We start from the raw sequence: 56,800 nt of genomic DNA, 5'->3' as shown, positions 1-56,800 counted from the left end.
AGGCTCCACTGCCGCCCGTGACCAGGATCTTCAGCTGCGGGCGGGCTGCACCAGCGTTGTCAGTCACAGGGCGGAGGCTCCGGTGATGCCTGCCGTGGATTCGATGACAAGGCGCATTTTCTTCTCCAGCGCTTCGTAGAACATGGACAGCGGGAATTCGTCATCCAGGACCTGGTCCGTCAGGCCACGCGGGGCACCTGACAGGGGCAGGGCATCCGGACCCTTTGCCCAGACTGATGCCGGGTGGGGCGTGACCGTGCCGGAGATCAGTTGGTAGGCGGCCAGCCAGTGCGCGGTCTTCGGGCGGTCGATGGAGCGCCAGTAGAGGTCGTCGATGCTGTCGCCAAGGGCGATGACGGCGCCGGCTACTTCGTTCCAGTCGATGGTGAGCCGGGTGTCGGTCCAGTGCAGGACCCGCTGCTGGTGCAGCCACGCGAAGAGGAGCTGGCCGCCGAGGCCGTCGTAGTTGCGGACCCGGCTGCCGGTGATCGCAAAGCGGAAGATGCGGTCAAAAATGATGGCGTACTGGACAAGCCTGGCGTGGCGGCGTGCTTCCGGGTCGGCGTCGTCGTCGTTTTCGATCCGGACTGATTCACGGAAGGCAGTGAGGTCACAGCGGAGTTCTTCAAGGGAGTACAGGAAGAATGGCATCCGCTGCTTGATCATAAAGGGATCGAAGGGGAGGTCCCCGCGCATGTGGGTCCGGTCGTGGATCAGGTCCCACATAACAAAAGTGGCCTCGGTCAGGTCCTGGTCAGCCAGCATTTCCGCAGCGCCTTCCGGCAACTCCAGGCACGTGGTTTCAGCCGCGGCTTTGAGGACCCGGCGGAACCTCGCGGCCTCGCGGTCAGCGAAGATGGCTCCCCAGGTGAACGTGGGGGTCTTGCTGACGGCGACAGTCTCGGGGAACAGCACGGCCGAGTTGGTGTCATAGCCAGCAGTGAAGTCCACGAAGCGGATGGGGACGAACAGCTTGTTCGAGTAGTCGCCCGCCTCGAGGCCGGCGATGAACTCAGGCCAGATAACCTCCACCAGGACCGCTTCCACCAGGCGGTTGGTGCTGCCGTTCTGGGTGTACATCGGGAAGATGACCAGATGCTGGAGGCCGTTCCGGCGCTGTTCCTGCGGCTGGAAAGCAAGGAGGGAGGACAGGAAGTCCGGAGTGGTGAAACCTGCGCCGGCCCAGGCGGCGAAGTCCGTGCAGACAGCTTCCAGATACGCGGCGTCGTGCGGGAATGCGGGGGTGAGGACACGGATGGCGTCTATGATTTCCTCAACGCGGGCAGCTGCGCTGGCGTGGTGTGCGGCGTCGGGAATGGAGCCGTCCTGCACCTGGTATGACTGAAGGGCAGTGGCGGCGTTCTTCAGCCGCACCCACTCCTGGTTTTCGGCGGAAATTCCGGTGACGGCGGTGGTCAGCGTTTCGGTCATCGTCGGCTGCCTTTCTGGTTGCTTGCTAACTATGGCGAGCGTAGCAAGCAACCAGAACGGCTAATCCCAATACGGCCTTAGCCTAAGAAGGACTTGGCCTAGGGTGCATCGTCAGCAGTGGGAGCAAGCCCTTTGCTGGGGGTTCAGTCCTCAGCTTGGGTTGCGCTGACCTGCGGATCCTCGTCCTGGACCAGGCGGATGGAGACGGAGTTGATGCAGTAGCGCTGGTCGGTCGGGGTTCCGTACCCCTCACCTTCGAAGACGTGGCCCAGGTGGGAGTCGCACGTTGCGCAACGGACCTCCACCCGCTCCATGCCCAGCGTCCGGTCGTGAATGTAACGGACATTTCCTTCAGCCAGTGGGGCCCAGAAGGACGGCCAGCCGCAGTGGGAATCAAACTTTTCGTTGCTGGTGAAGAGCTCCGCACCGCACGCACGGCACTGATACACGCCGGCTGTGTGCGTGTCCCAGTACTCCCCGGTGTAGGGACGCTCGGTCCCGGCCTGGCGGAGCACCTGGTATTCCTCCGGCGTGAGTTCCTGGCGCCACTGTTCGTCGGTTTTCTCCACGCGCTTGCCGGCAGTGCCGGCGCCCCCCGGCGCTGCCTCCTGTGCAGGTGCAGGTGTATGCGGGGCGTTCTGTCCGAAGATACTGTTTCCGAAGATGCTCATAGCCTTGTCAACGCTCACGAGTCGCCAATAAATCCCGAGCCTGCGTACAGGTGCAACACCGGCACGCCCAGCTGGTCCTGCGCCTTGTTGGCCCAGTCCGTATGGAAGGTATCAGCGACAGCGTGCGGCCGGGTGATCACCACTGCCTGCGCGGCACCGGTTTCACGGACTTTGGCAACGAGTCCGTCCACAGCTCCGCCTTCCACGACTTCCCCGGTAAGTCCGGTACCCAGCCCTTCCAGTGCTGCCAGTGAGACGGCGAGGGTTTCCGCGGCCTGTACCCGTTCCTGCGCCGGGTCCGTATGGGAAGTCAGTTCCCGGAATGCCTTCGCGATGTCCAGCAGTGAGAGGTTTTCGAGGAAGTCCACCAGCAGGTGCCGTTCGGTATTTGCCGGCACCAGGACAACCAGGCGGGTGTCCCCGCCGTCCACCAGGCGCTCGATGTTCAGGCGGTCGTCCGCCCCCAGGGGTTCTTCGGTCAGGATGACGATGGGTTCACTCATGGCCCTAGCCTAGCCTTGCAGCCCGGGGCTGCGCAGGGGAACCGCTTATGTCCGGAAGCGCGGGCCGGCGCTGATGGTCCGCGGCGGAATGCGGGCTTCAGCGCCGGGGCGGTAAGAATAGTTCCATGGCACCTTTCCAGCGAACCAGCCCCGCTCCCGTTAACAGCAGCCCCGATTCCGGAGGAATGTCGCTGCGGACCAAGTGGGCAATAGGCGGAGCGATTGGCGGGGGCAGCCTGGCGGGGCTGCTGGCAACCGGTTCATCGGCGCTCGCGGTGTACTTTGCGCGGCGGGTCATCACACCGGCGCGGCAACGGGCCGCCGACCAGGAGATGCTGGCCCTCATTCGGGACGGCCACAGGCAGCAGGCCATTTTTGCCGCCACGGACGACACCACGGTGGACGGCGTCTACGGCTTCTTTTTCGACGGCGGAAAGGGACACGCACGTATCGGCCGCATCGTCTCCTACTCGCCCGCAGAGCGGACAGTTCTCCGGGAGGTGGAGGCGGTCTATTCAGGCGACCTTTCCGCTGCCCGCCGCGGCTGGTGGAGCGGTGCCGTCCACCCGGACCCGGCCGCCGTCGGAATCCCGCACGAGGAAGTGATGATCGACGTGGACCGGGGTCAGGCCCCGGCCTGGCTGGTCCGCGCGGGCGGGACCCCGCGCACCTGGGCGGTCATGGTTCACGGCCGCGGGGCCACCCGGCAGGAGGCCCTGCGCGCTGTTGGCCCCGCGCTGGAGCTGGGACTCACCAGCCTCCTCGTGTCCTACCGCAACGACGGCCTTGCCCCCTCCGCGGACGACGGCCGCTACGGCCTTGGCTCAACGGAATGGCGGGACGTCGAGGCGGCCATGGAGTACGCGTTGGCCAACGGTGCGGAAGAAATTGTGTTGTTCGGCTGGTCCATGGGCGGAGCCATTTGCCTGCAAACGGCCGACCTCTCCCGTTACCGCCACTTGATCCGGGCGATGGTGCTGGATGCGCCCGTCACCGACTGGGTCAACGTACTGGCCCACCATGCGCAGCTGAACAGGATTCCTTCGCTGGTGGGCCGGTACGGCCAGCTCATGCTGGGGCATCCCTTGGGGCGGCGGCTGACGGGGCTGTCCGCACCCGTCGACCTGAAGGTCATGGACTGGGTGTCGCGGGCAGTTGAACTGCGGACTCCCACGCTGATCCTGCACAGTGTCGACGACGAATATGTGCCGTACGGGCCCTCCGCACTGCTGGCCGAACGCAACCCCGAGATGGTGACCTTCGAGCCCTTTCACCAGGCGCGGCACACCAAGGAATGGAACGTTGACCCGGAGCGTTGGGAAAGCCGGGTCAAGGCGTGGCTCCGGCAGCAGCTTGCACCCAGGCTGAACCCGGGCGCCTTGAGCTCAATGACTCTGTGAACTCAAGGCTTTCAGGACGCCGGCGAGCCGATGGGCGCGGTAACGGCTTCCGTAAGGCGGACCAGGTCGGCGGGTGCCAACTCGATGTCCAGGCCGCGCTTTCCGCCGGAGACCAGCAGGGTGTCCAGGCCCAGCGCGCTTGAGTCCAGCACGGTGGGGGAGGGCAGCCGTTGGCCCAGCGGTGAGATGCCGCCGACCACATAGCCGCTGCGCCGCTGGGCCGCGGCGGGATCTGCCATTACCGCTTTTTTGGCTCCCAACGCGGCGGCGAAGGCCTTGAGGTCCAGGGTTCCACTGACGGGCACGACGCCCACCGCCAGCTTTCCCTCGACCTCCACCATCAGGGTCTTGAAGACCCGTGACGGATCAATGCCGAGTACCTCGGCCGCTTCCGCCCCGTAACTGGTTGCGGAGGGATCGTGGCTGTAGGGGTGCAGCACAAAGGGAACCCCGGCCGCGGTCAGAGCCGCTGTGGCCGGGGTTCCCTGTGAGGCGCTTTTGCGTGCCATGGATGTTCGTCGCGAAGCAGGCTAGGAGCGCGCGGCGGACGAAGCGGCAACTTTGCGCTTGATCCTTCCCAGCATCGCCGTCATGCCCCGCATGCGCAGTGGCGTGATGGCCCGGGTGAGGCCGAGAAGCTCCGGCATGTCATCGGGAACCGACAGAATCTCTTCAGCGGAGAGTCCGTCCAGGCCCTCATGCAGAACGCCGGCAAAACCGCGCGTTGTAGGAGCTTCGGCGGGCGCCTTGAAGAAGAGCCGGACGGCGGAGGCGCTGCCGTCGTCGTCCTTCTCTGTCTCAACGGTGAGGAACAGCGGCGACTGGCACTCCACCACCTGTTCCAGCAGTTCGGGGTGGTCCTTGAGCCGGTCCGGAAGCTCCGGCAGTCCCTCCGAGAATTCCAGCAGCAGCTGCAGCCGCTCGGGTTCGGTAAGGGCCTGGAAGTCGTCCACGATCTCCGCCAGGGAGGAAGGCAGGGCTTGAGTAGTCATCGGTCCAATTCTACGCGGGGAGGAAACCGGTCACACTCCTGCCGGGACAGGAAAGGAACCGCGCTCGGCGCCCTTGGCGATCGGCACGCGGACAGCGTTGCCCCACTCGGTCCAGGATCCGTCGTAGTTGCGGACGGAATCGAAGCCCAGGAGGTACTTGAGGGCGAACCAGGTGTGGCTGGAACGCTCGCCAATTCGGCAGTAGGCTACGACGTCGTCCCCTTCCGTCAGGCCTGCTTCGCCCAGGTAGAGGGTCTCGAGTTCGTCGCGGCTGCGGTAGGTGCCGTCAGCAGCGGCGGCCCGTGCCCAGGGAATGGAAGCGGCGGTGGGGATGTGTCCGCCGCGAAGCGCGCCTTCCTCAGGGTAGGCAGGCATGTGGGTGCGCTGGCCGGTGTATTCCTCAGGGGAGCGGACGTCGATGAGGGGCTTGCCGAAGTGCGCCAGGACATCCTCCTTGAACGCACGGATGGGAGCGTCGTTGCGCTCAACCTCCGGGTAGCTGCCACGTGCGGGGGTGGTCTTTTCCCTGGTCAATTCCCTGCCTTCGGCAATCCACTTGTCCCGGCCGCCGTCGAGCAGGCGTACGTCCTCGTGTCCGAAAAGCGTGAAGACCCAGAGTGCGTAGGCGGCCCACCAGTTGGACTTGTCGCCGTAGATGACCACGGTGGTGTCCCGCGAGATGCCTTTGGATGCCGCGAGCTCAGCGAAGGCAGCCCCGTCCACGTAGTCACGGGTCACCTCGTCGTTCAGGTCCGTGTGCCAATCGATTTTTACGGCTCCGGGGATATGGCCGGTTTCGTACAGCAGCACGTCTTCATCGGATTCAACCACTACCAGTCCGCCATTGGCGACCGCACCGCTTTCGATCGCTGCGGCAAGCCATTCGGTGGATACCAGCCGTTCGGGATGGGCGTAGGCTGCGAACTTGTCATTCTGTTCAACGGGGTAGGGCATGATCTGGCCTTTCACTTGGGGGCACGGATGTCCGCGGGACCGGCATGGGGACCTGCTCCCACACTAGACAGCGCCGGGGCGCGTGTCCGTATTCCGGTAACAGGACGAAATGTTGCCTTCATCACCCCGGGCCGGGCCGGCGTCCGGACTGCCCCAAGCGGGGATGCATTGCCGGTATCCTTTCTGGGGACCAACCACCAGCAGAACGGACCCCCTTGGTACAGATCGAACAGCTTGCCGCCCGCACTCCGGCAGTTTCGGTGGATGAGCTCCTCAAAGGCTTTTATCCGTCGCCGCGGTTCGGCCAGGTCTCCTTTTCCAGCTACCGCCCCGATCCCCGGCAGCCCAGCCAGTCAGCGGCCGTCCGGGCCCTGGAGGGGTTCGCCGAGGGTGTGGGATCCTCTGGCGGAGGCGGCTTGTTCAGCAAGTTCTTCGCCAAAAAGGACGAGTCCCGCGCCGGCATTTACCTCGATGGCGGGTTCGGCGTCGGCAAGACCCACCTGCTGGCATCCCTGTGGCACGCAACGCCCGGCCCTAAAGCCTTCGGTACCTTCGTGGAATACACCAATTTGGTGGGCGCCCTGTCCTTCCGCAAAACCGTTGACGCCCTCAGCAGCTACAAACTCGTCTGCATTGACGAGTTCGAACTGGACGATCCGGGCGACACCGTCCTGATGTCCCGGCTGATGCGCGAGCTCGCAGACGCCGGAGTGAAACTTGCCGCCACCTCCAACACCCTGCCCGGATCCCTGGGCGACGGCAGGTTCGCTGCTGTGGACTTCCAGCGTGAAATCCAGGTACTTGCGGACCAGTTTGACGTTATCCGGATTGACGGCGAGGACTTCCGCCACCGCGGGCTCCCGGCAGCTCCGGCACCGCTCAAGAACAGCGAGCTCTCCTCGCACATGAAGGCGGAGTTCGACGGGAAAACCGTGGCCCAGGACGAGTTCAGCACCTTGATCCACCACTTGGCCGGCGTGCACCCCAGCCGCTACCGCCAGTTGATTGACGGCATCGACGGTGTTGTGTGGCGGAACGTTCATACCATCACGGAGCAGGCGGTGGCGCTGCGGTTCGTGGTGCTGGCTGACAGGCTGTACGACAAGGACGTGCCGATCCTCGCCAGCGGTGTTCCGTTCGACCAGCTCTTCACGGAGGAAATGATGACGGGCGGTTACATGAAAAAGTACTTCCGGGCCGTATCCCGCCTCACCGCCCTGGCCCGTGAAGGCCAGAACCACGAACCGTCCTAGCGGCTTTCCCTATCCCTGGGCTGCAGTTCCCCGAGCTGCAGTCGTGCCTCGCGGCCTGAGCAGCCGGCGGACCAGCAGGCCGGCCGCCAGGGCCCAGAATGCGGACCCAATGCCGAAGAAGGCAAGGCCGGAGGCAGCCATCAGGAAAGTGACCGCCGGTGCCATCCTGTCTCCCGGGTCGGACAGCGCGGCTGAAACAGAGCCTGCCAGCGTGCCAAGGAGCGCAAGGCCGGCCACTGCCTCGAGCATTCCTGGCGGGGCTGCGGTGGCCAGGGTCACCAGCGCAGCCGAGAACGCGGCCAGCACCAGGTAGGCGATGCCGGACGTGAATCCGGCCACCCACCGGCGGCTGCGGTCCGGTCCCGCTTCTTCACCTGCTGCAAGGGCGGCGCTGAGCGCGGCGAGGTTTATTGCGTGGGCGCCGAATGGCGCTGAGAGTACGGTCCCGGCACCGGTCACCAGCATGGCCGCGCGCCAGGGGGTGTGATAGTCGAACGACCGGAGCACAGCCACGCCGGGAACATTCTGCGAAGCCATGGTCACCACAAAAAGGGGCAGCGCTATGCCCGCCATCGCCTCGAGGGTGAAAGTCGGCGCAGTCCAGACCAGCGCCGGCAGAATGCCTGCCTTTCCCGGGGAGGCGCCACCGGTCGCAAGGGAGGCTGCGATCACCACAAGGGCCACCAGCAGGGCGGCCGGCACGGACCAGCGTGGTGCGTACTTCATCATCAGCAGCCAGCACAGGATGACCGGGGCGACGAACAGCGGGACAGTTCCCAGCGCCGTGAACGGAGCGAGGCAGAGCTGCAGCAGGACACCGGCGAGCATCGCCTGCGCAAGCGTTGCCGGAATCCTTGCCATCAGCCGCCCCAGGGCCGGGACCAGGCCGGTCATGGCTATCAGGATCCCGGTGGCAAGGAAGGCCCCGACGGCGGCCGGCCAGCCGCCGTCGGCCAATCCCGAGGTTGCCAGCAGGGCTGCGCCGGGCGTGGACCATGCGAGCGTCACCGGCACTTTGGAACGCCAGGACAGCCACAGCACGCCGAGGCCGACGGCCAGAGTAAGCGCCAGGAGTCCGGATGCGGCCTGTGCGGGATCGGCGCCCACTGCCCTGAGGCCGGCCAGGACCACAGCGAAGGACGACGTAAAGCCCACCAGGGCGGTGACGATGCCTGCCACAACCGGCCGGGAATCAAGCCGTGGGCGGCCGGAGGCCCGGTGTGCCTTGGGGAGTGCGGGGGACTTCGCCATAGGGGCAGGTTACCGGTCCAAATCAGTGAATTCTCAATCGCGACGGCAGCGCCGGTTAAACGCCAAAGGTGCGGGTGCCGCCTCCCGGCGGGACCCGCACCCCCTTGACGTGCTAGGGCAAGGCCCTGGCCAAATCCTGTTTACGGAGTCCTGTCAACCGGCGGAACCGGGTTGACGGGAGTGACCGGGGGAACCTGCTCGGCAGCTGGTGCCTGTCCCGGTGTGCCGTTCTTGTCAATGAGCTTGGAAGCGCCATCCTGGACCTTGTTGACGTGGCCCGAGTACTTGCCTCCGGTCTTGGTGTCAACAAAATCACCGGCCTTGGTGATGCCGTTCTTGATGGCCTGCTCGTTGCCGCGGATAAGACCTTGAGCCTTGCCCTTTAGATCGCCAATCAGTCCCACGAGCACCTCCCTTCAATCGCGGAGCCAGGTCGCTCCTCCGCATTCGATCCTAGCGCCGGGGAGGGGGCCTGCCAAGGAAAACAGGGGGTTTGGACGTTCGCCCGCAGCGGATGCATCCGGGCAAGAAAAAAGCAGCTCCGGGGGAGCTGCTGAATGTGGGCGATACTGGGATCGAACCAGTGACCTCTTCCGTGTCAGGGAAGCGCGCTACCGCTGCGCCAATCGCCCGGAACCGGAAGACCGGCTGATGGGATTTCAGGGAAATAAGAGAGCGGACGACGAGATTCGAACTCGCGACATCCACCTTGGCAAGGTGGTGCTCTACCAGCTGAGCTACGTCCGCAGATATGAAGTGCGCTCCGACAAAAGCCGGCCGAACTGCATGAAGCAAGTTTCCTTGCCTGGTGGGCGATACTGGGATCGAACCAGTGACCTCTTCCGTGTCAGGGAAGCGCGCTACCGCTGCGCCAATCGCCCATGTCCATCCGGATATTCTCCGGAAACCATGGTTTTCACCGAGGTGGGTACGGGATTCGAACCCGTGTATACGGCTTTGCAGGCCGCTGCCTCGCCTCTCGGCCAACCCACCGTGTAAGCGTCCATTCCGAGGAACGTTTGCTGTGACAGTGTCCTGCGAGCGGACGACGAGATTCGAACTCGCGACATCCACCTTGGCAAGGTGGTGCTCTACCAGCTGAGCTACGTCCGCATTTTGAAGCATGATTCACTGCCGTTCCCGGCAATTCCTCGCGTTCCAACGAGTAAAAACAATATAGGAGGTTCAGGGATTCTCCAAATCGCCGCTGCGCTGTTTCCGGTTTCTGACCCTGCTTCCCAGTGTTGGCGCGGCAGAAAAGGAGTTACATGGGTGTAATTCACGACGACGGGACGCGCCCTGGGTGCCTCCCGTTGACGTACGCAGCCTGGCCGGGCCTCCCTGCGCCGTCAGGCGGTGCCTGCCAGTGCCGATTTTTGAATTGGGTGCGGCGTCAGCTAGCATTCAAGTGCATCAGGGCGATTGGCGCAGTGGTAGCGCGCTTCGTTCACACCGAAGAGGTCACTGGTTCGAACCCAGTATCGCCCACCGCACAAGGTCCGTTTCCGCTCGTTCTATAGCGGAAACGGACCTTTTTTGTGCGCGGAACTGTGCCTGCAGATTTTGTCGGCCCCCTGTGAAAGAGTTTTTCTATGACAGCCCCCCTTCTCGCCCATGCCACCGAATACGGCCGGATGTACGCCCGGTCCACCTCGGAACAGTTCTCCGTTCCGTCCATCACCACAGTCATCAGCCAGCAGCCGCACGGGCTGGACGGCTGGTTCGGCTACATGGGAGCGAGCAGCCTGGCCAAGGATCCCCTGCTGGCTGATTGCCTCGGCAGCCCTGCCAAGATCCGCCAGGCTGTCAGCCGCGCGGCCAAGGCAGCCGAGACCTACCGTGATGACGCCGCCAGGCGCGGGGACCGGGTGCACAACTACTGCGAGCAGGTCGCGCTCCGTGCCCTGGGCCGCCCGCACACCATGAAGGAGGCCCGCGAGGCCCTGGCCGCCAACGGGGAGGAGGCCTTCGCGGTGCGCTTTGACGAATGGTGGGAGCTGTTCAGGGTGGAGCCCATCGCCCCGGAAATCACCGTCTGGAACAACGCGGTGGGATATGCAGGAACCCTGGACCTGGTGGCCCGCATCAACGGCCGCGTCTGCCTCATCGACTACAAAACCAAGGGCACCACCCGGGACGGCCTGGTCAAACCGCTCGATGACAAAGTGGTGATGCAGCTCGTCGCCGGGATGAAGGCGGAAGAGAGCCTGGTTGATCCCGAGGCCGGGACCTGGGAGCCGTGGAAATACGGCGAGGACCCCGTCCTGCTGGCGGTGGCCATCGGTGAAACGGAGGTTCGTCCGGTGCGGGCCAACCCCGAGGTCCTCAAGCACCACTGGTGGAAGTTCTGCGCCCTGCGGCGGGTATGGGAACTCAACGCGGATACCATCAGCGCCGGCGCCGCGCTGCTTCCCATCGCCCCGCCGCCGCTGGCGCAGGTGCAGACTGCCTAAGAACCTGTCTGCCCTTAAGGTGTCAGCGCCTAAACTGGACAGGTTCCCTTTACCGCCAACCGTAAGGAAATACTCCGCATGGCAATCCTGAATATCCGCATCATTGGCGATCCCGTGCTGCGCACAGTGGCCGATCCCGTGACGGATTTCGGGCCTGAGCTGGCCAAGCTGGTCGCTGACATGACCGAAACCATGGAGGACGTGGACGGCGCAGGCCTCGCGGCGCCACAGGTGGGCATCAGCCAGCGGGTTTTCACCTACCGGATCGACGGCGTTGAGGGACACATCATCAACCCCGTGCTGGAAAACAGCGAGGATTACCAGCCCGACCAGGTGGAGGGCTGCCTGTCCATCCCCGGGCTCGGCTTCCCTGTGCGGCGTTTCCGCTCCACGCGGGTAACCGGCGTGGATATGCAGGGAAACCCCGTCACAGTGGAAGGCGAAGGCATGCTGGCGCGGTGCTTCCAGCACGAGAACGACCATTTGGACGGCATCCTCTACACGGACCGGCTGGAGGGGGAGGACCGTAAAGCAGCCCTGCGGTCAATCCGTAACGCCAGCTACGGTTCCGTCACCGAGCGGACCACCGCGAAGCGTGCCAAGACGGTAGGTTCCAGTTTCGGCGGCGCCGCACCCGGCTCAAGCTTCGGCGCCGGCGGGGCCGGTCACGCAGGGTGAGGGTCCTGTTTGCGGGAACCCCCGCCGTCGCTGTCCCTTCCCTTGATGCACTGGTCCAGGCAGGCTTTGACGTCGTTGCCGTGTTGACCCGTCCTGATGCCCCCGTGGGCCGGAAGCGTGTGCTCACGCCGTCGCCGGTTGCTGCATGCGCGGCCGAACTGGGCATTGAGGTCATTCACGCGGCCCGCGTGGATGCCGCCGCCACTGCCCGAATTTCAGCGGTTAACCCCGATGTCGCAGCCATCGTCGCGTACGGCGGACTGGTTCCGCCCGCGGCCCTCGCCATACCCCGGCACGGCTGGATCAACCTGCACTTTTCCCTGCTGCCTGCATGGCGCGGTGCGGCACCGGTACAGCGTGCCGTCATGGCCGGGGACGACGTGACGGGCGCTGTGACTTTCCTCCTTGAAGAGGGGCTGGACACAGGTCCCGTCTTCGGCACCTTGACGGAATCCGTGGGGCCGGAAGACACAGCGGGTGAACTCCTGGAGCGGCTCTCGCACAGCGGCGCGGTCCTCCTGGCCCGGACGCTGTCTGCCATCGAGGCAGGTAAAGCTTCTGCCCAGCCCCAGGCCGGCGACGTTTCCCTGGCGCCCAAGCTGACCCTGGAGGATGGCCACCTGAACTGGAATCACCCCGCGCTGGCCATCGGGCGGCAGGCCCGCGGCGTCACACCCGAACCAGGTGCGTGGACTGTCCTGGACGGGCAACGGGTCAAGCTGGAGCCGGTCCTGATGAGGCCCGATGTTACCGGCGTTGCTCCCGGGGCCTTGTCCCTCCAGGGCAAGAGCGTGCTGGTGGGAACAGGGTCCCACGCTGTGGAGCTGACCCGGATCCAGCCTGCGGGCAAAAAGATGATGGCCGCTGCTGATTGGGCACGCGGTTTGGCTTCCCATGAAAGCGTGGTGTTCGAATGAGCGGCTCCGGCGGCAATTCAGGTGGACGCGGCAGCGGCGGGCAGGGCAACACCGGCCGAGGCAGTGGCGGGCAGGGCAACACCGGGCAGGGCGGCGGCCGCGGCAAGGGAGGACCCCGGGACAACAGCCGGCGAAACGCCCAGGGCCGTGAACGTAACCGCGGTCCGCAGCGGAGCTTCACGGAGAATGCGCCCTCCCAGCGGACGCGCCGGGCAGACCCCGCCCGGCTGGTGGCCTTCGAAGTCCTGCGTGCCGTCTCGGCCGAGGACGCCTACGCCAATCTGGTGCTGCCGGCCCGGATCCGCCACCACGGACTGGACAAGCGCGATGCCGGCTTCGCCACCGAATTAACGTACGGCGCCCTGCGCGGGCAAGGCACCTACGACGCCATCCTCGCCCGCTGCGTCGACCGACCCCTGGACCAGCTCGATCCTGCTGTCCTGGACGCTCTGCGCATTGGAGTTCACCAGCTGCTGGCCATGCGCGTACCCGCACACGCGGCCCTGGACCAGACCGTCGGCCTGGCCCGCGCCGTCATTGGCGCCGGTCCGTCAGCCCTCATCAACGCCGTGCTGCGGAAAGTTGCCGTCCACACCCTTGAGGAGTGGCTGGACCTATTGGTTGCAGGAGAAACCGACGAGACGAAGATCGCTGCCCTCCGTTACGCCCATCCGGAGTGGATAGTCCGTGCCATGCGCCAATCCCTGGTGGCACATGGACGCCCCGCAGGCGAAATTAACACCCTGCTGGAAGCTGACAACGCTGCTCCGGTGGTCAACCTGGTAGCCCTGCCGGGCCTCGGCAGCCTGGACGAGGCACTGGAAAATGGTGCCACCCCCGGCGAGCTGGTCGAGGGGTCGGCGCTCTCCAGCGGCGGGGACCTGGGACGGTTCTCCTCGGTCCGGGAGGGAAGCACCCGCGTCCAGGACGTCGGTTCCCAGCTCGTGGCCAGGGCCATGGCAGGCGTTGCCCTCAGCAAGCCAGACAACCGGCCCGGGAACGTACAGGCCGAGGCGTGGCTGGACCTGTGTGCCGGCCCCGGCGGAAAGGCCGCCCTGCTCGGTGCACTGGCAACCCAACAGGGCGCCACGCTGCTGGCCAACGAGCCGGCACCACACCGCGCCAAGCTGGTCAGCCAGGCTCTCGCGGCCGTGCCGCGGGAAACCTGGCAGGTCCGGACAGGCGACGGCCGCGAGGTGGGCTCCGAAAAACCCGGCGCCTTCGACCGCGTCCTTGTGGATGTCCCCTGCAGCGGGCTCGGCGCTTTGCGGCGCCGGCCGGAGTCCCGGTGGCGCCGTTCACCAAATGACCTGGCGGACCTTGGTCCGCTGCAGCGTGAACTGCTTGCGTCCGCCCTTGCCGCCGTCCGGCCAGGGGGAGTTGTGGCGTACGTGACCTGCTCGCCGCACCCGGCGGAGACAACGGCTGTGGTTGCCGACGCCCTCCGCAAGCGTGACGACCTGGAGCTCCTGGACGCCGGAGCAGCGCTGGACGCGGTGAGCCTTCCGGGAAGGCTGGACGCCGGCCACGAGTCCACCGCGCAGCTCTGGCCCCACATCCACGGCACAGACGCCATGTTCCTGGCGCTTATCCGCAAGAAGGCGTAAGCGAAAAGGATCCCGGCCGAAGAATGCCCGCGCCGCAGCCCGTGGCGGCGGTGCCGTCCGTTGCTCCCTGACCATCCCTCCCACAGACCGTGAAAGGCAACCCCGTGAAGCAGTGCTGCATCAACCCGAGCATCCTCTCCGCCGACTTCGTCAACCTGGCGGCCGAACTGCAGCGCATCAGCACTGCTGACGCCGTGCACGTGGATGTCATGGACAACCACTTCGTCCCCAACCTGACCATCGGGTTGCCCGTGGTGCAGCGTATCCAGGCTGTCAGCCCCGTTCCCCTTGATGCGCATTTGATGATCGCGGACGCGGACCGCTGGGCGCCGGGGTTTGCCGACGCCGGCCTGGCGTCGGTCACCTTCCACGCCGAGGCGTCCATCGCGCCTGTGAAGCTCGCGCGCGAACTCCGCACCAGGGGTTCGAAGGCAGGGATGGCCCTCCGGCCCGCCACTCCGGTGGAGCCGTACCTGGACATGCTGTCCGAACTGGACATGCTGCTGATCATGACGGTGGAGCCCGGGTTCGGGGGACAGGCTTTCCTGGACATCACCCTGCCGAAAATCCGGCGCGCCAGGGCGGCCATCGATGGCTCCGGGATGGGTGTGGCCATCCAGGTGGACGGCGGCATCACCGAGGAGACCATAGTCCGGGCGGCCGAAGCAGGCGCCAACGTCTTTGTTGCCGGCTCCGCTGTATACGGGGCCGAGGACCCGGCTGCCGCGATTGGACGGCTCCGGGAACAGGGGACCCGGACGTTACGCCCCGCGGCGGCGGAATAGACGGGAGCCCGTGCCGGTTATGGCACAATAGCAACACACATACGTGCTCCGGGGTCGGTGTAAGTCCGAACCGGCGGTGACAGTCCGCGACCCGCGAGCCGGTGCTTTCCGAAAGGAAAACCCGGCGGACGGTTGAACCGGTGAAATTCCGGTACCGACAGTTAAAGTCTGGATGAGAGAAGCACGTACAGCTGTATCTGCGGGCATTCGTGCCCCGCAGCCTTCTGCTGTCGTATGCCCCCGGAGCCATCGCGGTTCGAGAGGGAAGGAACGACACGGGATGAACCCCAAGCGATGGCTCTTTAATGCCGAACGTCCTGCCGCTGCAGCGGACGCCGCATCAGCTGTGGTGACCGCAGCATGACGGCGGACAGCCCGATGCCTGTTGCCGGTACCGGCACTGATCTGCATGCTGTCCATCCGGTCCAGGCCGTTGACGGCGCACTAACTGCCTTCAGCGCCGACGAAACCGGAGCCATGGAGGCTGCCCTGCAAGCAGCCCTGCGGGGCCCGCGCGGAGCGAACCCCCTTGTGGGCGCCGTCGTCGTGGACCCTGACGGCCGGCACCTGGTCACCGGGTACCACCGCGGTGCCGGCACCGCACATGCCGAGGCCGATGCGATCGCCCAGGCGACAGCCGCGGGCCTGGACCTGTCCGGCTGCACCATGGTGGTGACGCTTGAGCCCTGCAACCACGTCGGTCGCACCGGCCCCTGTGCCCAGGCCATTATTGCCGCAGGAATAAGCGATGTGGTGTACGCCGTGGACGATCCGCACGACCCCGCCGCAGGTGGAGCAACAACCCTGCGCGCAGCAGGCGTCCGCGTCCGCAGCGGCCTGGGAGCTGCCGAATCCCTGGACCTGAACCGCCAGTGGTTTGAAGCCGTCACGGCCAAACGCCCTTTTGTGACGCTTCACATTGCCCAGACCCTGGACAGCCGCATCGCAGCCGAGGACGGCACCAGCCAATGGATTTCCTGCCCGGAGTCCCTGGCGGACAACCACTCCCTCCGCGGGCGGATCGACGCCATCCTGGTAGGGACCCAGACCGTCCTGGTGGACAATCCCCGCCTTACTGCCCGCGATTCCCTGGGCGCGCCGGCAGCGCGGCAGCCGGTACGGGCTGTGATGGGGCTGCGGGAGGTACCCGATGAAGCCGCCGTCCGGGGAACTGACGGCCTGGTCACCCACCTTCGCACCCGCGACCCGCACGCCGCGTTGTCCCTCCTGTACGCGTCCGGCACCCGCCACCTCATGGTGGAGGGAGGGTCCCGCATCCTGAGCGCCTTCCTTACGGCCGGGCTCGTTGACGAACTCATCGTTTACCTCGCGCCAACCTTGCTGGGTTCAGGCACCCCGGCGCTGGACGGCCTGGGGATCACCACCCTCGCCGATGCCCGGCAGTGGGAATGGGATGGGTCCGACGGCGGCGCCGTGCGCCAGCTGGGCCGGGACCTGAGACTTCACCTGAGACCGCAACGCACCGTTGCCCTCGACCCCCAACCAACCCGCGGCACCGCGGAGCACGCCCAGGAAGGCCACTGATGTTTACCGGAATTATTGCCGAACAAGGGCACGTTCTGTCCGTCGAGCGCGACGGTGACGCCAGCGCAACCGTCAGGCTGCATGCCCCTGGCACCACCGAAGGACTGGCGCTGGGCGGATCCATCGCCGTCAACGGCGTGTGCCTCACCGCCACGGAAATCAACGGCAAGGATTTCAGCGTTGACGTGATGGGGGAGACCTTGGTCCGCAGCACCATCGGGGAACTCGCTCCCGGCGATTCCGTGAACCTCGAGCGGTGTGTCCCGGCCGGCGGCCGGCTGGACGGACACGTGGTGCAGGGGCACGTGGACGGCGTCGGCGTGCTGCTGGAACGCGAGGCCCTCGGCAACTGGGAGCGGCTCCGGTTTGGGGTGCCCCCCAACCTGGCGCGCTATATCGCTGAGAAGGGTTCCATCGCCATCGACGGCGTGTCACTTACCGTGACCGCAGTCAGCGAAGCGCACGAGCAGGAACCCTGGTTCGAGGTGGGACTGATTCCGACTACCCTCGCCGAAACCGGGCTCGGTGCCAAAAGCACCGGCAGCCGGGTGAACCTGGAAGTGGACGTCCTGGCAAAATACACCGAGCGCCTGCTGGCGTTCAGCACGCATGCGCCTGCCGCTGGTGAAGGAGAGGCACGATGAACGCCGCAGTACAGTCCGAACCCGATGTGGCCCGCGCTGCCCCCGTCCCCACGTCAGGCAACGCAGCGGGAGGCAACACACCGGGACTCAACACCATCGAGGAAGCAGTCCGGGCCATCGCAGCAGGCCGGCCGGTGCTTGCAGTGGATAACGAGGACCGCGAGAACGAAGGCGACATCATCTTCGCAGCGCAGTTCGCCACCCCGGCGCTGATGGGATGGACCATCCGGTACAGCTCCGGAGTAATTTGTGTTCCCCTGTCCGGTGAACGCGCGGATGCCCTTGGGCTGCCGCCCATGGTGGCCGTCAACGAGGATGCAAAGGGAACCGCGTATACCGTCTCCTGCGACGCAGCGCTGGGAGTCAGCACCGGGATTTCCGCCACGGATCGTGCCCTCACGGCCAGGGTCCTGGCTGATCCGCAGGCCGTGCCGGCGTCCGTGACCCGGCCAGGGCATATATTTCCGCTGCGGGCAGTTGACGGAGGTGTGCAGGAACGGCCCGGCCACACTGAAGCCGCCGTGGACCTGTGCCGCCTGGCCGGCCTTGAGCCCGTCAGCGTGATCGCAGAAGTTGTTTACGATGACGGTGAGATGATGCGCCTGGATGGACTCCGCGCCTTTGCGGAAGAGCATGGCTGCCCCCTGATTTCCATCGAGGACCTGGCCGCCTACCTCGCGGCGGGGGCAGGGAATCCTGCGGACAACGCCCATGATGTTCCGGACGGACAGAAGGAGACACGATGACCGCTTCTGCAGCGCGGGACGACAGTTCCCCCCACGGCCACGAGCCCGGACGCAGCGGCAGCGGCGTAGTACCCCATCCGGTGAGCGGCGGACCCGTCGTCCAGCTGCCCACGGCTTTCGGTGATTTTGTGGCGCAGGCCTGGACCGACCTGGTGACCGGGGTGGAGCATCTGGCGGTCAGTTCCCCCAACCCGCCCAGGGACGGCAAAGCCCCCCTCGTCCGGTTGCACTCGGAATGCCTCACCGGCGACATCTTCGGCTCCTACCGCTGTGACTGCGGGGAGCAGCTGGCCTTTGCCTTGGAAATGATCCAGCAAAACGGCGGAACGCTGCTTTACCTGCGTGGCCAGGAAGGCCGCGGCATCGGCCTGGCGAACAAGATCAAGGCCTACGCGCTGCAGGAAGCAGGTTTCGACACGGTGGAGGCCAACGAGCAGCTCGGACTTCCCGTGGACGCGCGGTCCTACAACGCGGCAGCCCAGGTCCTGGCCGAGATGGGCCTGCATGAGGTCCGCCTGCTGAGCAACAACCCGGACAAGCAGAACAGGCTGGCACGGGCGGGTGTGAAGGTTGTGGAGATGGTTCCCACCGAAGTGCCCTCCCGGGACGAGAACATCCGCTACCTGCGCACCAAGAAGGACCGGATGGAGCACCGGCTGCTGCTGGACACCCATGTGGTGGCTGTTCCCGTCACCGCTCCGGATACCTTTGACCACGAACAAGACTGATCACCACCACCACTGATCACCACCAAGACTGAACGGAACAGAACTGACCTATGAGCGGACACGGCGCCCCCGATATCGACCTCACTACCCTGAACCCTGCGGAAACGTCGCAGCTGCGGCTGGCGATCGTGGCGGCCAGCTGGCACACCCAGATCATGGACGGCCTCCTCGATGGCGCGCTCCGGGCAGCGAAGGACGCCGGTATTGCCTCACCCACGGTCCTGCGGGTCCCCGGCAGCTTTGAGCTGCCTGTCGCGGCCGCCCGCCTCGCACCGCACTTCGACGCCGTCGTTGCCCTCGGCGTCGTCATCCGCGGCGGTACGCCGCACTTCGAGTACGTCTGCCAGGCGGCGACGTCGGGACTCACCGACGTCAGCGTCAACACCGGAGCCCCGGTGGGCTTCGGCGTCCTCACCTGCGACACCGAACAGCAGGGCCTGGACCGTGCGGGCCTGCCCGGCTCAAAGGAAGACAAAGGCCACGAGGCCGTCACCGCGGCGCTGGCCACCGCCGTCGTGCTCAAGCAGTACGGCAGGTAGCGCGCGCGGGACGGGCGCATGTGTGTTCGCTCACATCGCGCCCGTCATGCAGCGGCCCGGGAAGCGCCCTTTGGGCCGCAGCAAGTAGGCTGGAGGGCGTGAAGAATTTCGAGACGCTGTTCGCTGAGCTCAGCGAGAAGGCAGCCACCCGCCCGGAAGGCTCCCGCACCGTCGCTGAATTGGAGTCCGGTGTTCACGGCATCGGCAAGAAAGTCGTTGAGGAAGCAGCCGAAGTCTGGATGGCTGCCGAATATGAATCCGATGAAGCGGCGGCCGAGGAAATCTCCCAGCTGCTGTACCACCTGCAGGTTCTGATGCTCGCCAAAGGCCTGACCCTGGAAGACGTCTACAAGCATCTGTAGCCACCGGTCCGGCGCGTTTGCCGCCGGTGCCTGCCGTGGCCTGCATTGCCTGAACACATAGACCTTCCGAACCCAGAAAGATTTTCCATGCTGCGAGTAGCCGTCCCCAACAAGGGCTCATTGTCCGAAGCCGCCTCTGCCATGCTGTCCGAGGCGGGTTACCGCCAGCGGCGCGATTCGCGCGAGCTGGTCATGATGGACCCGGACAACGACATTGAGTTTTTCTTCCTCCGCCCCCGCGATATAGCCGTGTACGTCGGGCAGGGAACGCTCGACGTCGGCATCACCGGCCGCGACCTGCTCCTGGATGCCGAGGTGGCGGCGGAAGAGCTTCTTCCGCTGGGTTTTGCAGGCTCGACGTTCCGTTTTGCAGGGCCGGTCGGGGACTTCGCCAAGGTTGAGGAACTCGAGGGCAAGCGGCTTGCCACCAGCTATGACGGTCTGCTCCGCGGTTATCTTGCCGGGCGTGGCATCAACGCCAAGGTGGTCCGCCTGGACGGCGCCGTGGAATCATCGGTCCGCCTGGGCGTCGCGGACGCCATCGCCGACGTCGTCGAAACCGGCAACACGCTCAAAGCGGCCGGGATGGAGATCTTCGGCGATCCCATCCTGAAGTCCGAGGCCGTGCTGATCCGCCGGTCCGGAGAGGGCGGCGCCGCGAACGGCACGGCCAAGGAGATCGAGGTCCTGATCCGCCGCCTGCAGGGTGTGCTTGTAGCGCGCCAGTACGTCCTCATGGACTACGACATCCGCAAGGAGCTCGTGGAACAGGCCGCGGCCCTGACCCCGGGCCTGGAATCGCCCACCGTCTCGCCGCTGCGCGATTCGGACTGGGTTGCCGTCCGCTCCATGGTGCCCAAGAAGGAAACCAACCGGATCATGGATGAACTGTATGACCTCGGCGCCCGCGCCATCCTGGTCAGCAGCATCCACGCCTGCCGCATCTGACCGGCCCGCGCAACACCCTGCGCATTTTTAGAATTCAAAACTTCCAGGAGCTCCCATGGCAGTAGCAGTACGCGTCATTCCCTGCCTCGACGTGGACGCCGGGCGCGTCGTCAAAGGCGTTAACTTCGAAGGCCTCCGCGATGCCGGTGACCCCGTGGAACTGGCCCACCGCTACGACAACGCCGGCGCGGACGAGCTGACCTTCCTCGACGTGACGGCATCTTCGGGCAACCGCGAAACCACGTTCGATGTGGTCCGCCGGACCGCGGAAGAAGTCTTCATTCCGCTCTGCGTCGGCGGCGGTGTCCGCGGTGTGGCCGAAGTGGACAAGCTGCTGCGCTACGGCGCGGACAAGGCCTCCATCAACACCGCTGCCGTCGCCCGGCCCGATGTCATCGACGAGATCACCCGCCACTTTGGATCCCAGGTTCTTGTGTTGTCCGTGGATGCCCGCCGCACCCGCCCGGGTTCCCAGCCAACGCCGTCGGGATTTGAAGTGACAACCCACGGTGGCCGCACAGGCACCGGAATCGACGCGATCGAATGGGCCAGGGAAGCCGCAGACCGCGGCGTGGGCGAGATCCTGCTCAACTCCATCGACGCGGACGGGACAAAGGACGGATTCGACCTTGAGCTCATCAAGCTGGTCCGGGCCGCCGTCAAGGTCCCCCTGATTGCTTCAGGTGGAGCGGGGGAGCCGGCCCACTTTCCGCCGGCAGTTGCAGCCGGTGCCGACGCAGTCCTGGCGGCATCGATTTTCCACTGGGGGCCGGACAACATGATGCACCTGGTCAAGGACGCCATCCGGGACGCGGGCTTCGAAGTCCGCTGATCCCCACCCGCCCCCTAACCTCGCTTGGCTTCGGCCAGGGGAGCCTGCGGGCGTGGGCCCAGCGCTTTTAGAGGCCTACTTCGGCGGACTGGAGGAGGGCGACGGCGTCGGGCTGGCCTTCGAACGTGACCAGCGCATGGCGCGTGCGGCCGTGGGCGTGCATCAGCAGCTCGCCCGGCTCGCCCACGATAGCCACTGACACCGGGGCGCGCTTGGCAACGTGACGCGGTCCGGACGGGCGGACCAGGACGATGCCGAGGTCAACACCGCGGTACAGGATGGCCGCGCGCTTGACGAGTTCGTCCCACAGGGCCTCCGAGTAAGCCTCATCCAGAGCCCGTGGCGCCCACCGGTCAACGGCCCGGCGGACGTCCTCCGTGTGCACAAAGTACTCGATGAGGTTGGAGCTCTCATCCAGCGCCTTGATGTTCATGGGTGACAGGGCCGGCGGACCCGCACGGAACGTGTTGACGAGCTTTGCGTAGTCTTCCGAACTGGCCAGTTTCGCTGCCAGCCTGGCAGTCGCCTGGTCCGAAGCCTTCGCCAGCCGCTTGATGATCAGGCCCAGCCCTACAGCAGCCTTGCGTTCGCGCAGGTACAGATGCGCGGCAAGGTCCCTGGTGCGCCAGCCCTTGCAGAGTGTGGGCGCATCAGGACCGGCCGCAAGCAGGGTCTCGGCCAGGACTTCTCGGGAAGGTTCGACGAAATGCATCACTTGTGAAACTAGCATGACAGGCGAGGAGTTGGGCAGGGCGGCCGCCACTGCTGGCGTGCCGTTGTTCACACACCCGGCGGCTCCCGTGCAGGCACTAGACTTGACCTGATGTCTGAGCACCCTGCCCCCGTCCCAAACCCCGGTTCTGCCGCGCCCGTGGCGTCTTCGCCCGGCACCGCCGCCGCGCCCTCCGCAAGCCCGCTTCCCCTGGAACTGGCCGCTGCCCTTAAGCGTGACAGCGCAGGCCTGGTTGCCGCGGTGGTGCAGCAATACGACACCAATGAAGTACTGATGCTGGGCTGGATGGACGACGAAGCGCTCCACCGCACCATGACCACCGGCCGCGTCACCTTCTACTCGCGCTCCCGCCAGGAGTACTGGCGCAAGGGGGACACCTCCGGGCATGTGCAGTGGGTCAAGTCAGTGGCCATGGATTGCGACGGCGACGCGCTGCTGGTGCGCGTGGACCAGGTCGGCGCGGCCTGCCACACCGGCACCCGCACCTGCTTTGACGGCCGGGACCTGGCAGTCAGCACGGGCCAGGCAGGCTAAAACCCTTTGACCGCAGCCCGCTGCGGAGCGCAGGAAGGGGCGGCCCTTCCCTGCAAGCACACCACCCAGGCGCCGGCGCAGACGGCCCCACGAGAACAGGCGGAACAGCATAGCCATGCAGGACCTTGGAATCATCAGCCCGGGCCTCGAGGAATTCCGGGAGCTGGCCGGGCACAGCCGCGTCATTCCCGTCCGGCTCAAAGTGCTCGCGGACGCCGAGACACCCATCGGTTTGTACCGGAAGCTGGCCAACGGGCAGCCCGGTACCTTCCTGATGGAGTCCGCCGCGGTGGGCGGAGCATGGTCGCGCTACTCGTTTATTGGCGCCAGGTCGCGGGCCACGCTGACCACAAAGGACGGACGCGCGCACTGGCTGGGCCAGCCGCCTGCGGGGGTCCCGGTGGACGGCAGCCCCGTGGACGCCGTACGGGACACCATTGAAGCCCTCCGCACTGACCGGTTTGATGGCCTGCCGCCCTTCACCTCCGGCCTGGTGGGATTCCTGGGCTGGGAAACAGTACGGCACTGGGAACGCCTGGTCAGCCCGCCGGAGGATGACCTGCAGCTGCCGGAAATGGCGCTGAACCTGGTCACGGATATGGCCGTCCACGACAATGTGGACGGAACCGTGCTGCTCATCGCGAACGCGATCAACTTCGACAACAGCTCAGAGCGCGTGGATGAGGCCTGGCACGACGCCGTGGGCCGGGTCAAAGCGCTCCTGGCAAAAGTCAGCACTCCGGTGGCGCAGCCCGTCTCCGTCCTGGCTCCCGCAGCGCTCGACTTCGCCTCCAGTGTGCAGGAACGCTGGGACGAGGCCGAGTACCTGGCTGCCCTGGACCGCGGCAAGGAAGCCATCGTGGACGGCGAGGTGTTCCAGGTGGTCATCTCCCGCCGCTTCGAGATGGACTGCGGTGCCTCAGCGCTGGACGTCTACCGGGTGCTGCGCAACACCAATCCCAGCCCGTACATGTACATCTTCAGCCTGGAGGACGCGGACGGCCGGGAGTACTCGATTGTGGGTTCCTCGCCTGAGGCGCTGGTGACGGTGACCGGCGAGGAAGTCATTACCCACCCCATTGCCGGGTCGCGCCCCCGCGGCAGGACGGTGGAGGCGGACAAAGCACTCGCTGAGGAGCTCCTGGCGGACCAGAAGGAACGCGCGGAACACCTGATGCTGGTGGATCTCTCACGCAATGACCTCTCCAAGGTCTGCGTTGCCGGGACCGTCGACGTCACCCAGTTCATGGAGGTGGAGCGCTTCAGTCACATCATGCACCTGGTATCCACCGTGGTGGGGCAGCTTTCCCCGCAGGCCAAGGCCTATGACGTGCTGAAGGCGACGTTCCCGGCCGGCACCCTTTCCGGAGCCCCCAAGCCCCGCGCCCTGCGGCTCCTGGACGAGCTGGAACCGCACCGGCGCGGCATCTACGGCGGGGTGGTGGGCTACCTCGATTTCGCCGGCGACATGGACATGGCCATTGCCATCCGCTCGGCGCTGATCCGGGATGGCCGGGCCTATGTCCAGGCGGGCGGCGGCATCGTGGCGGACTCCGTCAACCCCACCGAAGCCCTCGAAACCGTCAACAAAGCCGCAGCACCCCTTCGAGCCGTCCACACCGCAGGGTCGCTGCAGAACATCTCAGCGGACTCGCTTCCCGCCGGGTCGGACTCCTGATGCCTGCCACCGGACCGGCAGCAGGGCAGGCAGGGGCAGCAGCGGCAGCGGGAAAGGGTTCGCCTGCGCCGGCGTGGGCCCGCAAATCCACGCTGGTGCTCCTCATCGCCCTCCTGGCGCTGGCAGTCTTCGGCACCACCACCCAGACGTGGATCAACGTCACCCTCGATGCAAACCAGGCCGGCGCTGCGCAGGACGCCCTTGAGGTACAGGGAAGCAAGGCCGCCACCACCGTCACGGCGCTGGCGCTGGTGGCCCTCGCCGGGGGCCTGGCAGCCGCCATAGCCGGAAGGATTGCGCGGTGGATCATTACCGCCATCATCGTTCTTGCGTCGGCCGGCATTGTTGCTGCCGCTGCAACCGTCCTCGCCAATCCCCTGGCGGCCGCCCAGGGGTCCATAGCTGAAGCAACAGGCGTCACCGGAAGCCAGGCCCAGGTGGCCGTCACCGCGATGCCTGTCCTCGCCGTCGTCGCCGGGTGCCTGCTGGCCCTGGCAGCCTTCGCCATCGTTCCGGCAGGGCGGCACTGGAAGGCCCGGACGAGATATGACGCCCCGGCGGCAGGCAGCCCCGCCACGGCCGGTCCTGTGGACGAAATCGACAGTTGGGACAGGCTCTCGCGGGGAGACGACCCGACCTGACCGGACGGCCCGGACAAGCGGAGCCGGCAGCGCGCCGCCCGATAACGGGTCACCGGCCAAAAAATGGCAGAATGTAAGCAGTATCCACCCTGAGGAGATTTTCATGAGCAAAGCACCTGCGTCCGTTTCCAAGTCAGGCACCCGCACGGTAGCCCCCGGCGCCGTCGACCACAGCCAGGAACTCGGCCACGGCAACAGCCCGGCAGCCTGGACCTGCGTCATCGTTATGCTGGTGGGCGCCCTCATCATGTCAATCGCTTTTGTTATTGCCAACACCCCCATCTTCATCGCCGGCGGCGGCGTGATGGTCCTGGGCCTGATCCTGGGCTTCGTGATGCGCAAGGCAGGCTACGGCGTCGAAGGCAGCAAGCTGAAGAACAACGGCCACTGATGTCCACTGTTCTCGATGACATCAATGCCGGTGTCAGGGAGGATATGGACGCGCGGAAACGCCTCGTTTCCCTCGCTGAACTGAAGGACCTGGCCCGGGCCGCGGCGCCCGCCCGCGATGCCTGGAAAGCGCTCGGCGGCACGTCCCCGTCCCGGCAGGACCTCAAGGTCATTGCGGAAATCAAGCGCCGCAGCCCCTCGAAGGGCGATCTTGCCGCCATTGGCGATCCCGCGTCCCTCGCCAGGCAGTATGCCGACGGCGGTGCCTCCGTCATCAGCGTCCTCACCGAGCAGCGGCGCTTCAGCGGGTCCCTCGCGGACCTCGATGCCGTCCGCGCCGCCGTCGATATTCCGCTGCTGCGGAAGGATTTCACGCTGGATGAGTACCAGATCTGGGAAGCCCGCGCCCACGGCGCGGACCTGGTCCTGCTCATTGTTGCTGCACTCTCGGACGCCCAGCTCGCCGATTTCAGCGCCCTCAGCCGCGAACTCGGCATGAACGTGCTGGTGGAAACGCACACCGAAGAGGAAATCGAACGTGCGGTTGCTGCCCAGGCGCGCATCATCGGCGTCAACGTGCGCAACCTGAAGACGCTCGACGTCGACCGTTCTGTTTTCGCTTCACTGGCGGGACTGATTCCGGCGGAGGCCATTGTGGTTGCCGAGTCCGGCGTCCGGGACGCCGACGACGTCACCCACTACGCCGCCAGCGGCGCCAACGCCATCCTTGTTGGCGAGGCACTGGTCAGCCACTCGACGCCGCAGGAGCGGATCGCCGGGTTCAAGGCGGCCGGCGCCGCCGCGATTGCCGCCCGCGGCTGACACGCACTCCCCGGCGCAGGGGACAAACCAGGGCTGCCGCCCGCCGGACGGTCCTGCCCGGCAACAGCCGGGCCACACATTTGATCGACGAACTGGAACAGGACGGGACTGATGGCTGAAGCAACCTCAGGAAACGCTGACAACAATGCCGCGGAAGCATTCCTGCAGGGCGGCTCCCTCAAGCACGCCCCGGGACCCTACTTCGGCAACTACGGCGGACGCTGGATGCCGGAATCCCTGATAGCCGCCCTGGACGAACTTGAGGAAACCTTCAACAAGGCCAAGGACGATCCCGAGTTCCGGGCGCAGATTACCGACCTGAACAAGAACTACTCAGGCCGGCCCTCACTGCTGACCGAAGCCAAGCGCTTCTCGCAGCACGCCGGCGGAGTCCGCATCTTCCTCAAGCGGGAGGACCTCAACCACACCGGATCGCACAAGATCAACAACGTCCTGGGCCAGGCACTGCTGGCCAAGCGGATGGGCAAAACACGCGTCATCGCGGAGACCGGAGCAGGCCAGCACGGCGTGGCCAGCGCCACCGCTGCTGCCCTCATGGGGCTCGAGTGCGTCGTGTACATGGGTGCCGAGGACTGCCGCCGCCAGGCCCTGAACGTCGCCCGGATGGAACTCCTTGGCGCCACCGTCATCCCTGTCACCAGCGGTTCGCAGACCCTGAAGGACGCCATCAATGATGCCCTGCGCGACTGGGTGGCGAACGTGGACAACACGCACTACCTCCTGGGCACGGCAGCCGGCGCCCACCCGTTCCCGGCGATGGTCCGGTACTTCCACGAGGTCATCGGCGAAGAGGCGCGCGCCCAGATCCTTGAGCAGGAAGGCCGGCTCCCGGACGCCGTCTGCGCCTGCATCGGCGGCGGTTCCAATGCCATCGGCATTTTCCACGGCTTCCTGGATGATCCCTCCGTCAAAATTTTCGGCTTCGAGGCCGGCGGCGACGGCGTGGACACGGGACGGCACGCCGCCACCATCACGCTCGGCAAGCCCGGCGTCCTGCACGGCGCCCGCTCGTACCTCATGCAGGACGACGACGGCCAGACCATCGAGTCCCACTCCATCTCCGCCGGCCTCGACTACCCCGGCGTGGGCCCGGAGCATTCCTACCTGTCGGATATCGGGCGCGTCAGCTACGAACCCATCACGGACAGCGAGGCCATGGAAGCTTTCCGGCTGCTGTGCCGCACCGAGGGCATCATTCCCGCCATTGAGTCCTCCCACGCGCTGGCCGGAGCCATGAAGGTAGGCCAGCGCCTTGCTGCCGAAGCCGCCTCCAGCGGCGGGACGGCCCAGGACAAGATCGTCATCGTCAACCTGTCCGGCCGCGGGGACAAGGATGTGGCCACCGCAGCCGAATGGTTCGACCTGTTGGACAAGGATTCCGCCGAGTCGGAAATCGGCAAAGAGGGGGAGCAGCTGTGACCACTGCACAGACCACCAGCAAGTCAGCGGCGGCCATCGACAAGGCCCGCGCTGATGGCCGCGCGGCCCTCATCGGCTACCTCCCTGCCGGGTACCCGAGCGTGGAGCAAACCATCGCCGCCGGCATCGCACTGGCTGAAAACGGCGCGGACCTGATCGAGATCGGCATTCCCTACTCCGACCCGGTGATGGACGGCCAGGTCATCCAGGCGGCCACCACCGAGGCGCTGGCCAAGGGGTTCACCGTCAGCCAGGTGTTCGACGTTGTGCACGGCATCACCAGCAAGACGGACGCAGCCGTCCTGGTCATGACCTATTGGAATCCCGTGGTCCGGATGGGCGTGGACGAGTTCTCCCGCCGCCTTTCCGAGGCCGGGGGAGCAGGGCTCATCACCCCGGACCTCATCCCGGACGAGGCGGCGGAATGGATGGAAGCATCCGACAAGTACGCCCTGGACCGGGTGTTCCTCGTGGCGCCGTCCTCCACTGCCGAGCGCATGCAGCGGACCGTGGACGCCAGCCGCGGCTTCGTCTACGCCGTGTCCATCATGGGCGTCACCGGTGCCAGGACCTCCGTCAGCACCGCGGCCAAGGACGTAGTGGCAGCAGCCCACGCGGCAGGTGCCGAACGGGTGTGCGTCGGCCTCGGCGTCTCCAACGCTGACCAGGTGCGCGAGATCGCCGCCTACGCCGAAGGCGTCATCGTGGGCACGGCCCTGGTGGCAGCAATCCGCGACGGCGGAGTCGACGCCGTCGCATCCCTCACCAAGGACCTCAGCACCGGCCTGAGCCGCGGCACCGTACTGACAGAGGAAGAAGCCTAGGCCATGCAGACCCTCCTTCAGGCAGCCGCCATGGTGCCGGCCAGCATCCCGAGCCCGGACTGGTCCGGGTTCGATATTCCCCTGCCCTGGGGAACGCTGCGCATCCATGCCTACGCCCTCTGCATCCTGGCGGGCATCGTGGTGGGCCTCTGGCTGACCTCGGTCCGCTGGGCCAGGCGCGGCGCACCTGAAGGCAGTGTCTGGGACATCGTCGTCTGGGCCATCCCCTTCGGGATCATCGGCGGCCGTTTGTACCACGTGGTCTCCTCGCCGGACGCCTATTTCGGGCCCGGCTTCGACGGTACTGGCGACCTCTCTCTGATCCCGCAAATCCAGCGCGGCGGGCTTGGCATCTGGGGTGCCGTAGTGCTGGGCGCTGTGGGTGCCTGGATCGGCTGCCGCCGCAGCGGCGTCAAGCTCAGCGCGTTCGTGGATGCCGCTGCTCCCGGACTGCTGCTGGCACAGGCCGTAGGCCGCTGGGGCAACTGGTTCAACCAGGAACTGTTCGGCGGGCCCACCACCGTGCCCTGGGGCCTGCAGATCGACGCTGACAACCCCAACTTTCCGGAGGGAACGCCCGCGGACACCCTGTTCCACCCCACATTCCTGTACGAATCGCTCTGGAACCTGGCCGGCGTCGTCATATTGCTCGCGCTGGACCGGAAGTTCAACTTCCGCCGCAGCCGGCTGTTCTGGCTCTACGCCATGTACTACACCCTTGGCAGGGTCTGGATCGAGGCAATGCGGATCGACGACGCCGAGCAGATTTCACTGTTCGGCATCACCACCCGCCTGAATGTCTGGACCAGCATCTTCGTCTTCCTGGCAGCCCTTGTGGCGTTCATCCTGCTGGGCATGAAGAAGCGCACGGAACTGGACACCGTGTATCTTCCGGGCCGGGAACCGGCGAAGGAAGACGGACCGAAAGACAGCGGGCAGGATGACGCTGCCGAGTCCGGCGACGAGGTCCGTGATCCGGACTCTGTTGTCTCAGATAGTGAATCGCGTGATAATCTCCCTGATAACCAAAGCGGTTCCCGGCGTGCTCCCGTTCCAACGGAAGAGGCCGCGGCTGCGCCGGCGGGCCTCACGCCCGGACCGGATGCAACGGCTGCCGGAAAGTCCGGCAGCACAGCCACTGGAACCGCGCCGGAAGCCGGCGCTACCAAGTAGCGCGCGGGCCAGGCAGGGCAGCAGAGCCACCGCTCGAAGCGCCCAATCACCACAATGTCGTGGCAGCGGGGCCACTCCGGACAGCTTAGAGCTGCTGTCCAGTGTTGCCCGGGGCAGGGGCCTGCGTAACTGTTAGTTCAGCAGGCCACGCTGACCTACAATTTCCAGTAAATAACACTTTGTTGTGCCCATCAGAGCGGCGCCGACGAGTGGGGCCAACGGTGTCCCTTCCATACGCACGATCAGGAGGAAGGACGTCTCCCATGACCCAAACTCTTCACACTCCCAGCTGGTCAGAACCGGACCAGCCTGAGACTGCCATGTCGCCGTTCAAGCGCTTCGCGGCCCTGCCGGAGGCACGCGGGCTCTACAACCCGGAGCAGGAGAAGGACGCCTGCGGCCTCGCCATTATCGCCACCCTCCGCGGCGAGCCCGGGTATGACATCGTGGACGCCGCCCTCACCGCCCTGCGCAACCTCGAGCACCGCGGTGCCGTGGGCGCGGACGAGGGCACCGGTGACGGGGCAGGCCTGCTCATGCAGATCCCGGATGAGTTCTTCCGTGCCGTCACGGAGTTTGAACTTCCCGCCCCCGGCCAGTACGTGGCCGGCACCGCCTTCCTCCCCGCTGAACAGCGCGAGGCCGACGCCGCCAAGGCAGGCATCGAGGGCCTCGCGGCCGACGAGGGCCTGAAGGTCCTCGGCTGGCGTGAGGTGCCTATCGTCGCCGACCTCGTCGGTGCCATGGCCCGCGCCTGCATGCCCTACTTCTCCCAGCCGTTCCTGGCCTCCGCCACGGGCGAGGAACTGGACCGCAACGAACTGGACTCCCGCGCCTGGCGGATCCGCAAGCGCGCGCAGAACAAGTTCGGCGTCTACTTCCCGTCGCTGTCCTCGCGGACCATCGTCTACAAGGGCATGCTCACCACCGCGCAGCTGGAGCCGTTCTATCCCGACCTTTCGGACAAGCGCTTCAAGACCAAGCTCGCGATCGTCCACTCGCGCTTCTCCACCAACACCTTCCCTTCCTGGCCGCTGGCCCAGCCATTCCGCACCATTGCCCACAACGGTGAGATCAACACCGTCAAGGGCAACCGGAACTGGATGCGGGCACGCCAGTCCCAGCTCGCCAACCCGCTGCTGGGCGACACCCCGGAAGAGCTGTACCCCATCTGCACCCCGGGTGCTTCGGACTCTGCCTCCTTCGATGAAGTAGCGGAACTGCTGTGGCTCTCCGGCCGCCCCATTACGCACTCGATCATGATGATGATCCCCGAGGCCTGGGAAAACCACGCCACCATGGATCCGGCCCGCCGCGCCTTCTACGAGTACCACTCCCTGCTGATGGAACCGTGGGACGGCCCGGCCGCTGTCTCCTTCACCGACGGAAACCTCGTGGGCGCCACCCTGGACCGCAACGGCCTGCGCCCCGGCCGGTTCTGGATCACCGAAGACGGCCTCATCGTCTTCGCCTCCGAGGTGGGCGTGATCGACGTCGAAGCCTCCAAGGTGGTCAAGAAGGGCCGCGTGTCCCCGGGCAAGATGTTCCTGGTGGACACCGAAGCCGGCCGCGTCATCGACGATGAAGAGGTCAAGGCCGAGGTCGCCGCCGCCAACCCGTGGGCGGAATGGGTCAAGGACAACCTGATCGACCTGAACGACCTTCCCGAGCGCGAGCACGTGGTCCACACGGCTGCGTCCGTGAACATCCGCCAGCGCACCTTCGGCTACACCACCGAGGAACTGAAGATCCTGCTGGGCCCCATGGCCCGTACCGGCGCCGAGCCCCTGGGTGCCATGGGCTCCGATACCCCGGTGGCCGTGCTGTCCAAACGGCCCCGCCTGCTCTTCGACTACTTCGTCCAGTCCTTCGCGCAGGTGACCAACCCGCCGCTGGATGCCATCCGTGAAGAGCTGGTCACCTCCCTGACCTGTGCCATCGGCCCCAACGGCAACCTCCTGGACACCAAGCAGGTCCGCCAGCCGCAGGTCCAGTTGCCGTTCCCGGTGATCAACAACGACCAGCTTGCCAAGATCGCCAACATCGAGAACGCCGACGGCGACAAGGTGGCCATGAAGGTCCGCGGGCTTTACCGCCCCGAGGGTGGCGAGAACGCGTTGCGTGCACGGCTTACCGAGATCTGCGAGCAGGTGTCCGGCGCCATCAACCGCGGTGTCCAGTACATCGTGCTCTCCGACCGTGACTCAAACGCCCAGTGGGCGCCCATCCCGTCGCTGCTGCTGGTCAGTGCCGTGCACCACCACCTGCTGCGCAGCGCCAACCGCACCAAGACCGCCCTGGTGGTTGAGGCCGGCGACGTCCGCGAGACGCACCACGTGGCTGTCCTGATCGGCTACGGTGCGTCCGCCGTCAATCCGTACCTGGCCATGGAGTCGGTGGAGCAGCTGATTGCTGCCGGTGACGTCACCGGCGTCACCCCGCAGGACGGTGTCTACAACCTGATCAAGGGCCTCGGCAAGGGCGTCCTGAAGATCATGTCCAAGATGGGCATCTCCACGGTGGCCTCCTACACCGGCGCGCAGACCTTCGAGGCGCTTGGCCTGGGCCAGGACCTCGTGGACGAGTTCTTCGCAGGCACCCACTCACAGCTTGGCGGCGTGGGCCTGGATGTCATCGCCGCAGAGGTTTCGGCACGCCACCAGATGGCGTACCCCGAGGGCGGCATCGAGCAGCCCCACCGCCCGCTGCTGGGCGGTGGCGAGTACCAGTGGCGCCGTGACGGCGAGCCGCACCTGTTCAACCCGGAAACTGTCTTCAGGCTGCAGCATGCCACGCGTGAGCGCCGCTACGACATCTTCAAGGCCTACACCAGGGGAGTGGACGACCAGTCCCAGAACCTGATGACCCTCCGCGGCCTGCTCAAGTTCAAGAACGAGCGCCCTGCCGTTCCGCTCGAGGAAGTGGAGCCGGTCTCCAGCATCGTCAAGCGGTTCTCCACGGGTGCCATGAGCTACGGCTCCATCTCGCAGGAGGCCCACGAGACGCTGGCCATTGCCATGAACCAGCTGGGCGGCAAGTCCAACACGGGTGAAGGCGGCGAGGACGTTGACCGCCTGCTCGACCCGAAGCGCCGCTCCGCCGTCAAGCAGATCGCGTCAGGCCGGTTCGGCGTGACCAGCCTGTACCTGACCAATGCTGACGACATCCAGATCAAGATGGCCCAGGGTGCCAAGCCCGGCGAAGGCGGCCAGCTGATGGCGCAGAAGGTCTACCCGTGGGTGGCCCGGACCCGCCACTCGACCCCCGGCGTCGGATTGATCTCCCCGCCCCCGCACCACGACATCTACTCCATCGAGGACCTCGCGCAGCTGATTTACGATGCCAAGCGCGCCAACCCCTCGGCCCGGGTGCACGTCAAACTCGTCTCCGAGGTGGGCATCGGCACTGTTGCCGCCGGTGTGACCAAGGCGAAGGCCGACGTCGTGCTTGTTTCCGGCCATGACGGCGGAACCGGCGCCTCGCCGCTGAACTCCCTGAAGCACGCAGGTGTACCGTGGGAGCTCGGCCTGGCAGAGACCCAGCAGACCCTGATGCTCAACGGCCTGCGCGACCGCGTGGTGGTGCAGGTCGACGGCCAGCTCAAGACCGGCCGCGACGTCGTGATCGCCGCACTGCTGGGCGGCGAGGAGTTCGGCTTCGCCACCGCCCCGCTGGTGGTGGAAGGCTGCATCATGATGCGCGTCTGCCACCTGGACACCTGCCCGGTGGGCGTGGCCACGCAGAACCCCGAACTCCGCGCACGCTTCAGCGGCAAGCCCGAGTTCGTGGTCAACTTCTTCGAGTTCCTCGCAGAGGAAGTCCGCGAAATCCTGGCAGAGCTTGGCTTCCGGAGCCTTGAAGAGGCCATCGGGCACGCCGAGGTCCTCGACGCCCGGGAGGCTGTCAACCACTGGAAGGCCGACGGCCTGGACCTGGACCCCATCCTGCACGGGCTGGAGTTCGATGACGACGCCCCGCTGCGGAACATGACCGGCCAGAACCATGAGCTGGACAAGCACTTCGACCAGCGGCTGATCACCATGGCCACCGAGGCGCTGACGGACCGCAGCCCGGTCAGGATCGCGGTGGACGTCATCAACACGGACCGCTCGGTGGGCACCATGCTGGGCCACGTCGTCACCAAGACGTTCGGGACCGACGTCCTTGCCACGGACACCATCGACATCACCCTCAGCGGCACGGCCGGCCAGTCACTGGGCGCCTTCCTGCCCGCAGGCATTACCCTGCGGCTGTTCGGCGACTCCAATGACTACGTTGGCAAGGGCCTTTCCGGTGGCCGCATCATCGTCCGCCCGGACCGCACCAACGTGTTCAAGGCGGAGACGAACGTCATCGCCGGCAACGTGATTGGCTACGGCGCAACGAGCGGCGAAATGTTCCTGCGCGGCCAGGTGGGCGAACGCTTCCTGGTCCGCAACTCCGGCGCCACCGCCGTCGTCGAAGGCATCGGTGACCATGGCTGTGAGTACATGACCGGCGGCCAGACGCTGATCATCGGCCGCACCGGCCGCAACTTCGGCGCCGGCATGTCCGGCGGTACCGCGTACGTCCTGGACCTTGACGCCGCCCGCGTCAACAAGGACGCCCTGCAGTCCGGCGAACTCCAGCTCCGCGAGCTGGACGCCGAAGACCGCGACATCGTGCACGGCCTGCTGGTCAAGCACGTTGAAGAAACTGACTCCCAGCTGGCGGCGCGCCTCCTCGAGAACTTCGATGACACCACCGCCCGCATCACCAAGGTACTGCCGCGCGATTACGCGGCCGTGCTGCAAACCCGTCTCGACGCCATTGAAGAGGGCCTGGACCCTGACGGCGAAGAAGTATGGTCCCGAATCCTGGAGGTAACCGGTGGCTGATCCACGCGGATTTCTGAAAGTACGCCAGCGGGAAACCCAGCCGCGCCGTCCCGTTCCCGTCCGCATCATGGACTGGAAGGAAGTGTACGAGGCGCAGGAAAAGGGCACCCTGAAGGCGCAGGCCGGCCGCTGCATGGACTGCGGCATCCCGTTCTGCCACCAGGGCTGCCCGCTGGGCAACCTCATTCCTGAGTGGAACGACCTCATGTGGCGGGACAAGGGCGAGGAAGCCATCGAGCGCCTCCACGCCACGAACAACTTCCCGGAATTCACCGGCCGGCTGTGCCCGGCGCCGTGTGAAGCTTCCTGCGTCCTGGGCATCAACCAGCCCGCGGTCACCATCAAGCAGGTGGAAGTCTCCATCATTGACGAGGCTTGGGACAACGGCTGGGTGGAGCCGCTGCCGCCCGCACGCCTGACCGGCAAGACGGTGGCAGTGGTGGGTTCCGGCCCGGCCGGCCTGGCCGTGGCGCAGCAGCTGACGCGCGTGGGCCACACCGTTGCCGTGTACGAGCGCGACGACAAGATCGGCGGCCTGCTCCGCTACGGCATCCCCGACTTCAAGATGGAAAAGGAGCAGGTGGACCGCCGCGTCGAGCAGATGAAGGCCGAAGGCACTCGCTTCCGGACCGGCGTCGCTGTTGGCACCGACGTCACCTGGGAGCAGTTGCGCCGGCGTTATGACGCTGTGGTTGTCTGCACCGGTGCCATGGTTCCCCGTGACCTCCCCATCCCCGGACGCGACCTTGAGGGTGTCCACTTCGCAATGGATTACCTGGTTCCGGCAAACCGCGCGGTTGCGGGGGAATCAATCGAGAACCAGATCCACGCCCAGGGCAAGCACGTCGTGATCCTCGGCGGTGGCGACACCGGCGCGGACTGCCTCGGCACCGCCCACCGCCATGGTGCCGCCTCGGTGACCACCCTCGCCATCGGCAAGCAGCCGCCGGCGGAGCGTACCGGGCACCAGCCGTGGCCGACGTTCCCCACGCTGTTTGAGGTAGCCAGTGCCCACGAGGAAGGCGGTGAGCGCACGTACCTCGCCTCCACCGTGGAGTTCGTGGGCGAAAACGGCAAACTGACGGGCGTCAAGGTTGCCGAAACGGAATTCGTGGACGGCAAGCGCCTCCCCAAGGCCGGAACAGAACGGATCATTCCCGCGGACCTGGTGTTCCTGTCCCTGGGCTTCACCGGAGCCGAGCCTGCGGGCATCACCGAGCAGGTCAAGGCGGAATTCGACGGCCGCGGCAACGTGTCCCGGGACGGGTACTACATGACCAACACCGACGGCGTTTTCGTCGCCGGTGACGCCGGCCGCGGGCAGTCCCTCATTGTGTGGGCCATTGCCGAAGGGCGCGCCGCGGCTGCAGCCGTGGACAAGTACCTGATGGGAAGCACCATCCTTCCGGCTCCCGTTGCCCCGACGGACCGCGCCATCGCCGTCCTGTAGTGATGCAACGGAGGGTTCACCTCCGCGACAACTTAACCAATGCAAGAGACCAATAGGGTAGGTATATGAGACGCGCAAAAATTGTGGCTACGTTCGGCCCGGCCATCGCCAGCTACGACAACACTCTCGCGGTGCTGGAAGCCGGTGTTGACGTTGCCCGCATGAACATGAGCCACGGTGACTACTCCGTGCACGACAACACCTACGAGAACGTCCGCAAGGCAGCTGCGGACCTCGGCAAGGCCGTGGCCATCATGGCTGACCTGCAGGGTCCCAAGATCCGCCTGGGCCGCTTCGTTGACGGCCCGCACGAACTCTCCGTTGGTGACACCTTCACCATCACCACCGAAGACGTTCCCGGCACCAAGGACATCTGCTCCACCACGCTGAAGAGCCTCACCGACGACGTCAATGTGGGCGACGCCCTCCTGATCGACGACGGAAAGGTGGCCCTGCGTGCCACGGCCGTGGACGACGTGAAGGTCGTGGCCGAAGTGACTGTTGGCGGCATGGTGTCCAACAACAAGGGCATCAACCTTCCCGGCGTTGCCGTCAACGTCCCGGCGCTGAGCGAAAAGGACGAGGACGATCTCCGCTGGGCCATGCGCCGCGGCGTCGACCTGGTGGCTTTGTCCTTCGTCCGCGACGCCTCCGACATCACCCGGGTGCACGAGATCATGGACGAGGAAGGCCGGCGCGTGCCGGTCATCGCCAAGATCGAGAAGCCGCAGGCAGTGGAGCAGCTTTCCGAGATCATCGACGCGTTCGACGCCATCATGGTGGCCCGTGGCGACCTCGGTGTGGAGCTTCCGCTGGAGGAAGTGCCGATCGTCCAGAAGCGTGCCATCGAACTGGCCCGCCGTTGGGCCAAGCCGGTCATCGTGGCAACCCAGGTCTTGGAATCCATGATCGACAACCCGCGCCCCACCCGCGCGGAGGCCTCCGACTGCGCCAACGCCGTGCTCGATGGTGCTGACGCCGTCATGCTGTCCGGCGAGACCAGTGTGGGCAAGTACCCGATCGAAACCGTCAAGGTCATGGCCCGGATCATCGAGTCCACCGAGGTCCACGGCCTCGAGCGCGTCCCCCCGCTGGGGACCAAGCCGAAGACCCGTGGCGGCGCCATCACCCGTGCCGCCGTCGAAATCGCCGACCAGCTGGACGCAAAGTACATCTGTGCTTTCACCCAGTCCGGTGATTCGGCGCGCCGTCTGTCCCGCCTGCGCCCCATCAAGCCGGTCTTCGCCTTCACCCCGGTGGAGCAGGTCTGGAACCAGCTGGCACTGACCTGGGGAATCCAGCCGGTACTGGTCCAGATGGTGGACCACACCGACGAGATGACTGCGCAGGTTGACCGCAGCCTCATGGAGATGAACCTGGTGGACGACGGCGACCTGGTGGTTATTGCCGCCGGTTCCCCTCCCGGAAAAGCTGGCTCCACCAACTCGCTGAAGGTGCACAAGGTGGGCGACCTCGCCGACTCCACCCGCGTTGGCGAAGCGACCAGCAACAAGGAAAAGCTCGGCCCCTGGCCGGAAAAGAAGAAGAAGGCCTAGGCTTTCTGAAGCGCAAAGGACCCCTGCCAGGTGGCAGGGGTCCTTTGCGCTGTGTTGCTTTGTTGTGCTGTGGTTGAGCCCGCCGCATGGTGGCAGGCACAACCGGGGCGGAACTAGTTGACCTGGTTGATGATTGTTTCGGCCACTTCGCGCATGCTGAGGCGGCGGTCCATGGAGGTCTTCTGGATCCAGCGGAAAGCTTCCGGCTCCGTGAGGCCCATCTTGGTGGTGAGCAGGCTCTTGGCGCGCTCCACGAGCTTGCGGGTGGCGAACTGCTCCTGGAGGTCGGAGACTTCGCTTTCGAGGGCTTTTATCTCCTCGTGCCGGGAGAGTGCGATCTCCAGCGCGGGGATGAGGTCAGCCGGAGTGAACGGCTTCACCACATACGCCATGGCGCCGGCGTCGCGGGCACGCTCGACCAGTTCCTTCTGGCTGAACGCGGTCAGCAGAACCACGGGGGCGATGCGGGCTTTGACGATCTTCTCCGCGGCGGAGATGCCGTCCATGACGGGCATCTTGACGTCCATCAGGACCAGGTCCGGCTTCAGTTCCTCGGCCAGCTGGACGGCCTTCTCACCGTTGTCCGCCTCGCCCACGACGTCATAGCCTTCGCCGCGCAGGATCTCGATGATGTCGAGGCGGATGAGGGTTTCATCCTCCGCCACAATGACGCGGCGCGCCGGCTGGGACGTGGGCTTTGACTCCGTCTGTTCAGTCACGGGATCTCCTTGGAAAGGTACGGCGGGGACATCACTATCTTAGGTGCGCCCGGTCGCGTACTTGATCTGCATGGTCGGTTGCGGCGTCGGCGGCGCGATTCTGGAATTCAGCCTATCTGCATGTAGAGTAATTCCGCGTACGTGAAGTGATCGCGTTGCTCACAATCAGCTGTGGGCGTACGGTTTTGCCCTTCATGTATTCCGCGCCCGAGTGGCGGAATTGGCAGACGCGCCGCACTCAAAATGCGGTATCGAAAGGTGTGTGGGTTCGAGTCCCACCTCGGGCACAGTGTTTTCCCTCGTCAGAGGCGATTTTGCTTTAACGTGTGTACAAAGCTTGTGGTCGCGTCGCTCTGACGGCTGGTTCGCGGGCTTTGGCCTAGCCGCCGCGGTGGCCTCTTCAGGTGTGTGGGGTGGCGGGTTCAAGACCCTGGCTAGTGGGCCTTCCGCCTGCTGTCGCTGGGTTTATGGGTTCCTCTTCCTGGTTCTGTCGGGTTGGTCGGGAGTGGCCAACACCTGTTCATGGTCGGGAGTGGCGGGCACGACATGACGTCTCCGACTTTGGGCCGAAAATTATCTTTCCGAGACTCGTCTTCGACGTCTCGTGAGTCGTATGAGCTCGGTTTGTCCTGCCAAAGGGGGGGTGGACAATGTCCACACTTATATCTGCTTTATAGGGAGTGCCCGGGCAGGGGAGGAGCGTCGGGCAGATTCCGGCGTAAGCCAAACATGAAGCTGGCTCCGTTAGCTCAAACGCGTGGAGAGCGGATCCGAGCTCTGACATGCGCTGGGTTCTTTCATCGGCGGGTTCCCGGGCTGACGAAGCGTAAGTGGGCTGCCACTTGAGCCGAGTAAGTAGCGTCAGGTTTCAGTCTGAGTGTTGTCCCGAACAGTCGTCAGCAAAGGTGAAGCAGACGTTAGTCTGACAACCGGCGTCTTCCTGACGTCAGGTTGGGGTGTGGGCGAATATTACATCCGTTGCGAAAGCACGAGTTTCCGGTGGATGCAGTTATTGCATCCACCGGAAACTCCAAGAGGTGGCCCGGTAGTTCGCCCTAGTCCGCGGCGGGCGGAAGAACGATGTCGAAGCGGGTCCGGGCCCATGTGCGCTCCCCGAGGTCGCGCCCGTCGGGAGTAGGGGTTCCGGCGTCCTGCTGGACGAAGTCCTTGATGAGGGACTCCTTGACGCCAAATACGGTGTCGTATTTCAACAGTTCGTCCCCGCGGACGAAGATGTGGGTGACCAGAGTCCTGAGTCCCGGTTTGGTGACCATGAAGTGCAGGTGGGAAGCGCGCATGGGCGAGCGTCCTACAGCTTCCAGCATTTTCCCGACTGGTCCGTCATGGGGGATGGGGTAGGGGGTGGGGGTCAGGCCCCAGAAGCGGTAGTTCCCGTCTTCGTCGCTGTAGAGGTGGGCTCGGCCGGAGACACGCTGGTCGTCGTACTGCACGTCGTAGAAGCCGTCTTCGTCTGCTTCCCAGACTTCGATGCGGGCGTTGGGGACCGGGTTCCCGTCCGTGTCCTTGACGCTTCCTTCGATCCAGCAGGGTTCCCCTGGTGCGGCTCCGGCGATGTCTCCGCCGTTTTCGATGCGCGGGGCGTCGTCGACGAAGAACGGGCCGAAAACGGTGGCTTCGGTTGCGTCGCCCGGGGCTTCGTTGTTGACGTTGATGGTCTGCATGGAGGCGCCGAAGACGTCGGAGAGGAGGATGAATTCCTGTCGGCGGTCATCGGTGATGTGGCCGACGGCGGTGAGGAACTCAATGGCTTTGTTCCATTCGGCTTCGGTGAGCCGGACGTCGCGGATGAAGTTATGCAGGTGGGTTACGAGCGACTGCATCAGTTGCTTCAGCCGAGGGTCCTGGCAGTCGTCGAAGGAGCGCAGCACGTTGCGGACCAGTTGTTCCTCAACGTTTTGTTGTGCTTCCGACACGTGCTGGCTGCCGGGAATGCTTTCGGTTTCGGGGACGCCGGTCTGCTGGGTCATTGTCGTTTCCTCGCTGTTGTGTGTGGTGTCGAGTATGCGCGCAGGGACTCAGAGTTGCGATGCCTCATCAAGCAGCTGCAGATCCTTGGTGGTCAACTGGATCTGCATTGATTCAACGAGGGGAGAGAGTTGGTCGGTTGTGCGGGCGCTGGCGATGGGGGCCGCGACACCGTTCTGCGCTGCGAGCCATGCCAGGGCGATGGAAGCGGGCTGGGTGGAGTGCTCATCGGCGATGCTTTTGACCGCGTCGATGACTTTCCGGCCGTGGGCGTTGAGGTACTTTGCCACGTCGGGGGCGCGGGGGCTTTCGATTTCCTCGCCGTCATCGTATTTTCCGGTCAGGAAGCCGTGGGCGAGGGAGTAGTAGGGCACGACGGCGAGGCCGTGGGTGCGCGCCAGCGGGAGGATATCGGCTTCAATTCCTCGTTCGACGAGGTTGTATTGGGGCTCTATGACGACAGGCGGGTGGAAACCTTCGCGGGCGGTGATGTCGAGCCATTCTTTGATTCGTGCCGCTGTGTAGTTCGAGATGCCGATGGAGCGGATCTTTCCTTGATCGACGAGTTCGGACAGCGCCGCGATGCTCTCGATGAGGGGCGCCGTAGGGTCGTCGAAGTGCGCGTAGTAGATGTCAACGGTATCGATATCGAGGCGGGTCAGCGAGGCGTCGATCGCAGCCCGGATCGTTTCGGGGGCCATGCCGGCGAATTGCGGGTGGTGACTTACTTTGGTGGCGATGACGAGGTCGTCGCGGTCGGATCTGCCGGCCAGCCATTTGCTAATGATCGTTTCCGACTCCCCGCCGGTGTTGCCCTCGGCCCAGAACGAGTAGGAGTCGGCGGTGTCCAGGAAGTTCCCACCAGCAGCAACGTAGCCGTCGAGGACTGCATGCGATGTTTCGGTGTCGGCGGTCCAGCCGAAGACGTTCGTGCCGAGTGCGAGTGGGGATACGGCGATTCCTGGGGCAATGGTCCGCTTGGCGACCAAGGTCTGCCTCCTAGTTGATTGTTTTAATGTGTGGGACGGGGTGGAGTAGGACCCTCCTGCTCGGTGTACCCGAGAGGGAGGTCCTACTCCGCGAGGCGCCACGCCTTACCTGATGGCAGGTCGTGGACCTTTTGGGTTAGACGGTGGGGTTGGCGCTCGGTGGCTTGCCGGCCCATGCCGCGTGCAGGATGCCGCGGACGTCGTCGTAGGTGATCGGGCGGGGGTTGCCGTAAGAGCGGCTGGTCGCTTCTTCGGCGATGCGGTCGATGTCTTCTTCCTTCATGCCCAGCTCGGCCAGGGACCGGGGGGCATTGAGTTCGCCGGCGATCTGCCACAGCCTCTCGGCGGGATCTGCAGCGCCACCGAGTGCCCGTGACAGGGCAGCGGTTGCTTCGGGAGCGGCCGGCTGGTTGAAGGCCAGTGCGTGGGGGAGGACGACGGTGTGGGTCTGGGCGTGCGGCAGGTTCAGGGTTCCGCCGAGTGCGTGGCAGAGCTTGTGGTGCAGCGACATGGTGGTGGCGCCCAGGCAGGCACCGCACAGCCACGATCCGTAGAGGGCGTTGCTGCGTGCTTCGGGGTCGGAGCTATCGGCCACGATGGCGGGCAGCGCTGCGGCGAGGGCGCGGACGCCTTCTTCGGCCATCAGCGAGATGATCGGCGTTGCGTCCGGGGCATAGAGGGCTTCCACGGCGTGGGCGATGGCGTTGATGCCGCTGGTCACGGACATGGCGGCCGGCAGTGTCATGGTGAGCTCGGGATCGTAGACGACGCTCCGAGGCAGCACCCGGGGGTCCTTGCCGGTTTCCTTGCGTCCGTCGGTCGTCAGCCCCCACACGGGTGTCATTTCCGAGCCAGCGTACGTGGTGGGGACGGCAACGATCGGCAGCCCGTGCTTGAGGGCGATTGCTTTGCCGAGGCCGATTGCTGAGCCGCCGCCGACGGCGACGCAGCCGTCGGCCCCGACCCTGGCAGCTTCGTCGCTTGCCCGCTGTGCAACTTCGTTGGGCACGTGCATGACGGCTTCCGGGAGAACACCGACGCAGCGCTCACCCAGGGCCTCGGCTACCCGGTTGCCTGTCTCTTCCTGTTCGGGAGAGCAGAGGACAAGGACGCGCTTTAGGCCGATCTGGTCGAGTTCTTCGGGCAGGGTTGAGAGGGAGTTGACGCCGAAACGCACCCGCATGGGGAGGGCTTCGTATACAAACTGGTGGGTCATCAGATGGACTCCTTTGAAGAGGTGGGGTCCGCGTAATGGTTCATTTCACGCGGGGGCTTCTTAGTGCGGGAAGCGGTTAGCGGGAACCGGCGCGGCGCTTGTTGTAGATGTCGAAGGCGACGGCCAGCATCAGGACGAGGCCCTTGACGACGGACTGGACGGACTGGTCGATGCCCATCAGCTGCATGCCGTTGCTCATGACGGCCATGATGAGTCCGCCGGCCATGGCTCCCACGACTTTGCCGACGCCACCGGTAACGGCCGCACCGCCGATGAACGCCGCAGCGATCGCGTCGAGTTCGAACATGTTGCCCGCGCCGGGCTGGGCGCCGTTGGAGCGGGAAGAGAAGACGATACCGGCCACTGCGGAGAGGAAGCCCATGTTGACGAAGATCCAGAAGTTGACGGTGCGGACCTTGACACCTGACAGGGCTGCTGCGACCACGTTGCCGCCGATGGCGTAGACCTGGCGGCCGAAGACGCTTCTCTGCATGATGACGCTGTAGACCATGATGAGGATGGCCAGCATGATCAGGACAAGCGGCATACCGCGGGCGATGGCCAGCTGCCAGGCGAAGACCATGACGGCGATGGCGACAACGAGGATTTTGGCGATGAACAGCGGAAATGACGGGACGAGCTGGTTGTAGCTGATCAGGGTCTTGCGGGTCCGGTACTGGTTGAAGGCATAGCCGATCACGGCGACGGCGAAGATGAGGAGCGTGAAGACGTCATATCCTGCGCCTCCCAGGAGGCCGTTGAGGAAGCCCGATGCGATCTGGCCGTAGTCAGCCGGGAAGGGGGAGAGGGAGACGTTGTCGAGTACAACCAGGGTCAGGCCGCGGAAAAGGAGCATGCCGGCGAGGGTGACGATGAACGCCGGAATCCCGACGTAGGCGACCCAGTAACCGTGCCAGGCTCCAATAGCGAGGCCGGTGGCGAGGGCTGCGAGGACGCCGACCCACCACGGCTGTCCGTATTGGATGACGACGACCGCCGACACTGCGCCGGTCAAGGCGACTACGGAGCCCACGGAGAGGTCAATGTGACCGGCGATGATCACGATGACCATGCCAATGGCCAGGATCAGAATGTAGGAGTACTGCAGGACGATGTTCGTGATGTTTCCGGGACCGAGTGAGGCGCCGCCGGTGAGTCCGGCGAACAGCGCCACGATGGCCACAAGGGCGATGTAGATGCCGCTGGTGCGCAGGTTACGGGTGAACAGCTCGCGGATTTCGCTGGTTCCGGTCTTGACGACCGCTGCTGCGGCCGGCGCGTCTTTCCTTTGGGATCCCCGGGGGGCTGTCACGGTCATGCTGTGAGTTCCTTCTCTTTGGTCATGAGTGTCATGAGGCGTTCCTCGGATGCTTCAGCCTTGGGCAGCTGCCCGGTGATCCGGCCTGCAGAAAGCGCGTAGATGCGGTCGCAGGTGCCGAGCAGTTCGAGCAGGTCCGAGGAGATGACTACGACTGCCTTTCCGGCGTCCACGAAGCTGTTGATGAGGGTGTAGATTTCGTATTTCGCGCCGACATCAATGCCACGGGTGGGTTCGTCCAGGATCAGTACTTCCGGGTCGGTGAGCAACCACTTCGAGAGGACGACCTTCTGCTGGTTCCCGCCGGAGAGCTTGCCGACGATCGACTTCACGTTCGGGGCCTTGATGTTCATCGATTTCATCGCAAACTCGGCCGCACGAGCCTCTTCGTGGTGATTGACGAATCCCCAGCTCGCCAGTTTGCCCAGTGACGCGGCTGAGATGTTGCGGGCGATGTCATCAATGAGGTTGAGGCCAAAGGCCTTGCGGTCTTCGGTGGCGTAAGCGATCCGTGCTTCGATGGCTGAGGCGACGGAGCGGGTGTGGATCTCCTTGCCGTGCATGAAGATTTTGCCTGATACGAACTTGCCGTAGGAGCGGCCGAACAGGCTCATCATCAATTCTGTGCGTCCGGCACCCATGAGTCCGGCGATGCCGATGACCTCCCCGGCGCGGACTTCAAAGCTGGCCCCGTCGACGACCAGGCGGTCCTGGTTGGGGTGCTTGACCGTCCAGTCCTCCACCCGGAGAACGACCTCGCCCGGGTTCGACTCACGGTCGGGATAGAACGCCTCGAGGTCCCTGCCGACCATCCCGCGGATGATGCGGTCGACGTTCACGTCGGGATCCGCCATGTCCAAGGTTTCCACCGTCTTTCCATCCCGGATGACGGTGGTGTGGTCGGCAATGGCTTCGATCTCATTGAGTTTGTGCGAAATGATGATCGAGGTGATGCCGCGGTCACGAAGGGCCCGGACCAGGTCGAGCAGGTGGGCGGAGTCATTATCGTTGAGCGCCGCGGTCGGCTCGTCCAGGATGAGCAGCTGCACTTCCTTGGACAGGGCTTTGGCGATTTCGACCAGCTGCTGCTTGCCCACGCCAAGCTGCCCGACCGGGGTCGTGGGCTCTTCCCGCAGACCGACGGATGCGAGGAGTTCGGCGGCCTCGGCGTTCGTCTTATGCCAGTCGATCAGTCCTGATGCTCCGCGGCGCTCGTTGCCCAGGAAGATGTTCTCGGCGATCGACAGGTGCGGCACGAGGGCAAGTTCCTGATGGATGATCACGATGCCGGCGTGCTCTGAATCCCGGATGCCGGAGAAAGAACACGTCTGCCCCTTGAACAGGATGTCACCCCCGTAACTTCCGGCGGGGTAGACGCCGGAGAGGACTTTCATGAGGGTGGACTTCCCTGCGCCGTTCTCGCCGCAGATCGCGTGGACCTCACCGCGTTCCACCTCCAGCGAAACGCCGGACAGCGCTTTGACGCCGGGGAAGGTCTTGGTGATGGATTGCATTTCCAGGATGTGGTCGGCCATTGGCCCGCCGTCCTATCGGTCTTGTAGGGGAGAGGGGGAGGGGAGGGGCACTGTGTGCCCCTCCCTGAAGGGCACTTACTGAAGGCGGCCGGCTGCGACCTCGTCAGCGGTGTAGTAGCCGGAATCGATCAGGGCGGACTTGATGTTGTCCTTGTAGATCGGCTGGATCGGCACGAGGAACGAGGGGACAATCTTGGATCCGTTGTCATAAGACTTGGTGTCGTTGACCTCAGGGTCCTTTCCTGCCAGCAGGTCCTGGGACGCCTTGACAGTCTGAGCGGCCAAGGCGCGGGTGTCCTTGAACACGGTGGAGAACTGCACATCGTCGTTGACGAACTTCACGGAGGCAACCTCGGCGTCCTGGCCGGTCGTGACCGGCATCGGCTTCGGCTGTGAGGACAGGGTCGGGCCGTAGCCGGCGTTGCCCAGTGAGGTGATGACACCGCGGGCGACGCTGTCGTTGGGGGTAAGGACACCGTCGAGCTTGGCTGCTCCGCCGCTGTAGCTGGCGGTCAGCAGGTTGTCCATGCGTTCCTGTGCCTTTTGCTGGGACCAGTTCTCTGTTGCCACCTGGGCGAGCTTGTTCTGTCCCGACTTCACCACGAGGGTGCCGTTGTCGATGTATTTTTGCAGGACCGACATGCCGCCGTTGAAGACGAAGGTTGCGTTGTTGTCATCCAGCGATCCGCCGAACAGTTCGATATTGAACGGTCCCTTGGCGGTGCCTTCGGAGCCGTCCTTGTTCAGGACACCGAGCCCGATGAGAAGCGAGGTGGCCTGCTGGGCGCCGACCTTGAAGTTGTCGAAGGTGACGTAAACGTCAACGTCGGCGCTGTTCCGGACGAACCGATCATAGGAGACGATCGGGATGTCCGAGCTTGCCGCCTGCTGCAGCTGTGGGGACAGTGCCGTTCCATCGAGTGGAGCCAGAATCAACAGGTCCGCTCCCTGCGTCAGCATCTGGTCAACCTGCTGCTGCTGGGTGGGGATGTCGTTGTTCGCGTACTGAAGGTCCACCTGGTAACCGACCTTCTCCAGCCCTTCCTTGATGGCCTTACCGTCGGTGATCCACCGCTCTTCATCCTGGCTGGGCAGGGAAACTCCGATGCGGGTGTCGGCGGGAGCCTGCGTCCCTCCGCCGGCCCCGTTGCCGCTGCCTGCACCCCCGCCAGCACAACCAGCAAGTACCAGTGACGTTGCTGCTGTTGCAGCGAACAAGAAAGTTTTCTTAAACACCGTTCTCCTCCTTTGGAGAGCCGCGTGACGCTGATGGCGTCAGTTCTGCGCCGGCAGGACCGCCGCGCCTAGAAATTTTAGATGTGATTGCGAGCACTTAGTGCCGTACAATGGACACCATGTTCGCACAGTACCAGCACAAGAAGCTAGTGGTGTTCCAAATTACATTTGCGGGCACCTCAAGTTGCACCTGGGGCCGGACGGACGATATTGGCTGAGATGGCCATGTGCAGCGCATCTGCGGGATGGTAGTTACGCGGATGCTAGAGGCCTCCAGGGGCCAGGAAAGAGGCGGTTGGTGAACACCATTCAGCTTTTGAAGAAGGCCAGCCAGGTGATCGATGAATTGGCCCGGATTGGCCAGTCAACACCGGCGGAACTGGCCAAGGTCGTGTCCGAACCGCGGCCTACCGTGTACCGGATTGTCGCTGCGCTGGAGCAGGAGAAACTCGTCCGGTCAAGCGCGGATGGCAAGCTCGAGCTGGGCACAGGGATACTCAAACTGGGCGACGCGGCGGCCGATGCACTCGTGGACCGCACAGAGCTGCGCGAACAGCTGCGCTGGATCCGCAGCCAGCTGGGAATGAGCCCCTACTTCTGCGTCCTGCGCGACAACGGAGCCGTATGCCTGGACCAGATCCAGGGGGCCGACGTCGACCTGCACGACCTGGCCCCCGGCCGTACCCTTCCGCTGCACGCCGGCGCTGCATCACAGGCTCTGCTGGCCTTCGGCGCCCCCGAGTTCCGGGAGAGCGTATTGGCTGCGGGCCCATACCCCGGTATCGCTTCCCGGACACCGCTCACCGGAGAGCAGTTGAGGGAGAAGGTCGAGCAGACCGCCGAGCGAGGATGGAGCGTTGAGGACAGCGAGGTCATCGAAGGCGTCGCCTCAATCGCCGTTCCGGTCTTCCGGCAGGATGGCAGCCTGCTGGGTGCCATCTCGGTCGCAGGCCTCCGGGCAACAGTCCTCGGCCAGGAGGACGCGGCACGGCGAATCCTGGACACCGCCGCCAAGTCCATCGCTGCCTCCATGTCCCAGGAAGACCCGAATGAAGGAAAAGAAGCCGCCCGGCTCGACCCTCCGGAAGGAGGATCCGAGCGGGACTCCCCCCGAGCCCCTGCCGTCATTGCCAAAGCATCCGCGCTTATGGCGGCCCTGGCTGAAGAACGTATTGCGACGTCCACCCGGCTGACTGAGCTGCTTGAAGAACCCGCCAGCTCCATTTACCGGATGCTGGCCACCCTGGCTGAAGCCGGGTGGGTGGAACAGATCGGCCATCGCGGTGCATACCGGGTGGGAAGCAAAATGATCGCCCTTTCCGGCGAGCTCACACGCCGCTTGGATATTCGCCGTGCTGCCGCCCCCATTCTGCGCGAAATCCACGCAGCAACGGGGGAAACAACCTTCTTGTGTATCCGCCGCGGAACCCGGGCGGTCTGCATCGAGCGCATTGACGGGATCAGGGTCAACAGCCGGGTCCTGAAACTGGGGGAGTCCCTTCCCCTGCATGTCGGCGCCGCGCCCCGCGCGCTGCTCGCGTTCGAAGACCGGGCTTCGTGGGACGAATATGCCGCGGTCGTCGCCAGCAGCGGCGAGCCCTGGCGCGACGTTCGGTCCCGTTCGGAGTTCTATGCCGGACTGGAGCACATCCGCGACCAGGGCTTCGTTGTCAGCGACAACAACGTCACCCCGGGCATCGCCGCCATCGGGGCACCCATCTTCGACCACCGCGGCGAGGTCGCCGCTTCCCTGTCCATCAGTGGACTCCGCGAGGGCATCCTGAACCGGCCCGAAGGCGAAGAGCGCATCGTCGATCTCCTCCTGCGGGGAACCAGGGCTTTGTCAGACTACCTTGGGGCGCCGCCCGCTGCGTCAAAGAAGGATGCGGACGTGTCACAGGTCATAGCTTGACCGGCGGCCCCCTCCATGAAATGCTTTGGACAAGCTGTCCACTAGGTGACACTGCATCCACAACGTTCTTGATCCAGCGGAGCACCGCTGCCCGCCCCCATCAAAACCACAAACGCACCGATCAGGTGCTCAGTCGAAGGAGACAATGCGTTGGAACCGATTGTCGTAGGACTTCTGGGAATCACACACCCGCACGCCTCAGCCCGGGTTCGTGCCCTGCGCGAAATTGAAGGGGTGGAAGTCGTAGCCGCCGCGGACGACGATCCCCGCCTGCAGTACTTCACCGATAAGTACGACATGGAGCCCCGCTCCATTGACGCACTGCTCCAGGACGAGCGCATCAACGCGATCATGGTCCACTCCAAGAGCAAGGACATGGTCCCCCACGCCCTGCGCGCACTGGCCGCCGGCAAGTCCGTTGTCGTCGAAAAGCCAGGCGGGGGCACCGTTGAAGATCTGCTCCAGCTGGCCGAAGCCGAGTCCAAAGCAGCCCCCGGGTTGGTAGTGCAGGTCGGCTACAACGTTCGCCTCGCCCAGTCCATCGCAGAGGCCAAGGAACTTATCGACGCCGGCGTCATTGGTGAGGTGGTTTCCGTCTCCGCCCGCGGTGCTGCCCTCGTCGGTGAACACCTGACCGCGCACCTGAACCAGCCCGCCGACATGGGAGGGGCACTGTGGATCATCGGATGCCACATGCTTGATTCCCTGGTGCACATGTTCGGCGCACCCGATACGGTCAACGCCCGTGTCCACAAGTCCGGACGCCTGTCCGACGAGTCGAGCCGGGAAGATTCCGCAGCTGTCCTGCTGAACTACCCTGACAAGTCCGTGACCTTCAGCTTCGACGGGCACGACCACCTTGAGTGGTTCGAAAGCTCCCGTATCTGCGTCTACGGAACCGGCGGCATGCTGGAAATCGGCATCCTGCCCCAGAAGCTGCGCGTCTACGTGGACCAGGACCGTGCCGGCTGGCGGGCGGGCTGGACCGAGTGGACCCAAAGCTACTTCACCCCGCCCTTTGCCCGGACCGAACTGAACAAGTTCTCGGAACTGCCCGAACTGGGAAACATCAGCAACTTCCACCCTGAAATGCGTGGCTGGGTCGACAGTATCCGCACCGGCGCCCCGGTAGTCGCACCGGTCGCCGATGCCCTGTCCGTCGCTCGGATTGTCGACGCCTGCTACCGCTCCGAGAAGGAACAGGGAGCATCCATGGAGGTCGAGACCGCATGACCAGCGAAACCAGCGCAGCTCCGCAGCTGATCGCAACCTGCTGGGTGAGTGCCGGCGATACCGCCCCCGGACGCCCGGACGAGACCAGCCCCATCCCGATCCAGGAGCGCATCAACCTCATTGCCCAGACGGGGTGGTCAGGCATCGGGTTGGTACACCACGATCTGCTGCATGCACGCCGCACCGTCGGCTACGCCGAACTGGGGCGTATGATCCGCGAGGCAGGAATCGGCATCATCGAAGTCGAATTCCTTAACGGCTGGTGGGCCACAGGGGCCGAGCGCGCCGAATCTGACATTCAACGGGCCGAGCTGTTCGAAGCCGCAAAGGCCCTGGGTGCCCGGCACATCAAGGTCGGAGCCGGCATGACGGACAACCCCCTGCCGCTGTCGACGATGGCCAGCGCATTTTCCGACCTCGCAGAGGAGGCCGCTGAATCCGGCATCCGGCTGGCCCTCGAGGCGACACCGTTCTCCCATCTGCGCACGGCGCAGGAAGCGGTCAAGGTCGTGACCCATGCCGACAGTCCCGCCGCGGGCCTCATGATCGATATCTGGCACACCCACCGGTCCGGTCTCTCCCACGACGACCTCTGGGACGTTGTGCCCATGGATAAGGTATTTGCCGTTGAGATCGACGACGGTTACAAGGACGTCGTTGGCACCATCTTCGAAGACACCATCAACAACCGCGCCTACTGCGGTCAGGGCGACTTCGACACCCGCACGTTCATCCAGAGAACTCTCGATGCCGGATACAAGGGCCCCTGGGGAGTTGAAATCATTTCCGCCGAACACCGCAGCCTGCCCGTCGCCGAGGGCCTTAAGCGCGCCTACGAAACAGCGATCAACTGCTTCCCCGAAGTCTCCGCCGCACGCTGATCCGCCAAGCCCCCCACCGCCCCCTGCCGCCTCCGGCAACGCGACTCACCCACTTCCCCATTTCCTGAAAGGCCACACCCCATGTCCAACGACAAACGCCTGCGCCTGGCACTCTTCGGCTCGGGCCGCATCGGCCAGGTACACGCCCGCAACATTGCCGCCCACCCGGACATCGATCTCGTCCTGATCGCAGACCCGTTCATCGACGGGGCACGCCGGCTGGCAGAAAGCACCGGCGCACGCGCCGTACAGGACCCCGAAGAGGTCTTCGCAGACACCAGCCTCGACGGCGTCATCATCGGCTCGCCCACCAGCACCCACGTGGACCTCATCTCCCGCTCAGTCGCCCACAACCTCGCCGTCCTGTGCGAAAAGCCCATCGACCTCGACATCGACAACGTCCTCGCCTGCCGAGAGCAGATTAAGGACACCACCGTCCCGATCATGCTCGGCTTCAACCGCCGCTTCGACCCGTCCTTCGCCGCCGTACGCACCCGGGTCGAAGCCGGGGAAATCGGCAAGCTCGAACAGCTCACCATCACCAGCCGCGATCCAGAGCCGGCCCCTCGCGACTACATCGCCGGTTCCGGCGGCATCTTCCGCGACATGACGATCCACGACCTCGACATGGCGCGCTCCTTCGTCCCGAACATCGTCGAAGTGACCGCAGTGGCAACGAACGTCTTCAGCCAAGACATCGCCGAGCTCAACGACTTCGACTCCGCCGTGGTCACCCTCCGCGGCAGCGAAGGTGAACTCATCACCATCACCAACTCCCGCCACTGCGCCTTCGGCTACGACCAGCGTCTGGAAGCCTTCGGCCCGCGCGGAATGCTCTCCGCCGGCAACGTTGCTCCCACAACAGTGCGCAAGTCCGGTGCGGCAGGAACAGAAGAGTCGGAGGCATACCTGCCGTTCTTCCTCGAACGCTACCCCCAGGCCTACTACGCTGAACTTGAGGCCTTCGCCCGGTCCATCCGCACAGGAGCGCCCACCTCACCGAACTTCGCGGATGGAGTGTCGGCACTGGTCCTGGCCAACGCGGCAGCCGAATCCGCTGTGACCGGCAAGACCGTGAGCGTCGTCGACTTCTAACCCCTCAAAGCTGGGGCTTCCCTCAAACCCAGGGAATCCCCAGCCCAACCATTAGTTCCCCTTTAGTTACATCGGCTCCCGGCCTCCCTTCCGCCATGCCCAAAATGGCGGCGGCGCGGCCCGGCGCCGAGGATCGAGGAGACAGCATGACAAACGGAAAATGGGCTTGGAATGTCTGCGAAGGCGATCCGGTCGCATGCCCCGACCGGCACGGCCACATCCGTGGAACCGTCGTGGAAGCCGCCCCGGAAATCGGCGTCGTATGGGTCAGAGACAATATCTTTGGCGAACGCCGCATGCTCATGATGCAAGACCTCGTCCCCGACACCCCGAGAAGCACCGGCTTTGCGGTGCCCCTCTCTGAGTTTCGGGCGTCGTAACACTCTTAAGCAGAAAACATCGGGGTCCTCGGGCACGTTCGCCCCGCTGAAAAGCACAACGAAAAGGAACGAACCCCCAGTGAAAGTCTTTAGCTCACCGGCTGTAAAGAAGGCCCTTGATGAGGTCATCATCATGTTCGGGCAGGAAACAGGAGTCAGCATCGAGGCTGTCTTCGAACCCACAGGCCAACTTCTTCGGCGCATCGACGCCGGTGAATCCTTCGACGTGATGATCGCCGTTACCGAATCCTTCGGCCCCCTCACCACTGTCGTCGACCCGCACACCCTGACGTCGGTCGCCCGCTCCGGTATCGGCGTCGCCGTAAAGCACGGCGCCCCCGAGCCCGACATCTCCACCGCTGAATCCTTCGTCCAAACTCTGCGCGCGGCAAGGTCAGTAGCCTACTCCGGAGTCGGCGCAAGCGGCGCATACTTCACGGCCCTCCTGGGCAAACTCGGGCTGTCAGAAGAGGTCGGCGCCCGCGCCACCGTCGTCGATAAAGGCTACGTGGCCCAGGCTGTCGTCACAGGCAACGCCGACGTCGCTATCCAACAGTTGAGCGAGCTGCTGTTCGTCCCCGAAGCCCAGATCGTGGGCCCCTTTCCGGCAGAGCTGCAGCACTACACCGAGTTCTCCGCAGCAGTCAGCGCCCAAGCCAGCGACCCTGACCAAGCGCAAGCCTTCGTCAACTTCCTCACCTCCGCACCGGCCCAGACAGCTTACACACAATCGAGCCTGGAACTGCCTACAGCCCCCGCCCAGTAACGCCAGTCTTCCTGGGGGGACGGTCAACCGCACCCTCACCGCTGTGGCATCCCTGATGGCGGATCGACTTCTCAGCCAAAAAAGCCCTGCCAGGGCCAGCAGGACCCTTTCCACCATGGACAACGAAATGGACACCACCCATGAACCAGGCTTTTGTGTACGACGCCGTGCGCACCCCGTTCGGTAAGTTCGGTTCCGGCCTTGCCGGGGTCCGTCCGGATGACCTTGCCGCGCATGTGATCAGGGAGTCGGTGAAGCGGGCCCCCGGGCTGGATCCGGAACGGATTGATGAGGTGGTGTTCGGCAACGCCAACGGCGCGGGTGAGGAGAACCGGAATATCGCCCGGATGGGCACGCTGCTGGCGGGCCTGCCGGTCTCGATTCCGGGGACCACGGTGAACCGGTTGTGCGGGTCGTCCCTGGACGCGGCGATTATCGCCTCGCGGCAGATCAACGCCGGGGATGCCGAGCTGATGCTGGTGGGCGGGGCGGAGTCCATGTCCCGCGCCCCGTGGGTGCTGCCGAAGACGGAGAAGCCCTACCCGGCCGGGGACCTGGCCCTGTCTTCCACGACGCTGGGCTGGCGGCTGGTGAACAAAGCCATGCCGAAGGAATGGACGATTTCCCTGGGTGAGGCCACCGAACGGCTCCGCGAGAAGTACGGCGTCACCCGCGAGCAGCAGGATGAGTTCGCCGCTGCCTCGCACAACCTGTCCGCCGCGGCGTGGGACGAGGGGTTCTACGACAACCTCGTGGCACCGGTGCCCGGCACCGACCTGGTCCGGGACGAGGGCATCCGTGCCGGTTCCACCGCCGAGAAGCTTGCCGCCTTGAAGACCGTGTTCCGTAATGAGCCCGAGGGCTCCGAAGCAGGCGGCACCGTCACGGCGGGGAACGCGTCGCCGTTGTCCGACGGCGCCTCCGCGGCGTGGATCGGCAGCGAGGCTGCCGCCGGGCTGCTGGGCCTGGATCCTTTGGCCCGCATCGCCGGGCGCGGGGCGCACGCGAACGATCCGCAGTTTTTCGGGTTCGCCCCGGTGGAGGCGGCGAACAAGGCCCTGGCGAAGGCGGGCATCGGCTGGGACCAGGTAGGCGCCGTCGAACTTAACGAAGCCTTTGCCGCGCAGTCCCTGGCGTGCATCAACGCCTGGGACATCGACCCCTCCATCGTGAACCGGCACGGCGGGGCCATCGCCATGGGCCACCCCCTCGGCGCCTCCGGCACCCGCATCCTCGGCACCCTCGCCCGGTCCCTGCAGGCCTCCGGGGAACGCTGGGGCGTCGCCGCGATCTGCATCGGCGTGGGCCAAGGCCTCGCCGTCATCCTCGAAAATATGACCGGTGCCGGAACCAGCGCAGGAAAGGCCTAAGACAATGCTGAACTTTGTAGATTCTGTCCAGGAGGCCGTCTCCGGGATCCAGGACGGTTCCACCGTGATGATCGGGGGCTTCGGCAACGCCGGGCAGCCGTTCGAACTGATTGACGCGCTGCTGGACTGCGGCGCCACGGACCTCACCGTGGTGAACAACAACGCCGGCCAGGGGGACCAGGGCCTGGCGCTGCTGATCAAGGAAGGCCGGGTGCGGAAGATGATCTGTTCCTTCCCGCGGCAGTCCGACTCCTGGCATTTTGACGCCAGGTACAAGGCCGGGCAGATCGAGCTGGAACTGGTCCCGCAGGGTAACCTGGCCGAGCGCATCCGGGCCGCCGGCGCCGGAATCGGCGGGTTCTTCACCCCCACCGGGTACGGGACCATGCTCGCCGAGGGCAAGGAAACCCGGATCATCGACGGCCGCGGGCAGGTCTTCGAGACGCCCATCCACGCCGACGTCGCCCTGATCAAGGCGCTCAAGGCCGACGGCAAGGGCAACCTCGTGTACCGCAAGACAGCCCGGAACTTCGGGCCGATCATGGCCGCCGCCGCGAAGCACACCATCGTCCAGGTCTCGGAGATCGTGCCTGTCGGGGCGCTGGATCCGGAAAACGTGGTCACTCCCGGGATTTACGTCAATAGTGTGGTCCGCGTCCCCGCGGATGCTGGCTCAAGCGAGAAGGTGGCCTGACATGGGCGTTATGGAATCAAGCATCAAAACCTCCGAGGCCCCGCTGAGCCGGGACGACCTCGCCCGCCTGGTGGCCAGGGACATCGCCCCGGGCTCGTTCGTGAACCTTGGCATCGGCCAGCCCACACTCGTGTCCAACTACCTCACCGAGGACCAGGACATCACCCTCCACACGGAGAACGGGATGCTGGGCATGGGCCCGGAAGCCAAGGGTGACGAGATCGACGAGGACCTCATCAACGCCGGCAAGATCCCCGTCACCGAACTCCCCGGCGCCTCGTACTTCCACCACGCCGACTCCTTCGCGATGATGCGCGGCGGGCACCTGGACATCTGCGTGCTCGGCGCGTTCCAGGTATCCGTCACCGGCGACCTCGCCAACTGGCACACCGGGGCGCCCGGTGCGATTCCCGCCGTCGGAGGCGCCATGGACCTGGCCACCGGGGCCAAGGACGTGTTCGTGATGATGACCCTCCTCACCCGGGAAGGTGCTTCCAAGATCGTGGAATCCTGCACCTACCCGCTCACCGGCGTTGGCTGCGTGACGCGCGTCTACACAGACAAAGCCGTCTTCCTCACCGGGCGCGGCGGCATCACCGTCCGCGAAACCTTCGGCTGCACCCTCGAAGAGCTCCAGGAACTGGTTCCCGTCCCGCTCAAAGCCGCTGGCGAGTAGTAGCGACTTCCCGCAGGCGACCCGATACGGCACCATTCCCCTTCTCTATTGTCCGGCTACACAAGTTTTCTTGTTCGGTTGCTAGGCTGCGAACAAGCCGGCGGATGCAATCCTCAAGGACCGGATTTCTCGCAGCTGCTTCTACTCCGTTCTTTAGAAGGCCGATAAATGGAGATTCCGTCAACCTAGCGGGTCTCGGATGCGCTAGGTGATTTGCTGCTGGGACGTTGCACAATGGGTCGCAGACAGTCGTCCGGAGGTTGAGGAGCCGTGCTCGACAGTTCAGATGCAGTTAGAGCTCTGCCGCGATTGGGCCATTTGTCTCACGCGGCGTCAACGGCAGGGTTTTGTAGGCGGTGTTTTTGTTCATGTTCCACCCGGCGACGATGCCGGAGCCGATCATTTGGTCGCTGAGTCGGGCTAGGCGGTAGGCGGGGTCGCTATCGAGGGCGAGTTGGAGGAATTGGTGTGCTTTGCTGCCTTTGCCTTCCCACCAGTTGATGTAGCCGATGGCCGTGAGGACGGGTGCTGCGTGTTCGGCGCTGGTGCGGGTGTAAGCGTGCAGGAGCAGTTGTTGGGCCCATTCGATGCGTGACCATCTCGGTGCGGCTTTAGTTTGGGCGAAGAGGATCTGCTGCATGGGTTCGTCGACGCCGGGGATGTCTGCGATGAGCCGGTTGCGGATCGCGGGGAACTGCAGGTTTGCGACGAGGGCGTGGCAGTCCTCGTCGCTGGGGAAGGTCTTGGAGTCGAGCATGTCTGCCCAGAGTTTCCGGGCTGGCCGGAGCGCGGCATCTGTTGGTTGGGATGCGGTTGTATCGATGTGGTGTTCGACGGCGGCCGCTTTTGCTGCTTCCTGGCTGGTGCTTGGGAGCGTGATGCGGTCGGTAGGTTCGACGAAGGAGCCGCGGTAGATGAATTCGGCGTTGATCGCGCTGGTCTGGGTGGAGCTGACGGGCAGGGCGAGGCTGGTGCCGGGGTCGCCGTCGTAGGGGGAGAAGGTTTCGTCGCCGACGAAGAGTCCGTCCCGGATGGTGATGCCTTGTTCTGCAAGGACCCCGGTGAGCGCGGCAATAGTACCGGCATGAGGCCTGGGCTGTCCAGGGTGACTGGTTTCGCCGGTGTAGATGGCAAACAGTATGGAGGTCGCGCTGGTGTCGCTGGTGAGGTAGTGGGCGACGGTGCGTGCGTAGGGGAGTTCCTGGCCGGGATGGCGGGGCAGGTCGATGCGCAGGGTCGCGCCGATGCTGTTCTCGTTCAATGTGATGCAGACCAGGCTTTCCTGGGGCCAGAAGCCCGGGGTGTGGGACTGCCCCCGGTTTTGTTGACTCCTTGACCTAGCGAGCTTGTGCTCGTGGAAGGATGTTGACCATGCCCACGGCTTATGGGGCGGAGTTCCGCCAGGATGTTATTGATAGGGACTGCCCCGGCTTTTGT

General features: G+C 65.0%; 52 protein-coding genes, 7 tRNA genes, 1 pseudogene and 1 riboswitch (1 of these 61 cut by a window edge). Of the genes and pseudogenes, 37 read left to right on the top strand and 23 right to left on the bottom strand.

The features are described 5' to 3' along the window. From CXX84_RS13325 to CXX84_RS13310, 4 genes are all read right to left on the bottom strand, one after another. On the bottom strand, positions 1-67 hold the start of the coding sequence (locus CXX84_RS13325; RefSeq protein WP_102977194.1) for an SDR family oxidoreductase. Its footprint begins 671 nt before the window's first position; 67 of the gene's 738 nt are visible here — the first part of the coding sequence; it begins with the start codon at positions 65-67; the stop codon falls past the left edge of the window. Continuing rightward, positions 64-1,431, bottom strand: coding sequence for a DUF6421 family protein (locus tag CXX84_RS13320; protein WP_102977193.1), 1,368 nt, complete (start codon positions 1,429-1,431; stop codon positions 64-66). Before CXX84_RS13320 ends, CXX84_RS13325 begins: the two co-directional genes overlap by 4 nt. 143 nt (positions 1,432-1,574) lie before the next feature. Further along, positions 1,575-2,102 (bottom strand): peptide-methionine (R)-S-oxide reductase MsrB, encoded by a 528-nt coding sequence (gene msrB, locus CXX84_RS13315; protein WP_223253097.1) that lies wholly within the window; start codon positions 2,100-2,102, stop codon positions 1,575-1,577. Positions 2,103-2,116: 14 nt separating this feature from the next. Next, positions 2,117-2,605, bottom strand: coding sequence for a hypothetical protein (locus CXX84_RS13310; protein ID WP_102977192.1), 489 nt, complete (start codon positions 2,603-2,605; stop codon positions 2,117-2,119). 125 nt (positions 2,606-2,730) lie between these two features. Between CXX84_RS13310 and CXX84_RS13305 the strand changes: the two genes are divergently transcribed. Continuing rightward, positions 2,731-4,005, top strand: coding sequence for an alpha/beta hydrolase family protein (locus CXX84_RS13305; RefSeq protein ID WP_189337594.1), 1,275 nt, complete (start codon positions 2,731-2,733; stop codon positions 4,003-4,005). A gap of 11 nt (positions 4,006-4,016) precedes the next feature. On the opposite strand, the gene ybaK is transcribed toward CXX84_RS13305, so the two are convergent. The 3 genes from ybaK to CXX84_RS13290 are packed head-to-tail and all read right to left on the bottom strand — an operon-like array spanning position 4,017 to position 5,951. Beyond that, on the bottom strand, positions 4,017-4,514 hold the full coding sequence (gene ybaK, locus CXX84_RS13300) for a Cys-tRNA(Pro) deacylase (RefSeq protein ID WP_102977190.1): 498 nt from the start codon (positions 4,512-4,514) through the stop codon (positions 4,017-4,019). A gap of 21 nt (positions 4,515-4,535) precedes the next feature. After that, positions 4,536-4,997: a SufE family protein gene (locus CXX84_RS13295; RefSeq protein ID WP_102977189.1), complete on the bottom strand. Its 462-nt coding sequence runs from the start codon at positions 4,995-4,997 to the stop codon at positions 4,536-4,538. 30 nt (positions 4,998-5,027) lie between these two features. Continuing rightward, entirely contained in the window at positions 5,028-5,951 is a 924-nt protein-coding gene (locus tag CXX84_RS13290; RefSeq protein WP_102977326.1) for a sulfurtransferase, read from the bottom strand. A gap of 215 nt (positions 5,952-6,166) precedes the next feature. Here CXX84_RS13290 and zapE point away from each other — a divergent pair, with 215 nt between their 5' ends. Further along, positions 6,167-7,204, top strand: coding sequence for a cell division protein ZapE (zapE, locus tag CXX84_RS13285; RefSeq protein WP_102977188.1), 1,038 nt, complete (start codon positions 6,167-6,169; stop codon positions 7,202-7,204). 9 nt (positions 7,205-7,213) lie between these two features. Here zapE and CXX84_RS13280 read toward each other — a convergent pair whose 3' ends face one another. The 7 genes from CXX84_RS13280 to CXX84_RS13250 all read right to left on the bottom strand — a co-directional run bounded on the left by CXX84_RS13280 (position 7,214) and on the right by CXX84_RS13250 (position 9,568). Continuing rightward, on the bottom strand, positions 7,214-8,455 hold the full coding sequence (locus CXX84_RS13280; protein WP_102977187.1) for a benzoate/H(+) symporter BenE family transporter: 1,242 nt from the start codon (positions 8,453-8,455) through the stop codon (positions 7,214-7,216). Between the two features lie 140 nt (positions 8,456-8,595). Then, positions 8,596-8,859, bottom strand: a complete 264-nt coding sequence (locus CXX84_RS13275; RefSeq protein WP_102977325.1) for an antitoxin — start codon at positions 8,857-8,859, stop codon at positions 8,596-8,598. Positions 8,860-9,015: 156 nt separating this feature from the next. Next, positions 9,016-9,087: transfer RNA gene (locus CXX84_RS13270), tRNA-Val, on the bottom strand. Between the two features lie 42 nt (positions 9,088-9,129). Continuing rightward, positions 9,130-9,202, bottom strand: a tRNA-Gly gene (locus CXX84_RS13265). Positions 9,203-9,261: 59 nt separating this feature from the next. Beyond that, positions 9,262-9,336, bottom strand: a tRNA-Val gene (locus tag CXX84_RS13260). A gap of 41 nt (positions 9,337-9,377) precedes the next feature. After that, a tRNA-Cys gene (locus CXX84_RS13255) sits at positions 9,378-9,448 on the bottom strand. Positions 9,449-9,495: 47 nt separating this feature from the next. Continuing rightward, a tRNA-Gly gene (locus CXX84_RS13250) sits at positions 9,496-9,568 on the bottom strand. Between the two features lie 303 nt (positions 9,569-9,871). Between CXX84_RS13250 and CXX84_RS13245 the strand changes: the two genes are divergently transcribed. From CXX84_RS13245 to hisF, 14 genes are all read left to right on the top strand, one after another. Then, a tRNA-Val gene (locus CXX84_RS13245) sits at positions 9,872-9,943 on the top strand. Positions 9,944-10,047: 104 nt separating this feature from the next. Then, positions 10,048-10,908: a cytochrome gene (locus CXX84_RS13240; protein ID WP_102977186.1), complete on the top strand. Its 861-nt coding sequence runs from the start codon at positions 10,048-10,050 to the stop codon at positions 10,906-10,908. Positions 10,909-10,986: 78 nt separating this feature from the next. Continuing rightward, positions 10,987-11,586 (top strand): peptide deformylase, encoded by a 600-nt coding sequence (gene def, locus CXX84_RS13235; RefSeq protein ID WP_102977185.1) that lies wholly within the window; start codon positions 10,987-10,989, stop codon positions 11,584-11,586. Continuing rightward, entirely contained in the window at positions 11,583-12,503 is a 921-nt protein-coding gene (fmt, locus tag CXX84_RS13230) for a methionyl-tRNA formyltransferase (protein ID WP_102977184.1), read from the top strand. The genes def and fmt overlap by 4 nt, the downstream gene beginning before the upstream one ends. Beyond that, complete coding sequence (locus CXX84_RS13225) at positions 12,500-14,110, top strand: RsmB/NOP family class I SAM-dependent RNA methyltransferase (RefSeq protein WP_102977183.1); 1,611 nt, start codon at positions 12,500-12,502, stop codon at positions 14,108-14,110. The genes fmt and CXX84_RS13225 overlap by 4 nt, the downstream gene beginning before the upstream one ends. A 104-nt stretch (positions 14,111-14,214) precedes the next feature. After that, on the top strand, positions 14,215-14,895 hold the full coding sequence (rpe, locus tag CXX84_RS13220) for a ribulose-phosphate 3-epimerase (RefSeq protein ID WP_102977182.1): 681 nt from the start codon (positions 14,215-14,217) through the stop codon (positions 14,893-14,895). A 39-nt stretch (positions 14,896-14,934) separates the two neighbouring features. Then, a riboswitch (FMN riboswitch) is annotated at positions 14,935-15,084 on the top strand. A gap of 288 nt (positions 15,085-15,372) precedes the next feature. Next, the gene (ribD, locus tag CXX84_RS13215) at positions 15,373-16,440 is read left to right on the top strand and encodes a bifunctional diaminohydroxyphosphoribosylaminopyrimidine deaminase/5-amino-6-(5-phosphoribosylamino)uracil reductase RibD (RefSeq protein WP_223253098.1); all 1,068 of its coding nucleotides are present in this window, start codon (positions 15,373-15,375) and stop codon (positions 16,438-16,440) included. Then, positions 16,440-17,084: a riboflavin synthase gene (locus CXX84_RS13210; protein WP_102977180.1), complete on the top strand. Its 645-nt coding sequence runs from the start codon at positions 16,440-16,442 to the stop codon at positions 17,082-17,084. The genes ribD and CXX84_RS13210 overlap by 1 nt, the downstream gene beginning before the upstream one ends. Next, positions 17,081-17,830: a 3,4-dihydroxy-2-butanone-4-phosphate synthase gene (ribB, locus tag CXX84_RS13205; protein ID WP_102977179.1), complete on the top strand. Its 750-nt coding sequence runs from the start codon at positions 17,081-17,083 to the stop codon at positions 17,828-17,830. Before CXX84_RS13210 ends, ribB begins: the two co-directional genes overlap by 4 nt. After that, positions 17,827-18,558 carry a GTP cyclohydrolase II gene (ribA, locus tag CXX84_RS13200; protein ID WP_102977178.1) on the top strand — a complete coding sequence of 244 codons (732 nt, stop codon included), beginning with the start codon at positions 17,827-17,829 and terminating at the stop codon, positions 18,556-18,558. The genes ribB and ribA overlap by 4 nt, the downstream gene beginning before the upstream one ends. A 50-nt stretch (positions 18,559-18,608) precedes the next feature. Beyond that, a complete protein-coding gene (gene ribH, locus CXX84_RS13195) occupies positions 18,609-19,097 on the top strand; it encodes a 6,7-dimethyl-8-ribityllumazine synthase (protein WP_102977177.1) in 489 nt (162 codons plus the stop codon). Positions 19,098-19,195: 98 nt separating this feature from the next. After that, positions 19,196-19,459, top strand: coding sequence for a phosphoribosyl-ATP diphosphatase (locus CXX84_RS13190; RefSeq protein WP_009358176.1), 264 nt, complete (start codon positions 19,196-19,198; stop codon positions 19,457-19,459). 87 nt (positions 19,460-19,546) lie between these two features. Further along, complete coding sequence (gene hisG, locus CXX84_RS13185) at positions 19,547-20,407, top strand: ATP phosphoribosyltransferase (RefSeq protein WP_102977176.1); 861 nt, start codon at positions 19,547-19,549, stop codon at positions 20,405-20,407. Between the two features lie 55 nt (positions 20,408-20,462). After that, positions 20,463-21,239: an imidazole glycerol phosphate synthase subunit HisF gene (hisF, locus tag CXX84_RS13180; RefSeq protein ID WP_102977175.1), complete on the top strand. Its 777-nt coding sequence runs from the start codon at positions 20,463-20,465 to the stop codon at positions 21,237-21,239. Positions 21,240-21,306: 67 nt separating this feature from the next. Here hisF and CXX84_RS13175 read toward each other — a convergent pair whose 3' ends face one another. Continuing rightward, positions 21,307-21,951, bottom strand: coding sequence for a TIGR03085 family metal-binding protein (locus tag CXX84_RS13175; protein WP_102977324.1), 645 nt, complete (start codon positions 21,949-21,951; stop codon positions 21,307-21,309). Between the two features lie 111 nt (positions 21,952-22,062). On the opposite strand from CXX84_RS13175, the gene hisI reads away from it, so the two are divergent. The 11 genes from hisI to pyk all read left to right on the top strand — a co-directional run bounded on the left by hisI (position 22,063) and on the right by pyk (position 37,357). Next, entirely contained in the window at positions 22,063-22,506 is a 444-nt protein-coding gene (hisI, locus tag CXX84_RS13170) for a phosphoribosyl-AMP cyclohydrolase (protein WP_102977174.1), read from the top strand. A gap of 115 nt (positions 22,507-22,621) precedes the next feature. Then, entirely contained in the window at positions 22,622-24,184 is a 1,563-nt protein-coding gene (locus CXX84_RS13165) for an anthranilate synthase component I (protein ID WP_102977173.1), read from the top strand. After that, on the top strand, positions 24,184-24,825 hold the full coding sequence (locus tag CXX84_RS13160) for a Trp biosynthesis-associated membrane protein (protein ID WP_102977172.1): 642 nt from the start codon (positions 24,184-24,186) through the stop codon (positions 24,823-24,825). Before CXX84_RS13165 ends, CXX84_RS13160 begins: the two co-directional genes overlap by 1 nt. 103 nt (positions 24,826-24,928) lie before the next feature. After that, positions 24,929-25,216: an HGxxPAAW family protein gene (locus CXX84_RS13155; protein ID WP_102977171.1), complete on the top strand. Its 288-nt coding sequence runs from the start codon at positions 24,929-24,931 to the stop codon at positions 25,214-25,216. Then, positions 25,216-26,037, top strand: a complete 822-nt coding sequence (gene trpC, locus CXX84_RS13150) for an indole-3-glycerol phosphate synthase TrpC (protein WP_102977170.1) — start codon at positions 25,216-25,218, stop codon at positions 26,035-26,037. Before CXX84_RS13155 ends, trpC begins: the two co-directional genes overlap by 1 nt. Positions 26,038-26,148: 111 nt before the next feature. Then, a complete protein-coding gene (gene trpB, locus CXX84_RS13145; protein ID WP_102977169.1) occupies positions 26,149-27,477 on the top strand; it encodes a tryptophan synthase subunit beta in 1,329 nt (442 codons plus the stop codon). Next, positions 27,474-28,301, top strand: a complete 828-nt coding sequence (trpA, locus tag CXX84_RS13140) for a tryptophan synthase subunit alpha (RefSeq protein WP_102977168.1) — start codon at positions 27,474-27,476, stop codon at positions 28,299-28,301. The genes trpB and trpA overlap by 4 nt, the downstream gene beginning before the upstream one ends. A 3-nt stretch (positions 28,302-28,304) precedes the next feature. Beyond that, on the top strand, positions 28,305-29,474 hold the full coding sequence (gene lgt, locus CXX84_RS13135) for a prolipoprotein diacylglyceryl transferase (protein WP_102977167.1): 1,170 nt from the start codon (positions 28,305-28,307) through the stop codon (positions 29,472-29,474). A 263-nt stretch (positions 29,475-29,737) separates the two neighbouring features. Continuing rightward, positions 29,738-34,351 (top strand): glutamate synthase large subunit, encoded by a 4,614-nt coding sequence (gltB, locus tag CXX84_RS13130; protein ID WP_102977166.1) that lies wholly within the window; start codon positions 29,738-29,740, stop codon positions 34,349-34,351. Further along, on the top strand, positions 34,344-35,801 hold the full coding sequence (locus CXX84_RS13125; protein ID WP_102977165.1) for a glutamate synthase subunit beta: 1,458 nt from the start codon (positions 34,344-34,346) through the stop codon (positions 35,799-35,801). The genes gltB and CXX84_RS13125 overlap by 8 nt, the downstream gene beginning before the upstream one ends. A 65-nt stretch (positions 35,802-35,866) precedes the next feature. Then, the gene (gene pyk / locus CXX84_RS13120; RefSeq protein ID WP_102977164.1) at positions 35,867-37,357 is read left to right on the top strand and encodes a pyruvate kinase; all 1,491 of its coding nucleotides are present in this window, start codon (positions 35,867-35,869) and stop codon (positions 37,355-37,357) included. 113 nt (positions 37,358-37,470) lie between these two features. Here pyk and CXX84_RS13115 read toward each other — a convergent pair whose 3' ends face one another. After that, positions 37,471-38,076 carry an ANTAR domain-containing response regulator gene (locus CXX84_RS13115; RefSeq protein WP_009358190.1) on the bottom strand — a complete coding sequence of 202 codons (606 nt, stop codon included), beginning with the start codon at positions 38,074-38,076 and terminating at the stop codon, positions 37,471-37,473. Positions 38,077-38,281: 205 nt separating this feature from the next. Here CXX84_RS13115 and CXX84_RS13110 point away from each other — a divergent pair. Next, positions 38,282-38,363 (top strand) — tRNA-Leu (locus CXX84_RS13110). Positions 38,364-39,131: 768 nt separating this feature from the next. Here CXX84_RS13110 and CXX84_RS13105 read toward each other — a convergent pair. The 6 genes from CXX84_RS13105 to chvE all read right to left on the bottom strand — a co-directional run bounded on the left by CXX84_RS13105 (position 39,132) and on the right by chvE (position 46,356). Beyond that, positions 39,132-40,064, bottom strand: coding sequence for an intradiol ring-cleavage dioxygenase (locus tag CXX84_RS13105; protein WP_102977163.1), 933 nt, complete (start codon positions 40,062-40,064; stop codon positions 39,132-39,134). A 48-nt stretch (positions 40,065-40,112) separates the two neighbouring features. After that, positions 40,113-41,051, bottom strand: a complete 939-nt coding sequence (locus CXX84_RS13100) for an aldo/keto reductase (RefSeq protein ID WP_102977162.1) — start codon at positions 41,049-41,051, stop codon at positions 40,113-40,115. 136 nt (positions 41,052-41,187) lie between these two features. Then, entirely contained in the window at positions 41,188-42,267 is a 1,080-nt protein-coding gene (locus tag CXX84_RS13095) for a maleylacetate reductase (protein ID WP_102977161.1), read from the bottom strand. A gap of 76 nt (positions 42,268-42,343) precedes the next feature. Continuing rightward, positions 42,344-43,585 carry a multiple monosaccharide ABC transporter permease gene (mmsB, locus tag CXX84_RS13090; protein ID WP_102977160.1) on the bottom strand — a complete coding sequence of 414 codons (1,242 nt, stop codon included), beginning with the start codon at positions 43,583-43,585 and terminating at the stop codon, positions 42,344-42,346. Then, on the bottom strand, positions 43,582-45,120 hold the full coding sequence (mmsA, locus tag CXX84_RS13085) for a multiple monosaccharide ABC transporter ATP-binding protein (protein WP_102977159.1): 1,539 nt from the start codon (positions 45,118-45,120) through the stop codon (positions 43,582-43,584). Before mmsA ends, mmsB begins: the two co-directional genes overlap by 4 nt. Before the next feature lie 75 nt (positions 45,121-45,195). After that, entirely contained in the window at positions 45,196-46,356 is a 1,161-nt protein-coding gene (gene chvE, locus CXX84_RS13080) for a multiple monosaccharide ABC transporter substrate-binding protein (RefSeq protein ID WP_102977158.1), read from the bottom strand. Between the two features lie 298 nt (positions 46,357-46,654). Here chvE and CXX84_RS13075 point away from each other — a divergent pair, with 298 nt between their 5' ends. The 9 genes from CXX84_RS13075 to CXX84_RS13040 all read left to right on the top strand — a co-directional run bounded on the left by CXX84_RS13075 (position 46,655) and on the right by CXX84_RS13040 (position 55,363). Next, positions 46,655-48,268, top strand: coding sequence for an IclR family transcriptional regulator (locus CXX84_RS13075; RefSeq protein ID WP_102977323.1), 1,614 nt, complete (start codon positions 46,655-46,657; stop codon positions 48,266-48,268). Between the two features lie 150 nt (positions 48,269-48,418). Further along, a complete protein-coding gene (locus tag CXX84_RS13070; RefSeq protein ID WP_102977157.1) occupies positions 48,419-49,501 on the top strand; it encodes a Gfo/Idh/MocA family protein in 1,083 nt (360 codons plus the stop codon). Then, on the top strand, positions 49,498-50,382 hold the full coding sequence (locus tag CXX84_RS13065; protein WP_102977156.1) for a sugar phosphate isomerase/epimerase family protein: 885 nt from the start codon (positions 49,498-49,500) through the stop codon (positions 50,380-50,382). The genes CXX84_RS13070 and CXX84_RS13065 overlap by 4 nt, the downstream gene beginning before the upstream one ends. 81 nt (positions 50,383-50,463) lie before the next feature. Beyond that, positions 50,464-51,477, top strand: a complete 1,014-nt coding sequence (iolG, locus tag CXX84_RS13060) for an inositol 2-dehydrogenase (RefSeq protein ID WP_102977155.1) — start codon at positions 50,464-50,466, stop codon at positions 51,475-51,477. 146 nt (positions 51,478-51,623) lie between these two features. Beyond that, on the top strand, positions 51,624-51,857 hold the full coding sequence (locus CXX84_RS19005; RefSeq protein WP_146031882.1) for a hypothetical protein: 234 nt from the start codon (positions 51,624-51,626) through the stop codon (positions 51,855-51,857). Between the two features lie 79 nt (positions 51,858-51,936). After that, a complete protein-coding gene (locus CXX84_RS13055; RefSeq protein ID WP_102977154.1) occupies positions 51,937-52,623 on the top strand; it encodes a molybdate ABC transporter substrate-binding protein in 687 nt (228 codons plus the stop codon). Between the two features lie 140 nt (positions 52,624-52,763). Beyond that, complete coding sequence (locus tag CXX84_RS13050) at positions 52,764-53,993, top strand: thiolase family protein (RefSeq protein ID WP_102977153.1); 1,230 nt, start codon at positions 52,764-52,766, stop codon at positions 53,991-53,993. 4 nt (positions 53,994-53,997) lie between these two features. Further along, on the top strand, positions 53,998-54,687 hold the full coding sequence (locus tag CXX84_RS13045; protein WP_102977152.1) for a 3-oxoacid CoA-transferase subunit A: 690 nt from the start codon (positions 53,998-54,000) through the stop codon (positions 54,685-54,687). A 1-nt stretch (position 54,688) separates the two neighbouring features. After that, positions 54,689-55,363, top strand: a complete 675-nt coding sequence (locus CXX84_RS13040) for a 3-oxoacid CoA-transferase subunit B (protein WP_102977151.1) — start codon at positions 54,689-54,691, stop codon at positions 55,361-55,363. A gap of 292 nt (positions 55,364-55,655) precedes the next feature. Here CXX84_RS13040 and CXX84_RS13035 read toward each other — a convergent pair. Beyond that, a pseudogene (locus tag CXX84_RS13035) lies at positions 55,656-56,648 on the bottom strand (DUF4192 family protein); the annotation flags it as partial. Positions 56,649-56,800 lie beyond the last annotated feature (152 nt).

Source organism: Arthrobacter sp. AFG7.2, from assembly GCF_002892835.1.
In the GTDB taxonomy this organism is placed as follows: domain Bacteria; phylum Actinomycetota; class Actinomycetes; order Actinomycetales; family Micrococcaceae; genus Arthrobacter.
Note: the sequence above shows the minus strand (reverse complement) of the source record. Positions and strands in the feature narration are given on the sequence as shown.

Coding starts and splice junctions, on each gene's coding strand:
- def (WP_102977185.1), top strand. CDS start 10,987: ATGGCAATCCTGAATATCCGCATCATTGGCGATCCCGTGCTGCGCACA.
- CXX84_RS13040 (WP_102977151.1), top strand. CDS start 54,689: ATGGGCGTTATGGAATCAAGCATCAAAACCTCCGAGGCCCCGCTGAGC.
- hisG (WP_102977176.1), top strand. CDS start 19,547: ATGCTGCGAGTAGCCGTCCCCAACAAGGGCTCATTGTCCGAAGCCGCC.
- CXX84_RS13280 (WP_102977187.1), bottom strand. CDS start 8,455: ATGGCGAAGTCCCCCGCACTCCCCAAGGCACACCGGGCCTCCGGCCGC.
- iolG (WP_102977155.1), top strand. CDS start 50,464: ATGTCCAACGACAAACGCCTGCGCCTGGCACTCTTCGGCTCGGGCCGC.
- ybaK (WP_102977190.1), bottom strand. CDS start 4,514: ATGGCACGCAAAAGCGCCTCACAGGGAACCCCGGCCACAGCGGCTCTG.
- CXX84_RS13050 (WP_102977153.1), top strand. CDS start 52,764: ATGAACCAGGCTTTTGTGTACGACGCCGTGCGCACCCCGTTCGGTAAG.
- lgt (WP_102977167.1), top strand. CDS start 28,305: ATGCAGACCCTCCTTCAGGCAGCCGCCATGGTGCCGGCCAGCATCCCG.
- hisF (WP_102977175.1), top strand. CDS start 20,463: ATGGCAGTAGCAGTACGCGTCATTCCCTGCCTCGACGTGGACGCCGGG.
- CXX84_RS13045 (WP_102977152.1), top strand. CDS start 53,998: ATGCTGAACTTTGTAGATTCTGTCCAGGAGGCCGTCTCCGGGATCCAG.
- mmsA (WP_102977159.1), bottom strand. CDS start 45,120: ATGGCCGACCACATCCTGGAAATGCAATCCATCACCAAGACCTTCCCC.
- ribB (WP_102977179.1), top strand. CDS start 17,081: ATGAACGCCGCAGTACAGTCCGAACCCGATGTGGCCCGCGCTGCCCCC.
- CXX84_RS19005 (WP_146031882.1), top strand. CDS start 51,624: ATGACAAACGGAAAATGGGCTTGGAATGTCTGCGAAGGCGATCCGGTC.
- CXX84_RS13240 (WP_102977186.1), top strand. CDS start 10,048: ATGACAGCCCCCCTTCTCGCCCATGCCACCGAATACGGCCGGATGTAC.
- CXX84_RS13155 (WP_102977171.1), top strand. CDS start 24,929: ATGAGCAAAGCACCTGCGTCCGTTTCCAAGTCAGGCACCCGCACGGTA.
- pyk (WP_102977164.1), top strand. CDS start 35,867: ATGAGACGCGCAAAAATTGTGGCTACGTTCGGCCCGGCCATCGCCAGC.
- CXX84_RS13160 (WP_102977172.1), top strand. CDS start 24,184: ATGCCTGCCACCGGACCGGCAGCAGGGCAGGCAGGGGCAGCAGCGGCA.
- trpB (WP_102977169.1), top strand. CDS start 26,149: ATGGCTGAAGCAACCTCAGGAAACGCTGACAACAATGCCGCGGAAGCA.
- ribA (WP_102977178.1), top strand. CDS start 17,827: ATGACCGCTTCTGCAGCGCGGGACGACAGTTCCCCCCACGGCCACGAG.
- CXX84_RS13210 (WP_102977180.1), top strand. CDS start 16,440: ATGTTTACCGGAATTATTGCCGAACAAGGGCACGTTCTGTCCGTCGAG.
- CXX84_RS13095 (WP_102977161.1), bottom strand. CDS start 42,267: ATGACCCACCAGTTTGTATACGAAGCCCTCCCCATGCGGGTGCGTTTC.
- CXX84_RS13175 (WP_102977324.1), bottom strand. CDS start 21,951: ATGCATTTCGTCGAACCTTCCCGAGAAGTCCTGGCCGAGACCCTGCTT.
- mmsB (WP_102977160.1), bottom strand. CDS start 43,585: ATGACCGTGACAGCCCCCCGGGGATCCCAAAGGAAAGACGCGCCGGCC.
- CXX84_RS13305 (WP_189337594.1), top strand. CDS start 2,731: ATGGCACCTTTCCAGCGAACCAGCCCCGCTCCCGTTAACAGCAGCCCC.
- CXX84_RS13320 (WP_102977193.1), bottom strand. CDS start 1,431: ATGACCGAAACGCTGACCACCGCCGTCACCGGAATTTCCGCCGAAAAC.
- msrB (WP_223253097.1), bottom strand. CDS start 2,102: ATGAGCATCTTCGGAAACAGTATCTTCGGACAGAACGCCCCGCATACA.
- CXX84_RS13065 (WP_102977156.1), top strand. CDS start 49,498: ATGACCAGCGAAACCAGCGCAGCTCCGCAGCTGATCGCAACCTGCTGG.
- CXX84_RS13165 (WP_102977173.1), top strand. CDS start 22,622: ATGCAGGACCTTGGAATCATCAGCCCGGGCCTCGAGGAATTCCGGGAG.
- CXX84_RS13295 (WP_102977189.1), bottom strand. CDS start 4,997: ATGACTACTCAAGCCCTGCCTTCCTCCCTGGCGGAGATCGTGGACGAC.
- CXX84_RS13225 (WP_102977183.1), top strand. CDS start 12,500: ATGAGCGGCTCCGGCGGCAATTCAGGTGGACGCGGCAGCGGCGGGCAG.
- hisI (WP_102977174.1), top strand. CDS start 22,063: ATGTCTGAGCACCCTGCCCCCGTCCCAAACCCCGGTTCTGCCGCGCCC.
- ribD (WP_223253098.1), top strand. CDS start 15,373: ATGGAGGCTGCCCTGCAAGCAGCCCTGCGGGGCCCGCGCGGAGCGAAC.
- CXX84_RS13290 (WP_102977326.1), bottom strand. CDS start 5,951: ATGCCCTACCCCGTTGAACAGAATGACAAGTTCGCAGCCTACGCCCAT.
- trpC (WP_102977170.1), top strand. CDS start 25,216: ATGTCCACTGTTCTCGATGACATCAATGCCGGTGTCAGGGAGGATATG.
- CXX84_RS13105 (WP_102977163.1), bottom strand. CDS start 40,064: ATGACCCAGCAGACCGGCGTCCCCGAAACCGAAAGCATTCCCGGCAGC.
- CXX84_RS13310 (WP_102977192.1), bottom strand. CDS start 2,605: ATGAGTGAACCCATCGTCATCCTGACCGAAGAACCCCTGGGGGCGGAC.
- ribH (WP_102977177.1), top strand. CDS start 18,609: ATGAGCGGACACGGCGCCCCCGATATCGACCTCACTACCCTGAACCCT.
- gltB (WP_102977166.1), top strand. CDS start 29,738: ATGACCCAAACTCTTCACACTCCCAGCTGGTCAGAACCGGACCAGCCT.